A 40,951-nucleotide genomic window follows, 5' to 3' on the forward strand; every position below is an offset into this window, starting at 1 on the left:
CTTGCCGATACAGTCTTTCACCGGGCCGTCAATTTCAAGCATGTCCAGGCATTCCTGGTTGGTATGCGTTGCCTGCTCATTCACATCCACCAGCAGATAGGCCAACGGCATGCCGGAAAGTATGCCGTGCAGCACCCCGCTTGAATGGCAGGCCCGGGCCGAAATATCCGCAGCAGCAGCGTACAGGTCGCGCAAGTCAGCAGGGGCAGCCTGTGGCGAACAGCAAGAGGCCTGCCCGGCTGTTTTCGGCTCGCAGCCGCCGCGCAGGCAAAGAACAAGAGATTGAAGGGCCGCGCCATAAATCAGCCGTAAGCTCACGCCCATTACAAGCAATACTATAAAACCACCCACAGCAGCTCCCCAAAGGGCAGCCATCGACGCACCGCTCAAAAGGCCCACACACCAAACAATCCCCAAGGATGCAGCCAGGGCCAGCAAGCCCAGACCCCAGATTTTTTGTTGCAGCGACATGAGACCTCCTGAATAAAAAACGAAGGCACGATAGCCTTACTCTAAAAAAATAAATTCAAAAAAAAATAACTGGCCAATTCCGCCGATATAGAAATTTATGCCACTATTTATGGAAGGGAGTACGATTTTTTCTATCCTGTTACTGTATAAATCTGCACTCAAAAGAAGTATCCATTTCGCATAACGCGCTATAATGCCGCACAAATCAGCATTTGTGCGCATTTTACCTGCGAAAGCTCCCTACCTTTCTGTTGTTACGGCTATTTTTCAATTTTCTTTATTTTCAAACAAAAAACAAGTTTTTCTTTTTTTGACGAAAACCTTGACAAGGTCCATATGGTGGGCTAGTTGGATGCATTCAAAGTGGATGACAGCACCTGTCACCACTACATCCTGATGCGGAACACAGTTCCAGCGGGGTGGCCTGAATAGGCCCCCTTTTTTTTGTCCCTGCGACGGTTCATACCCCGCACAAAAGGAAAGAATGACTGATCAAGCCCTGAGAGAAACCGTCATACGCCTGGCTCAGCCCCTTATCCACTCCCTCGGCCTTGTTGTCTGGGGAGTTGAGATAGCCCGCGCCGGACGCACCCTTGTGCGGCTCTTTGTGGATGTGCCTACCGCGCCCCAGACCGAAGAATCCGGGGCCACCCCTGAAGGCGCAATTTTTTCGGCCATTGCTGAAACCGACAGCGGTTCCGCAGAATCTGATCACCCCCAGGGTGAACCTTCCGCCACTTCCACTCCCGTTGCCCCTACATCGGCCACCATCGAACAGTGCGAAGAAATTTCGCGCCATCTGGCGCTTGCACTGGAAGTGGAAGACAGCATTGCCGACGCCTATGTGCTGGAGGTTTCCACTCCGGGCCTGAGCCGTCTGTTCTTCAGCCTTGAGCAAATGGTTCCTTATGTGGGCGATGTGGTGGAAGCACGGCTGCTTACGCCTGTGGCATCCACTGACCCCGCCGCTCACGGCGGCCCGCGCCGCGTATGGCGGGGCACCCTCACTGCGGTGGAAGAAGAGGGTTTTGTGCTTGCGCCCGTAACCATCAGCCCCGAGGGCGAAGTTGAGGATGAAAACCATCCTTCCGTGCTTCTGCCCTGGAGTGCTGTGCGCCGGGCCACCCGCATGTATATTTTCAAGCAGCCGCAAAAGCCGGGCAAAAAGCCTGGCAACAAGGCCCGGGGGAAAGACGGCTCCAAGGGCGGCGGCGGGCAAAAGGCCCAAAAAAAGGCCAAGTCAGGTAAAAAAACAGGCAAAGCCATTGCCGATAACGACCATACGGCCAACTGAGGCAAGCCCGACACCCGCCTCGCGCGGGTAATGGCGGGCGGCCCGATGCGCCGCAGCCGGAACAAGCGATTTTACGCCGCCCTGGGCGGCAGCCGGAGGCACACATGAATCTTGAACTTAAAAAGGCCATTGATCAGATCAGTAAAGACAAGGGCCTTGACCGTAACATGCTCATTGACACGCTTGAAGACGCGGTGCGCACTTCTGTGCTGCGCCGTTTCAGTGAAGATATGGACGTGGAAGTGTCCTATAACGACGATACGGGCGACATTGAGGTCTACCAGTTCAAAATCGTGATGGCCGATGGCGACATGGCCAATCCCGACACGCAGATTGAACTTACCGAAGCCCTCGCTCACGACCCGTCTGTTCAGGTGGACGACGAAATGGGCTTCCGCGTGAAGGTGGAAGACCTGGGCCGCATTGCAGCCCAGTCTGCCAAGCAGGTCATTATCCAGCGCATGCGCGACGCTGAGCAGGAAATTATTTACAGCGAATACAAGGATCGCCTGGGCGAGATTGTTTCGGGCATTGTGCAACGCCGCGACAAGGGCGGATGGGTGGTCAACCTTGGCCGCACCGAAGCCATTCTGCCGCGCGAAGAGCAGATCCCCCGCGAACACTACAAGCGCGGCGACCGCGTGCAGGCTCTTATCATCGAGGTTCGTCAGGAAGGCCGCGGCCCACAGGTCGTCATTTCCCGGTCGCACCGCGACTACATGGCCGCCCTCTTCCGCCGCGAAGTGCCGGAAGTGGACGATGGCGTCGTGCAGATTATGGGCGTGGCCCGCGACCCCGGCTCACGAGCCAAGGTTGCTGTGCTTTCCCGTGAGCGTGACGTTGATCCCGTGGGCGCCTGCGTGGGCGTGCGCGGATCGCGCATCCAGAATATTGTGCAGGAACTGCACGGCGAACGCATTGATATCGTCGTCTGGAGCGCAGACATTGCCACCTACGCACGCAACGCCCTGGCCCCGGCTCTGGTGTCGCGCATTGTAGTGGATGAAGAAGAAAACCTGCTTGAAGTCATTGTGCCTGACGATCAGCTCACCAACGCCATCGGGCGCAAAGGGCAGAACGTTAAACTGGCAGCCAGACTTCTGGGCTGGAAAGTCGATATATTTACCGAGACCCGCTACAACGAGGCCAATGCAATTGGCCACGGTCTCGAACAGGTGGCCAGTGTGGCCGAAGTATCCATTGAGGCTCTGCTTGGCGCGGGATTCAGTTCCCTCGACAAGCTGCGCCAGGCCACGGACCAGGAGCTTTCCGACAAGCTGACCATCAGCGCGTCCCGCATCGCCGACCTGCGTTCAGCCATCAACTTCCTGGCTCCGGTTGTGGAAAGTACGCCCGAATCTTCTGCGGTTGAACTGGGCAAAGTACACGCTTCCGACGAAGATTCCAGCCAGAATGCTGAAGGTAGCGCCGACGAGGATGCGCAAGCTTAGGGGCGCTGTTATGGTGGAAGGGCAAAACACGGCAGAAACCGTGCAGGGGCCGGTACGCATGTGCATCATATGCCGCCGCCGCTTCGCTAAAGCCCAACTGACCCGCCATGTACTGACGGCCCAAGGAATTTTGACTATTGACGCTGCAAAGACCAGACCTGGCAGGGGCTGGTACCTATGTTCCGATGCCGTATGCGCGGCGAGGTTCGCCAAGTTCAGGCCCGGAACACGGCGCAAGGGGGGTAAACATGTCTGAAGAAAAAATTAAAGTATCGGAATTTGCCAAGGAATTCCCGGCAGTGCTCCAAAAGGACATGCTGCGCGTTATGCGTGTGCTGGGCACATCTGCCAAAAGCATGGCTGGTTCCCTGAGCACTGAGGAGGCGGCACGCGTGCGCGAACACTTTGCCGAACAAAAACAGGCGGATGCCGAGCGTTCCGGTTCCCACCCCAGCGTCATTGTACGTCGCCGCCGCAAGGATGCCGACAAGGCCGACGCTCCTGAAGCTATGGAAACAGCTTCCGTAGCCCAGGAAGAGGCCGCACCCGTGGCAGCGGAAAAGCCCGCCGAAGCCGCAAGCCCTGTGGTGGAAGCCGCCCCTGCGGCCGAGGTTGAAGCCCCCGCGCCCAGCCCCCGCAAAGCCGCAAAAATCATTGAGCCAGTGGCTGAAAAGGCCAAGGTTGAAGAAGCTCCCAAGGCCACCAAGGCCAAGGTTGTTTCTGCTGCCCGCGTTATCAGCCGCCCCGGCGAAGAAGAGAAAAAGCCCGAGCCTGTGGCGGTAGTGGAAAAGAAGCCCGAGGCTCCTGAAATTTCCCCTGTGGCCGCTGCGCTTGCCGCGCGTGAAGCGGGAGAAAAGCCTTCTGACAAGGCCCAGGAAAAGAGCGATGCCGAAAAGGCGGCCAAGGCTGCCCGTCTGGCCCGCCCTGACGCTTCCGCCATGCCCGAAGGTTCGTCCGCGCCCACCCTGCCCCAGCGTGCGCCCGAAGGCCGAGCCGAAGCCTGGAAAGACTCCGACAACGCTGACGACGCCGATGGCGCCTCTCGCCGTGCCCCCAGGGCCGAGGCTGGTCAGGCGCCCGCCGCGCCTCAGGTACGTATTATATCCAGGCCTGTTCCCGGCAGCCAGCAAGAACAGCGCCCTGCGCGTCCCGCTGGCGCTCGTCCCGGTTACGGCGGGCCCGGTGGTTCCGGTCCTGGTGCTCCCCGCGGAGACAACGCAGGCAGACCTCCCCGTCCCGGCGGCCCACGCCCGGCTGGCCCTGGCGGCCCCCGTCCTGCTGGTCCTGGCGGCCCTCGTCCTGCCGGTCCTGGCGGTCCCCGTCCTGGCGGCGGTGGTTTCGGTCAGCAGCCTGCACCCGCGTCCCCCACGGACAGCCGTGACGGCCAGAGCAAGAAAAAGCGCCTTAAGGGTCGCCGCACCGTTGATTTCCAGCAGGGCGATTCCGTCCGCAGGGATGATGACGATAGCGTGCGCCTGAGCCGCGGCAAGGGTCGGCGCAAGGGCGGCAAAGCCGCTCCCGCAGCGCAGACCACTCAGCCGCTCAAGGCTGCCAAGCGCAAAATCCGCGTCACTGAAGCCATTCGCGTAGCCGACATGGCCCACCAGATGGGTCTTAAGGCCAATGAAATCATCAAGATTCTCTTTGGCTTGGGCGTTATGGCCACCATCAACCAGGCTCTGGATTTTGAAACTGCCACCCTGGTAGCTTCCGAATTTGGTTATGAAGTGGAAAAGGCAGGCTTCTCTGAAGATGACTACCTGACCCCCAAAGAAGTGGACGCTCCCGAAACCCTCAAGCCGCGTCCTCCTGTGGTCACCATTATGGGCCACGTCGACCACGGCAAAACCTCGCTGCTTGACGCCATTCGCAAGACCAACGTCACCGGCGGCGAAGCCGGGGGCATCACGCAGCATATCGGCGCGTACCACGTCAAGACCAAGCGCGGCGAAATCGTCTTCCTTGACACGCCCGGCCATGAAGCCTTTACGGCCATGCGTGCCCGTGGCGCCCAGGTGACAGACCTTGTCATCCTGGTGGTGGCCGCTGACGACGGCGTGATGGAACAGACCCGCGAAGCAATCAACCATTCACGCGCCGCTGGCGTGCCCATCATGGTTGCCGTCAACAAGATGGACAAGCCCAGCGCCGACCCGGACCGCGTTTTGCGCGAACTGGCCGAGCTGGGCCTCCAGGCCGAAGAATGGGGCGGAGACACCATTGTTGCCAAGGTTGCCGCCAAGACCCGCATGGGTCTGGACGAACTGTTGGAAATGGTGGCCCTGCAGTCTGAAATTATGGAGCTTAAGGCCAACCCCGACAAGCTTGCCCGCGGCCACATTGTGGAAGCCAAGCTGGACAAGGGCCGCGGCCCCGTGGCTACCGTGCTCATTCAGGAAGGCACCCTGCGCCAGGGCGACAACTTCGTGTGCGGCCCCTTCTCTGGCCGTGTGCGCGCCCTCATGAGCGACCAGGGCAAAAAGGTCAAGGATGCTGGCCCCTCTCTGCCTGTTGAAGTACAGGGCTTCGAGGGTGTGCCGGAAGCCGGTGAAGAGTTCTTTGTGGTCAGCGACGAAAAGCTGGCCCGCCGTATCGCCGACTCCCGCGCCATCAAGCAGCGCGAACGCGACCTTGCTTCGGAATCTCGCGTGACTCTGGAAACCTTCCTGTCGCAGCGCAAGTCCGATCAGGAAACCCTGACCCTCAACCTCGTGCTCAAAGCCGACGTTCAGGGCAGTCTGGAAGCCATTACCGAGGCCCTGCTCAAGCAGAGCACCGAAAAGGTGCGCATCAACGTGGTGCACGGCGGCACTGGCGCCATCACGGAATCCGATATTCTGCTGGCTTCTGCCTCGCAGGCCATCATCATCGGCTTCAACGTGCGTCCCACAGCCAAGATCAAGGACGTGGCCGAACACGAAAATGTGGATGTCCGCTTCTACGAGATCATCTACAAGCTGGTGGACGACATCAAGAGCGCCATGACGGGCATGCTTGCCCCCGTGCAGCGCGAAGTGTACCTCGGCCAGGCCGAAGTGCGCGACACGTTCAGCGTGCCCAAGGTGGGCGTTATCGCCGGTTCCTATGTGGCCGACGGCAAAATTGCCCGCAACGCAGGCGTGCGCCTGCTGCGCGACGGTGTGGTTGTCTATACCGGCAAGATCTCTTCGCTCAAGCGCTTCAAGGACGATTCCAAGGAAGTGGTCAAGGGCAATGAGTGCGGCGTAGGCCTTGAAAACTTCAATGACGTCAAAATTGGCGACATCATCGAAGCTTTCGAAACTGTGGAAGAAGCAGCTACGCTGTAAAACATACAGGCACGCGGCAAGTGCAGCGCAGGCGCTGACAAGCCGTTGCCACAATTGAAGTTTGAACTCTTTCGGGGGAAAGAGCGCCAGTTAATCCGGTGCTCCTTCCCCCGGTTTTTGTGGTAGCTCTGTCAGCCTGTGCCATACCCCGGCCTGACCAGACAGACTCCTCAATAAAGTGCTGGTCTTGTAGCCCGTCACCGGATAAGATTCGAGCCAGAATCCATTCTTCTCCGTCACTGGAAAGCCTTCCCCCAAACAACGCGAGCAGAAGTATCACCGGAAGACGGGCCTTGCCCCTGTTTTCTGTTTTGTTCACAGAATCCAATATGGATTGGGCGGCAATGGCTCAGACCTTTCAAAACCAGCCGGTCAATGTAGACCGCAAATAAATGTATGACCATGTTTACGGCAGTGCTCACTGTGGAATTCAGCCTGCACGGCAATGACAATCTCAAGGCCAAGCGCCGTGTCGCCAACAGCCTGAAACAGAAGACACGCAACAAATTTAACGTGGCCATAGCGGAGGCAGGCACAGAAAACAGCCTGTGCAGCCTGCGTCTGGCCGTTGTCTCCATTTCCAACAGCGAGGGACATCTCCGCAGCCGCATGGACAAATGCGCGCTCATGATGGAAGCCGTCTGTCCTGAAGAAATGGTGGAAAGTCAGGTGGAAATATATGCAACAGACTGATTCAATACCCGCCCCCTTTGCTGCAAAGGCTCACCAGATAGTCGAGGCCCTGAAACAGATGGACCAGATTGTGGTGGCGGGGCATGTGCATCCCGATGGCGACGCCGCCGGGTCAGTGGCCGCAATCGGCCACATTTTGCGTGCGATGGGCAAAGAATTCATGCTTTACGCAGCTCCTGGCCTGCCTGGCTATCTGGATTTTTTCCCAATGCCTGCCATCGTGCATACCACCCTGGCTCATCCGCCCTTTACTCCCAAATGCGCGGTCCTGCTGGACTGCGGCGAGCCTGACCGCCTTGGCTCCGAACTGTCCGAACTGCTGCCATATCTTGATAGTGTGAACATTGACCATCACCTTGGCGGCAATGGTATGGGCAACAGAGCCAACTGGGTGGTTACAGAAGCAGCCGCTACGGCCCAGCTTGTCGCCTACCTGTCAATGGCGGCAGACCTGCCCCTCACCGGAGACCTTTCGCTGGCTGTGGCCCTGGGCCTGATAACAGACACAGGCGGTTTCTGCCACGGCAACACCAGCGCCGAAGTTTTGGCTTTGGCCTCACATCTTGTAGGAAATGGCTGCAATCTGCCCTGGCTGCGCGAGCAGCTGGACAATAACTGGAGTCTTGGCCGTTGGCGTCTGTGGGGCCTGCTTATGGAAAACTCCCGTGTTGAGCAGGACGGTCAGGTCGGCTTTTGCCAGGTACAACTGGAAGATATCCGCCGCTGTCAAGCCCTCAAGGAAGATCTGGAGGGCTTTGTGGAGCAGCTTCGCCGCCTGCGCAACGTCAAGGTTGCAGCGCTGTTGCGTGAAGACAGCCCCCAGCTGTGCAAGTTCAGCCTGCGCTCCTACGGTGACATAGACGTTCGCTCCATTGCCGCGAAAATGAATGGCGGTGGCCACTTTAACGCTGCCGGAGGCACCCTGCGCATGCCTCTTGAAGAAGCGGGCAAAGAGCTCCTGCGTCATATCGGCCTCTACCTGACCAGCCAGAAAGCAGATGCCGAAGAACAGGCGCAATGCCCCAAGCCTGCCCCGCAGGCAAAAAAACAGACAAAAAACCGCGCCAAACCAAAATAACCCGGCATTGAGAGCCATAACTTTTGACTTATAGCACAGCTGAGGATATGGTTCGCTCTTGCGTATGGTTAAAAAAGATACATTAGCACAACTTTGCCCCCCTCAGGATCTTCAGGATTCGCCTTCCGTCACACCGGAGAGCACCCAGGATTCAAGGCCCGGCAAAGCACAGCCGGAATCGAACGGCAAGGTATACGCCGCCCTGCCCCAGCAGCACGGCGTGCTTGTGCTTAACAAGCCTTCGGGGCCTACCTCGGCCCGCTGCCTCACTGCCATCAAACGGCTTGGGCAGAAAAAGATCGGCCATGCCGGCACGCTGGATCCATTGGCTTCCGGCGTGTTGTTGGTGTTGCTGGGTCAGGCTACCAAGCTTTCCGGGCATCTTCTGGCCGGAGGCGGCAAGGTTTACAGCGGTGAATTGCGCCTTGGACAGACCACCGACACCTGGGACATCGAAGGCCAGGTGATTGACGAGGCTCCCTGGCAGCATATCAGCGAAGAAGATGTCAGGCGTGAAGTGGCGGCATGGCTTGAGCTGACCGAGCAGGCAGTTCCGCCCTATTCCGCCGCAAAGCATGAGGGCCAGCCTTTGTACAAACTGGCCCGCAAGGGGCTTGATGCCCCACAAAAGATCAAACGCATGAAAATTTCACAGGCGGACGTGCTTGAAATAAGCTTGCCGCTTGTGCGCTTTCGGGTCGCATGCAGTTCCGGCACCTATATACGCTCCCTGGCCCACAGCTTGGGGAGTCGCCTTGGTTGCGGAGCCGTGCTCACGGAACTGACTCGAGAGTACAGTCACCCCTTCGGCCTTGATGTGGCCCGCGATCCAGCGGACTTCACGGCTGATCCCGCCCTGCTGTCAGGCTGCGTTATTCCGGTTGCGGATGCGCTGCCCCACTGGCCCAGGGTGGATCTGACGCCAGAAGAAGCTGCTCGCGTGCGTAATGGCATTGCTGTACCTTGCCGGACGCCACAGGCTGATACCGGCAACGGTGAGGACCTTGCGTTTTTGATGGAACAGGGCCATGCCCTGGCTCTTGCACAACGCGAAGCCACAGCTGCCGGGCCTTGCTGGGCCGTATTGCGGGGACTTTGGAACTAAGGGCGTTCGCGCCCGTAACAGCCTTACTCAAGGAGAACTGCTGTGGTAATGGATGTAAATCAGAAGAAAGCGGTTATTGACGCCCACGCCAAACACGAAGGCGACACCGGATCCCCCGAAGTGCAGGTGGCCCTGCTTACTGCCCGTATTGAAGACCTCACCGGTCACTTCAAAGAGCACAAGAAGGACTTTCACTCCCGCACGGGTCTGCTGAAGCTTGTTGGCCGTCGCCGCAACATTCTGAACTACCTGAAGAAGACTGATATTCAGCGCTATCGTGCACTGATCGAAAAGCTCGGCCTGCGCAAGTAAGGCTTTTGGCTGCAAGGGGGGAGCCTGAGGCTTCCCCCTTGCCACTTATGAACTCAAAGCCCCCGATGGGGCGCAACGCGAGAAGGGGGGTCCGGGAAAATCAGGCAGGGACACGCGGCTCTGCCCGCTTTTGCCGGAATCCCCTTCGCCTATGCAAAGGAAATCTGCATGTTACAAGATATTTTCAATCCCACCCGCGTCACCTGCCAGGTGGGCGGCAAGGAAGTTATTCTGGAAACTGGCCGCATGGCCAATCAGGCTCACGGCGAAGTCTGGATCCAGTGCGGCGGCACCGTGGTGCTCGTCACCGTCTGCTCCCAGCCCCTGGAATTCGACAAGGGCTTCTTTCCCCTCACCGTTGAATACTCCGAAAAAATGTACGCCGCAGGGCGCATTCCCGGCAGCTTTTTCCGCCGCGAAATTGGCCGTCCTTCCGAACGTGAAACCCTGGTTTCACGCCTGATCGACCGCCCCATCCGTCCGCTTTTCCCCAAGGGTCTGAACGAAGACGTTCAGGTGCTTGCCAGCGTTATTTCCGCTGATCAGGAAAACGAATCCGACGTGCTGGCCCTCACGGGCGCTTCGGCAGCCATCATGCTGTCGCCCCTGCCCTTTGAAGGCCCTGTGGCCGGTGGCCGCATTGGCCGCGTCAACGGCCAGTTCGTGCTCAACCCCACCTTCGAGCAGCAGGCGCTGAGCGATTTCAATATCGTTTTCGCCGCTTCCGGCGATGCCCTCACGATGGTGGAAGGCGAAGCCCTGTTCGTTCCCGAAGACGTTATCATTGAAGCCCTTGAATGGGGCCGTCAGCAGATTCTTCCGCTGGTGGAAGCCCAGCACAAGCTGCGCGAGCTTTGCGGCAAGGCCAAAATGGCCTTCACCCCGCACGAAGACGACGCGGCCCTTGTGGCCCGCGTGCATGAGCTGGCCCTTGCCAATGGCATCGAAGAAGCCCTGCGCGTGCCTGAAAAAATGGCCCGCAAAGACGCCCGCAAGGAAGTGAAAGTCAAGGTTATGGAAGCCCTCAAGGCCGACGCCGCCTGGGCTGAAAACGAAGCTGCCCTCAAGGCTGTGGGCGACATTTTGTCCGGCCTTGAAAAGAAGCTGGTGCGCGCCCGCATCCTTAACGAAGGCACGCGCATTGACGGACGCGACACCACCACGGTGCGTCCCATCCAGATCCAGACTGGCCTGCTGCCCCGCGCTCACGGTTCTGCCCTGTTCCGCCGTGGCGAAACCAAGTCGCTGGTTGTTGCCACCCTTGGTTCTTCCACTGACGAACAGCGCATGGATTCCCTCACGGGCGACGTGACCAAGCGCTTTATGCTGCACTACAACTTCCCCCCCTTCTCTGTGGGCGAAGTGAAGCCCGTGCGTGTATCCCGCCGCGAAATCGGCCACGGCGCGCTGGCTGAAAGATCCTTGCGCCCCGTGCTGCCCACCGGAGCGGAATTCCCCTTCACCCTGCGCGTGGTGTCCGAAACGATGGAATCCAACGGTTCCTCGTCGATGGCTGCCGTGTGCGGCGGCTCGCTCTCCCTTATGGACGCGGGCGTGCCTGTGAGCTCCCCTGTGGCCGGTGTGGCTATGGGCCTCATCAAGGAAGGCGAAAAGTTCATCGTGCTCACCGACATTCTTGGTGACGAAGACGCCCTGGGCGATATGGACTTCAAGATCGCCGGCACCGCTGAAGGCATCACCGGCGTGCAGATGGACATCAAGATTACAGGTCTTACCACGGAAGTCATGCGCACAGCCATGCAGCAGGCCCGTCAGGGCCGTATGCACATTCTGGAAGAAATGGCCAAAGCCATCGCTTCGCCGCGCAAGGAACTTTCGCGCTACGCCCCGCAGCATGCCGAAGTTTTTGTGAACCCCGACATCATCCGCCTCATCATCGGCCCCGGCGGCAAGAACATCAAAGCCATCACTGCAGCCACTGGCGCTTCTGTGGACATTGAAGATTCGGGCCGCGTGTCCATCTTCGCCCCCACGGCTGAAGCCCTTGAAAAAGCCCGTGAAATGGTTTCCTACTACGACCAGCGCCCCGACATTGGCAAGAACTACACTGCCAAGGTGCGTAAAATCATGGAAATTGGCGCCATTGTTGAAGTTCTGCCCAACGTGGAAGCCCTTGTGCATGTTTCTCAGCTTGACGTGAACCGCGTGGAACAGCCCGGCGACGTCGCTCGTCTTGGCGAAGATATGGTGGTCAAAGTCATTGAAATCAATGGCGACCGCATCCGCGCCAGCCGCAAGGCCGTGTTGCTGGAAGAACAGGGCCATCCCTGGAATCCCGAAGACACTGCCCGCCCCCCGCGCACTGACCGTGGTGACAGGGGCGACCGTGGCGACAGGGGACGTGGCGACCGCGACCGTGGTGGCCGTGACCGTCGCGACCGTGGCGACAGGCGCTAAACGCCTGACGGACGTCCTCAACGCGCAGCGTTGCTGAGGCCTGAGTTGAAGCATTCCCGGTCAGGCGCACTACACGCCTGACCGGGCCGCTGAAAGAGCAGTAAAGGAAGTTCCAATGTCCAAGAAAAGCAAAAATACCGAACCTGAAACCGCTGAAAATAACGATTCTGCCGAAGCCAGGGCGCATAAAGAAGCGCAAGCCGCTGCCGAAGGCAAGAACCGCATGCACTATGAAGGTCTTGGCGATGCCTGGGCCGTGCTGACGGGCCAGAACCCGGCGGCTATTATGGACCAGATTGTAAGCACGGTCCTGCACGAAGGCGGCACACGTCCTTCGTGGCAGTGGAAGCGCGGCAGCACGGACCACATCCTGATGGCATGGCCTCAGGATCAGCCCCTGCGCGCCTCAGTGCTGGTAACGGGTGAAGAAGGCGAAAAGCTGACGCCCATTTCCGCCGCTCCCCTGCTGGACGGTCTGCCCAACGACCTTATGGTCGACGGCGTACATCCCTGGGAAAATGGCATGGGCGCCAACGTGGCCGTCAGCATGATCGAGGGCAAGAACCCCATGTGGTTCTTTGACCCGCTTTATGGCCGCGACAGAACAGACCTTACCCCCGGCGTCACGCACACCTTTTTGGTTGCTGGTCTGGCCTTTGCCATCCGCAAGGCCCTGCTGGACCAGATGACCATCACGCAGGGACCGCAATACGAAGCCTATGCCGAGCAGTGGCTTGAAGCCAACCCCGGCAAGGGCCGTCTGGATGTGCCCCCCCTGCAGGTAGACGTGAGCGACCGCCACATGATCATGCCTGGACGCAATTTCTGTGAATATCAGATGCGTGCCGTCATTGAAGAGGTGCAGGACTGCCAGCTGGAAAAAATGCCCGTTAAGGCATTGTATCTCACTTTTCCGTTTGAAAACCGCCAGCCTATGCGTCTGGTCATCTATGCGTCAAAGATGGTCCTGGGCGATCTGGAACCAGAGGCGGGACAGGCCATTGATGCCTATATCTGGCTTCAAGGCCGCATTATCGATATTGATGAGGGCCCGCAACAATAACGGCCCTATGCTTTCACAGGGTGCGCGCGGGGGCAAAACCTCCGCGCCGCCCAAATAGCGGCAGCCCGGCCCGGCGCATACGGCAGACCGCACGGATGGAATCATGAACGCGCCTCTTCTCTGGTTTATTGTGGGTGTGGCCTTTTTTCTGGCCGAACTGATGACCCCGGCAATGGTGCTGCTCTTTTTCGGCGTGGGAGCCTGGGCTTCAGCTCTGGCCGCGCTGCTGGGCATGGACCTCGCATGGCAGATCATCACCTTCATCTGCATTTCCCTTCTCACACTGCTTTTTCTGCGCCGCCGCTTGCGGGCGGTTTTCGGTGGTCGCGCCCGTAGTGTGGCTTCTGAAAGCTGTAACGGGCATGACGAAGAGCATTGCGCTCCCCACCCGCTTACGGGCAGGCAGGGAATCCTCAGCAAACCCTTGCGCCCCGGCGAAGTGGGTGAAGTCAGCATAGACGGCAGCTTCTGGCGCGCCGTTGGCCGCGAAGAAATTGCAGAAGGCAGCCCGGTACGGATTCTGGGGGCCGAGCCTGACGACGCCCTTGTGTTGCGGGTGCAACCTGTGGTCAAATCCTGATATCTGCGTTATACGACAGATTACCTTTGAGAAAACGCGCCTGAGCAAGGATTTGTCTTCAAGTCCTTGCGGCAAAATCGCCACAGGGATCTGACCCGCCGTCAGACTCCAGTTTCAAAGACAGAATGCTCCAAGCAGCCCGGGTATAAAAGCACGGCAAACCGCTACAGGTGCTCCAGGCCCGGCTTGTTTCCGGTAAAAACCGGGGCCGTGCTTCAGCAGCAGCCCGCAAGGCAACGCTACGTAACAGCCGCGCTATACAGGGCTCGCAAAATCCTGCTGCCGGGCAAATGCCAGGCACAGCGGTTTTTCTTCAAGGTACGCGACATGCCGTGCCGCCACGCTTATAATCATCATGAGGTAGTTATGGCTTTTATGAATAGTTTCGGATGGCTTTTTCTGTTGGCCGTATTGGTTATCATCGTTCTTATCAAGACCGCTGTTGTTGTTCCCAACCAGTCTGCCTACGTGGTGGAAAGGCTCGGCAAATTCAGCAAGGTTCTGTACGCGGGCTTTCACATTCTTGTGCCCTTTGTGGACGTGATCGCCTACAAGCGCAGCCTCAAGGAACAAGTCCTGGATGTGCCCAAGCAGACCTGCATCACCCGCGATAACGTGAGTGTGGACATTGACGGCGTGCTTTACCTGCAGATCATCACTCCCGATAAATCCGCCTATGGCATTTCGGACTACGAATGGGGCGCTATTCAGCTTGCCCAGACTTCGCTGCGTTCCGTCATAGGCACACTTGAGCTTGACCGTACCTTCGAGGAGCGCACGCGCATCAACCAGGAAGTTGTAGAAGCTCTGGACGCCGCCACTTCCCCCTGGGGCGTCAAGGTGCTGCGCTATGAAATTCGCGACATCACGCCCCCCATCACGGTTATGGAAGCAATGGAAAAACAGATGCGCGCCGAACGCGAAAAACGCGCCGTCATTGCCCAGTCCGAAGGTGAAATGCAGTCACGCATCAACCTGGCCGAAGGCGCAAAGGCCGCTGCCATTGCTCAGTCTGAAGGCGACAAGCAGGCCGTGATCAACCAGGCCGACGGTGAAGCCGCCCAGATCCGCACTGTGGCAATGGCCACGGCTGAAGGATTGCGCATTGTTGGCGAACAGCTTGGCAACGACGCCGTGGCTGCTGCGCAACTGCGACTGGCCGAATCCTATATCAACCAGTTCGGGCACATCGCCAAGCAGGGCAACAGCCTTATTATTCCTGCGGATATCGCCGATGCTGCGGGCATGGTTGCTGCTGTGAGCAAAATCATCAAACCCGGCGAAGGCTTCGGGAAAAGCGGCAACCGCGCCTAGAGCATTTTGACTTTGAAAAAGTTTAAATGCTCTAACGCTGCACAAGAGTGCAGCGCGCCGCAACGCGGCGTGGGTTCTGCCGAAAATCGTATTTTTTGGCAGAACGACAACTTTGAAATGTACTGTATTTCAAAGTTAATCTGCTCTAGAAGCTTTTCCTAGCCACGCCTTTTTCCATTACTGCACAAAGCGGCCCTTTTCATGATGGGAGTAAGTACTCCACCAAATGAAAAGGGCCGCTTTCAATATCTTCGCCACAAACTTCAATAAACCCGGCCGCCCTGCATCTTTCGCAGAGCGGCCCGGTACCGTTGAATATCAGATCTGCCGGAGCTTATGCCTTATAGAGGTTGTACCCAAGCTCCTGAGCCACAAAGGCTGCCATTTTCTGACCGCGTACGCTGTTGCCCACCTTGTCCAGAGGCGGCGAAAAAGCCGCAATGGCCATTACGCCGGGAACAATGGTCAAAATGCCTCCGCCTACGCCGCTCTTGCCCGGCAGCCCCACGTTATAAGCCCAGTCGCCCGAACTGTCATACATGCCTTCCATCGTCATTTCAGCCATAATGCAAGGGCAGTTTTCAGGCTTGAGCACCTGCTCGCCAGTAATGGGATTGCGCCCGCGAGCTGCTATGGTTGCGCCAATGGTCGCCAGCTCCACGGTATTCAGTAACGTTGAGCATTGACGGGTGTATACGTCGCAGGCTTCCATCGGGTCGCAGTACATATACCCGGCAGAATACAGCAGCCACGCAATGCCCCTGTTATGGAAATTGGTAGTCTGTTCCGACTGGTTAAGCTCGTCGGACATAGCTATTTCCTTGGAGCCAAGCCTGCGCTGCATGCCCAAAATGCGCTGCCAGCGCTCTTCCACTGACCCTGCCTTCACAAAGCTGGCAGACGCCATAGCGCCCGCGTTGACCAGAGGCGACAGGGGCTTGTCGCCGTGCAGCTCAAGCGCCATTACCGAGTTGAAAGGCAGCCCCGTTGGGCTGGCCCCGATTTTCTCCTGCACGGCCTGCCGTCCCATATCTTCCAGCGCAAGCGCAAGCGTGCATACCTTGGAAATGGACTCAATGGCAAAACGGTACTGTGCGTCGCCCGCTGCTACAGACTGCCCCTGAGCAGTCACCACGGCCACGGCGGCGAGGTTGCTGGGAATATTGGCCAAAAACGGTATATAATCGGCATTGGCCCCGCCCGGGGTCTTGCTGAACTGCGCATAGGCGCTGTCCACCACCGACTGGATTTTATCAATATCAGGCATAGGCATTTCCTTTGCGCAAGGCCGGATTTTAGCTGCGGCCTTGCGCCCGGGTGTTCGCTGTATTCAGTATACCGCCAGGCAATCCCGTCACAAGATGAGTTCCTTTGTCATATCAAGAAGAACAAGCCTTTATGATGGAAGCGTGCTTTTATAGCGCGCAACCGGGTAAAAGACGGATCCAACCCGACAACAACCGGAAAGACGCTTGTGACGGCACTGTCTACGGCTGTGTGGGCGCAGAAGCGGAGCTCTGCACGCCAGCCTGATTTTGCGCCTGTTCCTTTTCCCAGGTGAAAGGCTCGAAATCCGAAGAAGGATCACGCCACTCAGGCTTGCGCAATGCAAATATGATCAGCGGAATGGCTATAAAAATAGCCACCAGCACCACAAGGTACATTACGTAGCTTTCCGGACTGCCCACAGATATCTGCCCCGGAGGCACAAAGCTGAGCGCAAAAGCCAGCAGGGAGCCAAGGAAACCCAACGTGGCCCAAAGATACATGGCTGGCACGCGATAGGGACGGGGCCGCGTCGGCTGTGTCTGCCGCAAACGTATGCCGCTGGCAAACATGAGCAGATACATGACCAGATAAAGAATGACGGTGAGCTGCGACAGAATCTGGAACGCCGCCTGCACCGAGGGCATGACCACGAAGGTGATGGACAGAATGGTTACAATGACGGCCTGTACGAGCATAAGGCGGCTGCCCATGCCAAATCTGTTTGTCTTCTGAAACCAGCGCGGCAGGTATCCTGCCTTGGCAACGGCCAGCATACCAGTGTTGGGACCGGCGATCCATGTAACAACGCCACCCAGCACACCGAAAGCCAGCATGACGGCCAGCACGGAACCCAGCCAGTCTGCATCAATCCACCGGAACAGCAGGTCATACGCCAGCAGCAAGCTCTGGGTAAGGTTGATGTCCTGCTTGGGTACGATAAAAGCGATGCCAAGCGTACTCAGCAGGAAGATGGCCACTGTGCCCAGAGACGCGATACTGATGGCAATGGGGTATTTTTTGGTGGGATTGTCCATATCCTTGACGTGCACGGCGTTCATTTCCATGCCCGCGTAAGCCAGGAAGATACTGGCGGCCAACACCACGTTGCTGAAGTTGGTAAAGTCGGGCATCAGCGCGCTCCAGCTCAGCTCGATCAACGGCGGCTTGCCGCTGAAGAACAGATAGGCAAAGCCCAGAATGACCACCACTGCTGCAGGTATGATTGTGCCGACAATACCGCACCATTTCGAAACCCGGGCAAAGATGCCCACACCGCGCAAGGCGATAAACACCGACAGCCAGTACACTATGAGCACAAAACCCGTAATGTACCATTTATTAGCTGCCATTGTTTCAGCCATGCTGATATGCGGATCCACAAAAGCGATGGAAACGGCGCCAAAGGTCAACACCGTGGGAAAGTAAGGTATGACCTCAATCCACAGCATAGCCATTGCCAAAAAACCCCAGCGCGGGCCAAAGGCTTCACTCACCCACCGGAAAACTCCACCCTTTTCAGGATAGGTTGTGGCAAGCTCCGCGGCCACCAGGGCCATAGGAATAAGAAATACAACGGCAGCAAAGGCGTAATAAAAAATTGCCCCAAGACCGTATTCCGCTTCGGAAGGAAGAAACCGCAAGCTCACGACTGCAGTGATATTCATTACCACTATTGTCGCGATAGACATTTTAGAGCCGGACGTCTGCTCTTTTACTTCTCCCATAGTGGCGCTCCTCGTGTATTATTGTGTGAGATTTCCACTCAAAAGAAAGAAAGCTGGCTGGATTTAGAGGCTGGAAACTGCGGATTATCTGGCTAGCAATCAATAATAACTCCCAGTTAAGGCAACGGTAGGTAAAAACACTTAAGGCGTCAATAGATTTTGATATTTTAATTGTTTCATTATCTATAGTATTGATCGAACCTAAGATTAACCGTTTAAAAAATCTAATACCGCCACAAAATATCCAGTCATAGAGCCAAAAAATCAGAAATAGTCTGTAAGAAAATTATTACAAAATACTCCTGTTTCCTGTTACAAACAATAGACAGACAAATATATTGTCAAAGACACAGGAATATGTTTAGCTTTAGCTAATTGGAACAATTCCTTTTAACAAACGTCACACCCATCCAGATCAAACTCCCAGCCTGCCTAGACCGAACCTCTTTCCGGGAGCACGGCATGCCTGCACAGCGAAAAAACGTAGCCATTTCGACCATGGCCCTCATGACAGTGGGCACGGTGGTCAGTCTCAATGCGCTGCCAATGATGGCAGCCGAAGGGCTATCGCTGATCTTCTACATACTTTTCGCCACATTTATCTTTCTTTTGCCCGCAGCTATGGTGTCGGCAGAACTTGGCAGCGCATTCGCCTCTCACAAGGGCGGGGTGTATACGTGGGTCAAGGCGGCCTTTGGGCCCCGCTGGGGCTTTGTGGCCATCTGGATGCAGTGGGTGCAGACCCTGGCATGGTATCCGACCATTCTTGGATTTTCGGCAGCTTCGCTGGCCTATTGCCTGGGTGATCCACATTTGGCTCAAAGCGGTCTGTATACAGGCATGGTCAGCATAGGAATATATGCCTGCGCCACCGCAGTGGCCCTCAGCGGTACGGAGGCTGTAAACACGCTGACGAAATACAGCGTATTCGTCGGCACACTTGTTCCCAGCCTTTTCATCATAATTCTTGGCCTGCTTTGGGTTGACCTTGGCAATCCCGTGGCCTTTCTGGAACAAAGCGTCCAGGTGGGCGGGCATACCGTACATGAACATGTACATCCGCGCTTTTTTCCCCATTTCACAGGGCTTGGCAGCGTAACCTTTCTTGCCGGGATAGTGCTGATGTTCGCTGGCGTTGAAGTGCAAAGCGTTCAGGCCACGGCCATGAAAAAGCCAGAGCGGGATTTTCCCATTGCCATGCTGCTGGCAGCAGGCATTGCCTTCATTATCTACATGCTGGGTTCACTGGCGGTTGCAGCCGTGCTGTCACCTCAGGAAATGAGCCTCACCGCGGGCCTCATGCAGGCTTTTTCTCTTATTCTGCACAAATTTGACCTGGATTTTATGGTGCCCGTGGTGGCGCTGCTCATAACCTTTGGCGGTGTGGGCAACGTTATGGCCTGGGTATCCGGCCCGAGCAAAGGCATGTTGCAAACGGCACGCGAGGGCGAGGCCCCTCCCCTGCTGGGCAGAGAGAACAAGGCCGGGGCTCCGGTAGTCTTGCTGGCCATACAGGCCGTCATTGTTCTGATCCTGAGCTCCATATACTTTCTGGTTGAAAACGTCAGCGTGGCTTTTTTTATTCTTACAACGCTCACGGCCAGCATTTACCTGGCTATGTACCTGCTTATGTTCAGTGCAGCCATATGGCTGCGCATCACCATGCCAGACCTGCCGCGGCCTTATCGCGTTCCGGGCGGGCTCACAGGCATGTTCTTTATTGGCGGCGTGGGCTTACTGGGAGTGGCCTTCGCCTTTATTGTGGGATTTTTCCCTCCGCACAACCTGCCCATAGGTAATCCAGCCCTTTATGTGGGGCTGGTGGCAGGCGGATTATGCACTTTTCTGGCTATCCCGCTGCTTATTCAAGCATTCAAAAAGCCTCAATGGAGGCTGGCCGTGGAAGCAGAAAACAGTGATTCAATCAACGGCAACAATGGAGAGTAGAGCATGACTGCAAAGAATACCCTGCGTAATACCGTGCTTGACGACACCTACGCCGCGTCAGATATGGCCAATGCCATGCCGCGCTACGAGATGCCCGAAAATGAAAGTCGCCCCCGCGATGTTTATCAGGCCATTCATGACGAACTGATGCTGGACGGTAATTCGCGCCAGAATCTGGCCACGTTCTGCCAGACCTGGGTAGATCCTGAAATCAACCAGATCATGGCCGAATGCGTTGATAAAAACATGATCGACAAGGACGAGTATCCGCAAACAGCCGAAACAGAAACACGCTGCGTGCACATGCTGGCCGATTTGTGGAACTCGCCCGATCCCAAGGGAACCCTTGGCTGCTCCACCACGGGTTCCAGCGAAGCCGCCATGCTTGGCGGGCTTGGCATGAAGCGCCGCTGGGTCAACATGCGCAAGGCCGCAGGCAAGCCTTACGACAAACCCAATATGGTTTGCGGCCCCGTACAGGTTTGCTGGGAAAAGTTCGCCCGCTACTGGGACGTGGAATTGCGTGAAATTCCGATGGAAAAAGACCGCCTGATCATGACCGCAGATGAAGTGATCAAGCGCTGCGACGAAAATACCATCGGCGTTGTGCCCACCCTGGGCGTGACCTTTACAGGCCAGTATGAGCCTGTGGAAGAAGTCAGCAAGGCCTTGGACAAATTGCAGAAAAGCAAAGGCTGGGACATTCCCATCCACGTGGACGGAGCCAGCGGCGGCTTTTTGGCGCCTTTTATTGAACCCGACCTGCGCTGGGACTTCCGCCTGCCCCGTGTCAAATCCATCAACTCTTCCGGCCACAAGTTCGGCCTTGCGCCTCTGGGCGTTGGCTGGGTTGTATGGCGTGAAAAAGCCGACCTTCCCGAAGACCTCATTTTCAATGTGAACTACCTCGGTGGCAACATGCCCACCTTTGCCCTCAACTTCTCACGCCCCGGCGGGCAGATTATCGCTCAGTATTACAACTTCCTGCGCCTCGGCAAGGAAGGTTACCGCCGCATTCACCAGAACTGCTATGACACGGCCCGCTACCTCGGCGAAGCCATTGGCAAGCTCGGCCCATTTGAAGTGCTGTACAACGGGCGCGGCGGCATCCCTGCCCTGTGCTGGGCCTTCAAGCCCAAAGCCAAGGTCAATTACACCCTGTACGACCTCTCTGACCGCCTGCGTTCACGCGGCTGGCAGGTTCCCGCCTATTCCATGCCCGCACACCGCGAAGACCTCGTCGTCATGCGCGTGCTGGTACGCCACGGCTTCAGCCGCGACCTGGGCAGCCTGCTTATTGAAGACATCAAGCGGGCGATGGATCACTTTGATGCCCACCCGGTTAGCAAGCCCCTCACAGAAACTGAAGCCGGCAGCAACAGCCACGCTGGCCGTCACGCCAAAAAATAAACTCTAAACTGCTCCTGCCAGCGGGGGAGATTCTTTTTAAATTTTAAAAGGAGTCTCCCCCGCAATTTGCGTCTTGTGCCTATCAAGCTTGAGTGCGGGGTGTGTAGATTTTCCCATACCCATCTGCGCCTGTCTGTACCTACCAGCAAAATACTCTGCCTAAAAAGCTTCCCAAGCGACGAACCATCTTTGCTGGCCGCTGTCAGTTTACCGCCAATGAAGACGAACGCTGTAACGGCGAGGGCAAGAAAGCAATATCGTTGCATTTATGTGAATAATTTGGCCCTGCGGGCACGAAGGCTTTTCCTTTTCTCTACTTCTGCCGCCTGCGCGGCGCGCGGCAAGGCGGGGCCGGTTATGGGGCTTCGCCCCCTTCTCGGCCCCCCTTGCATCCCCCCCGAAGCACCCCCGCTCTACCCCCGACCAACAACTTCTTTCGGGGCGGCTACGCACGAACCTCGCCGACGTGTCGGCTTCGGTTCTTTATAACGCCGCCCCCTGCAACAGCTTGTGCCTTGCCTGAAAAGCCGTAACATCCCAGCTAATTACCTATATAGTTGAACCAGCTGGCTTTACAGGACTCACTGGCCCTCAATACAGCCTGATGCCCATGACCGTCGCTCAACGCAAAAACGCACGGTGGCATTGCGCGGCGCGCAGGGAGATCGCCGAGCGGAGCGAGGAAACTCCCGAAGCAAAAGCCGCGCAGCCCTCGCGCAATGACGGAATATGGAAAGCCCTTGGGACGAACCCGTAAGAATGGAGATATACGACAAGCCCAGCGGGGTAGTCCGGGGGGAGTGCAGAGGGGGCCTCGGAGGGGCGGCAGCCCCTAACAGGCCCCCTTCTGCCGCGCGCCGCGCAGGCGGCCAAAACGACATATACGGAAAGGGCACCGTGCCCGCAGGGCACTACACACCTCAGTCAAAAGACAAACTCCGAATTTCCGCCCCACCCCACACCCCGCTAACCAGACGCCCTACCTTCATTCAGCGCGAAAACGCACGGTGGCATTGCGCGGCGCGCAGGGAGATCGCCGAGCGAAGCGAGGAAGCTCCCGAAGCAAAAGCCGCGCAGCCCTCGCGCAATGACGGAATATGGAAAGCCCGTGAGGGCTAACCCGTAGGAATGGAGATATACGACAAGCCCAGCGGGGTCGTCCGGGGGGAGTGCAGAGGGGGCCTCGGAGGGGCGGCAGCCCCTAACAGGCCCCCTTCTGCCGCGCGCCGCGCAGGCGGTCAAAACAACATAAACGAGAAAGCCTCCGTACCCGCAGGGCACTCCCCACCCCTCAAAAGCTTCGTACTTTCCCACCCGCTTGTCAGGTCGACACATGCCCACAGGGCACAATACCTTACTCTCAGAGCTCCAACCCCGAGTTACCCGCCGCTGCAACGTACCCCCTCAAACGTCAAATGCCGCCCCTGCATAGCAGAGACGGCACTTGTATTTTCAGTCCTTGACGCTTGCCACAAAACCGCAATGCGCCTTGCAGAACACCTATTTCATGTTGATGACCCGCACATCACCCTTGGTTTCATTGACTTTCTTACGGAAGCTCTGGCGGCGGTCCTCGCCATCCACAAGCCCGGCCAGCCATTCCGCCACATGCAGCACGGGATGCTTGTCGTGCATGTTGATGAGGCAACGGGCAATACCAATCTTGCACGACGGGCAGCCCACAACCACCGGACCTTCATAATCTTCACCCATAGCATCGCCAAGTCTCTTTTGCTTGCGCGAACGCAACAGGTTGTAAATCTGGGGTGAGGTCATGGCCCCCATGCCTGATTCACCGCAGCAACCGGGATTCAGTGCAACCTTGGCTCCGGTGAAGTCACCCAGAGCACGCACCACCTGCTGCTGCCCCTTGACCTTGTGTACGTCGGCCCACTCACAGTGGCAGGCCCCGTGATAGAGCACCTTGGAGCCTTCGGGCAAGGGGGCGCTCAGGTTGTCGCGAGAAAGCAGCGGCAGCGTGAGCTGCGCCACGTCGCGCATCACCAGATCCGGGAACTGGGCCTGCATATTCATGCGTTCCAGTCCGTCGCGGCAGGAACCGCAGGCTGTCACCAGATATTTGCAGTCAAAGCCCTGTTTGGTCAGATTACGCAGCATTGAAGCCATGTATTGGCGATTCTGGGCCATATTGTCTTCAAAGGCGGTGTCCATCCCCGCTGCCAGCAAGGGGAAACCGCAGCACATATGCCTGGGCGGCACAGCCACAGCAAAACCGGCCTTGAGCAGCAGCATTATGGAAGATACGCCTATGCGGTCATAAAAAAGCGCACCACCGCAGCCGGGAAAGTACAAAACCAGAGGCATGCCGGGCGTGGGCTCGTCAGGCGCAAAAACGGCGCCCCGGTGCAGTTTGAGGGCTTCATAAAGGTTGGTGTAGCCCATTTTGGGGCCGCGTCCCGAAAAAAGCGGGCTTTGCATGCGGCGCTTCCATACTTCGGGCACAAAACCAAGAAACTTGTTCTGCATCTTCTGACCCAAAGAGGCCATTTTGGCAGCCTTGGGCACACGGTGGGCAATATCATGCCCAAGCCAATCCAGCGCACGGCCCTTGATGGGATGCCCGGCAGCGCCTTCATGCTCCAACAGGGCACGCAGGGTCAGGGCCACTTCGCCGGAAGGAATCTTTACCGGGCAGTTGGCCATGCAGCGCCCACAGGCCGTGCAGTGCTCGACGACATCGCGCATCCACTTGAGCAGGCGCTCGTCAATGCGGCCTTTGTTGACCTGCGAGTAATACACCGCCTCCAGCAGCATACCCAGCACCATATTCTTGTTGCGCGGGTGGTACTGCATGGAGCGCTCGGGATAGCACATGGAACAGACCTGCTTGCACTTGCCGCAGCGCGTGCACACCTGAATGGACGTGAGCAGGTGAATGAGCTTGTCTTTGTCCGGCAGACCGCTTTCGCGAATGTCGCGGATAAGGCGGTTGAAGGAGAAGGTAAAGGGACGCACGGGCAGGTCGCGGTAGACCAGCTTGGCGGGATTCATAACGTCGCGGGGGTCCACGCGTTCTTTGAAAGCCCGCAGGGCGTCCATTTTTTCTTTGCTGAAAAAGGCTATTTTGGTGATGCCGATGCCGTGCTCGCCCGAAACCTCACCGCCCATTTCCTGGCATTCAGCCATAATGTGGGCCGCTACTTCTTCGGCTTCTTCCAGCATCTGGGCATCGTTGGAGTTCACGGGAATGTTCACATGACAGTTGCCGTCGCCGGCATGCATGTGGCTGGCCACAACAATGCGGCTGGCGTTCATGTACTCATGAATCTTGACGATCTTTTTGGCGAGATGCGGATACTTTTCTTTCAGGGCTTCAAGAAAAACCTCGGCACGGGCGGCCATTTCCATATCAGACAGGTCAGCGGCGGAAACATCGCCCGAAGCTGCCTTGGAGGCCTGTGAAAATTCCCGGTTGAAGTCCTTGTCTTCCATCGGGTAGCCGGGCAGCCGTCCCACTTCTTGAAGGGCGTGGCGGTAGGCCGCAGCGGTGCATTCCAGGTTGACCTGCTCAAGAAAGAGCGCGAAATCCGGTATGCGCTCCATAGGAATGACAACGTCTTCGTTGAGTTTGAAGCCGGAGGTGCGCTTGGCTATGGCCGAAAGCTTGTGGCGGTCTTCCCAGAAGCGCTCGCCTTCCTTGTCGTCGGCGGCCACAATGATATCAACGTTCTCCTGCTGCTCAACCACGCTGACGATGTCGCCCACACAGGTGTCCAGAAGGTAAGGATCGTCGCCGTCCACTTGAAGGATAATAACCGAAATGGGCGAACCTTCGTATTTTTCAGACTTGCGCTTGTATTCGATAGCCTGAACGTATTTGGCGTTGAATTCTTCCATGGCCGAAAGGTGGGCGTAGTCGCCTTCTTCGCGGATACGGTTGCGCAGGGCCACCAGTTCGCGCACCACGATGGCGGCCGGGTGCATTGACCGGCCAAAAAACTCCAGCACCATGATGCGCTTGTGCTTGGGCTTGGGATGCAGAATAAAACAGGCTTCCGTGATGATGCCGTCCACGCCTTCTTTCTGCATGCCGGGCAGCCCGCCCAGAGCCTTGTTGGTCACGTCCTTGCCAAGGCCCGGCAGGCGGATTTCGTCGCCACGCAAATGCACCACGTTGCGCACGCCGCCACTCACGTCCTTGACCACAAAGACCGCAGTTTCTGTGGCAAGAATTTTATGGCGCGGATGATTTTCGCGTTCGATGGTGATGATTTCGCCAGTGGGCGTCACCATGCGCCACCACAGCAGGTTGTCCAGCGTGGTGCCGTACTCAAAGGCCATCGGGCCGCCAGCATTTTCTGAAATATTGCCGCCAATGGACGAAGCCTGTTTGGAGGCCGGGTCAACGGAAAAAAGAGCGCCCGCGGCGTCAACGGCGTTTATGACGGTCTGGGTTATGGCCCCGGCCTGACAGGTCACTGTCATGTCCTTCAAATCAATGTCCCCCACGCGCGTAAGGCGAGTGAGGCTCACGATAAGAGTGCGCTTGCGCGCGGGCACGGCGCCGCCCGTCATGCCTGATCCGCCGCCACGCGGAATAAGGGCGAACTTCATGTCATTGGCCAGCTTCACCAGCTCGGCCACCTGCTCTGTGGTATCGGGTTCAACCACAAGCAGGGGCAGCTCCATGCGCAAGTCCGTCGCGTCGGTGGCGGATTCCACCAGTGCGCCGGGATTGGTCAAAATACATTCCGCCGGCAGGATGTCGCCCAGAGCGTCGATGAGCTTTTCCCTGAATTCCATTTCGGCCTGGTGGGCCGACCAGAACATGGTAATGCCCTCGCCAATGGCCGTGGCATAATAATGCGCCAGAGAAACGGCTTCTTTTTCAAAGCTCGCGCGCACGCTGCCGCGCACGGTATCGGCGTCAATGAAGGGATTGTAAGCCACCAGAAAAAGCTCTTCGGCTATGGCGATGGCAAGGTTGCGCACGGATTCGGGCCATTCGGCAAAATCATCAATATTAATGCGCAGAATGCGGTTCACCACATAGTCGGGAGAAATGGAAATATGCGGACCCTTATGGGGCATGGCGTTCTAACCTCGTAGGCACTGTGGCAATCTATTAACATGACAGACAGATAGTTTTGGGGGAAGCCCTTTTTCTACGTTCAATGCGCACGGATGGCAAGTAGCGGGCAAAAACCCGAATAACGGGGGCATATATGTGCAACCGCAACTACCGCCAAAAAATTGTCTCTTCTGTCACGGGCCTGCCGCAAAGCTGTCTTTGACATTTATCCGCGTGTGGCTATGCTTTTTCAGCACACAACAAGACAACGAATGTTTCGCTCAGAGGAGTGCTTCAAAATATGTTTATTGAAAAATTGCAGCCCATTACTGATGCATTTGATTGGTTGCAACACAGTTGGGAACGCGCTGTCACCCAACGGCGTGTGGCTTTTTTCATCCTCTGGGTCTATCTGCTGGCCCTTCTGGGTATTGAGCTGAACAGGCAGGGACTTTTGCCTCCCTGGCTGTCTACCGTCACGCCCACCAGCCATTTTTACGCCATCCATCTGGCTTTTACGCTCATACTGGTGCTAGAGGTTATGGGCCTCATTCTGGTCATTCCCAGCTCCCTTTCGCAATCAATGGGCAAGCAGTTTGAAATCCTCACCCTCATCCTGCTGCGCAACGCCTTCAAGGAATTGAGCCACCTGCCAGAACCCGTCAGCGTGGCCAGCGACATGCTGCCCGTACTTTATATCGCCGTTTCGGGCGCGGGGGCCTTGCTGGTATACCTGTGCCTCGGGCTGTACAAGCGTATCGCCCGGCGGCACATGCATTTCATCTCCTCTCCAGATCTGCGTATGCGCTACGTCATGAGCAAAAAACTGCTGGCCTTGCTGCTCTTCATCATTTTTCTTTGCGTCGCCGTGAGGGATGTTATTTCTTTTGTCACCACAGGCAACGACCAGAGTTTTTTTGAAACCCTGTATACCATTTTGATTTTTTCAGACATCACTCTGGTGCTTATAGCGCAACGCTACATGCCTGCCTTTCACGCGGTCTTCCGCAACTCCGGGTTTGTTATCGGCACCCTGCTCATGCGGTTATCTCTTTCCGCAGCGCCATTATGGAGCCCGGTCATAGGCCTTTTCGCCGCAGTTTTTGTTCTGGCGCTTACCTGGGGTACCAACTACTTCACGCCACTGCCACGAATAGAATGCTCGGCCCGTGACGACCAGAAGGCCCTGCCCGAAACAACTGACTGAAGCAACCCCGCACCAGGCAGTGCCCTCACGAGATAAGTCCCCCTGCTATGCCAGAAAAAACGAGCCTGTCATGCTGCAAGCGCATGCTGACAGGCTCGTAACGTTGCGGCCCAGGATCTAACGGCATTGCCCAGGGCAGATATGATGCTCGGCGCCGCCCGCTGACCATAAAGAAACCCTGCACGCTTTTTGCCATTCTTTGGAACTTCTGGGGAAGCAGCGCCAATGCCTCTGCCCCACCACATCCATGCCGGGGGCACGGTGCCGTGAACGCCGCTGCGAGCGCAAGCCCGAAGCCCGCAAACGCAGAACTGTTGCGTGAAAAGCCGTCCCGCAGGTCGGCAATGCGGCTTACCCCTCGCCGTTTATTGAAAAACTCTAGAATAACAACGCTGACAACAAAAACGCAAAAGGGCGACCCGAAGGGCCGCCCTTTAGACATCAAGATATGTGGAAAATCAGGCGTTAGCCGCCTTGAGCATTTCTTCCACCATAGAAAGTGTAGGCGTTGCGCCAGATTCAAGCCCGCAAAGGCCGCGCACGGCCAGCATGAGCATATCGAACTGCAAAGACATTTCGGCCATGCCGTTATGAATGATGCAGTTATCGCCACGTACTGCAAGGCGGTACGCATGACGGCTGCGCTCCTGACCAGACGAGCGTACGATATAATACACCTGTTCGTTGGTGTCGGTCACATAGAGCTTTTGACGGGTGAGCATGCCAAGTGCTTCGTCATACCACGAGCACTCAGAAAAAAGTCGGCCACGAAAACTGAAATCGCTGCCGTTGTCGTGCTTCAGACAAATGTCTTCCATAGTTTTTTGCACGTTCATTCAATCCTCCGCGAGCTCTTCCCCACCACTTGAGCGTAGGTGGGTGACGCTTTTTGGAAGCTAGCACTGCATGCAAATGGTTGTCAACAATAGCAGCAAGCAAACAACAAAATCGCATGTAGAAATATTTCATGCTTATTATATCATACTAAAATATATAATGAATATAAAACATATTTCTTGAAACAATCTTGCGGTTCCCCATACTTTTTCATGAATTTTGCTATCGGGAGCAACTGGCTGCCTGTGAAAGTCCACAAGAGGACGCGAAGCGCTGCTGAGGGCCAAAAGGCCAAAAAGCGGGATTGATAATTATAAAATTAGCCCGGCACAGCCAAACTCCGGGAGGCTTGTCGCATTGCGGTCTGCGACAAGCAAAGAACACTTACACGGGATTTTCAGATAGTTACGATTTAATTCGTGCACGACACTCCGCAAAGCGGGAATATGCGCGCGCCACTGGCGAGTCAGGGTCCATACCTACAAGAAAGTCGCCCCTGGCCTGAATAGGGTCAGGCGTCACCACACGTGGCGCGCGCCAGCCCATATCTTCATCCGACAATGGCTTGCTGGCCGTCACATCCAGCCCTGGTTTGCCCATAAGCAGTGATACCTTTACGCCGCCAAAAAAGGGTTCTTCCATAAAGGCATTGACCCTTTCCAGCAGTTCAGCACTCATAAGGTGCAGTTCCTGAGCCAGCATGGCATCCTCGGCCCCTATGAGCAGTAAATCCCTGTGGTGGCCAAGGGGACGGGCCAGTTCTGCCAGCTCCGGGCCCATAACCATGTTCCAATTCTGCCACAGATGACTCAGCCGGTTACGCGCCTGAGCCTGCGCCGGGTCCACGCCAAGCCCGGCCATAACGGCGGCTAGCACTTCGCCAACGGCCACCGGTTCGGCATTTTTATTTTTTTTGCGAAATACTTTAGGAAACATGAGCAGTTCCGCCACAATGGGCATTGTGAATCACAGAGCCACCCCGCGCTTGGGAAGGGTTAGCCCAACGCCAGGCCTGTTGACCATATGCAGATATATTGATATTAGCATCAACATAAGTTGATTTATCGCAGGAAAACAAATGGCACTTTTGTATTTTAAAGCACTTTCAGACGAAACACGCCTTCGCCTTGTGCACATCTTGCTGCATTACGAGTTGTCGGTCAACGAACTGGTGCGCATTCTGGACATGGGGCAATCGCGGGTTTCGCGTCATCTGAAAATCCTTACCGAGGCTGGGCTGCTCACTTCACGCCGTGATGGGCTGTGGGTTTTCTACGCTACGCCACGCTCGGGCGAAGAGCGCGACTTTCTGCTCTCCATCACTCCCTTTGTTCATGCAGACGCCGCTATGCGGGCAGACCTGAATATGGCTGCGCAGATGCTTGAAGAACGCGCTCTCAAGACCCGCCAGTTCTTCAACGCCATTGCTGAAGACTGGGACGAGCTGAACCGCGAGGTTCTGGGGGCTTTTGACCTGCCTGACGCCGTGTGCGCCGCTGTGCCCAAAGACTGTGGCATGGCTGTGGACCTGGGTTGCGGCACGGGGGCCGTGCTGGCGCGCATGCTGCCACTGGCGCGTGGAGTCATTGGCGTGGACGGCTCTGCACGCATGCTTGAGATCTGCCGCCGGCGCTTTACACCTGAAGACCTCTCTGAGGATCGGGTATCTCTGCGTATCGGCGAACTGAGCCACCTGCCCCTGCGGGATCAGGAAGCGGATTTCGCCTGCATCAATCTTGTGCTGCACCATCTTTCTGATCCGCTGCACGGCCTGCGCGAGATACGCCGCATCATGGCCCCCGGCGGACGCCTCTTTGTGGCGGATTTTCTTCGCCACAGCGACGAAACCATGCGCAACCGCTACGGCGACCGCTGGCTTGGCTTTGACGAAGACGGTCTGGACGCTGATCTCAAGTCTGTGGGCTTTAACACGCTGACCTGTACGCGGCAGCCCGTGGACCGGGGCCTGACCCTGCTGATTTTGACAGCAGAGGCCCATTAGCCTTTTTGCCGCAAGGCAAGAAGTGCAACACTCCACTCGCTTAAAATTATTAACAAATCAGATACTTCAAAGAATGGGAGACATCAATGACCAAAGCTCTTGATCTGAGTCTGGCGCACAAAGTTGCAGACATGGCCCTGGCCGATTTCGGCAAAAAAGAAATGCAGCTTTCCGAGCGGGAAGTGCCCGGCCTTATGGAATGCATCAAAAAATACGGCCCCAGCAAGCCGCTTAAGGGACTCAAGATCACGGGTTCCCTGCATATGACCATCCAGACGGCCATGCTCATCCAGACCCTGCACGCTCTGGGCGCGGACATCCGCTGGGCTTCGTGCAACATTTTCTCCACGCAGGACCACGCCGCCTCCGCCATTGCCGACCTGGGCATGGCCAAGGTTTTTGCCTGGAAGGGCGAAACCCTTGAAGATTACTGGTGGTGCACCGAAATGGCACTTACCTGGCCTGACGGCAGCGGCCCCGACCTTATTGTTGACGATGGCGGCGACGCCACCCTGCTTATCCACAAGGGCGTTGAAGCTGAAAACAACCCCGCTGTTCTTGATGAGAAGACCGACAACAAGGAACTGCAGTGCATCCTTGACCGCCTCAAGCTGCGCCTCAAAGAAGATCCCCAGCACTGGCACAAGGTAGCTGCCAAGATGAAGGGCGTTTCGGAAGAAACCACTACTGGCGTGCATCGCCTCTATCAGCTTGAAGCCGCTGGCAAGCTGCTCTTCCCTGCCATCAACGTCAACGACGCTGTTACCAAGTCCAAGTTCGACAACCTGTACGGCTGCCGCGAATCCCTGGCTGACGGTATCAAGCGTGCCACTGACGTCATGATTGCCGGCAAGGTTGTTGTGGTTGTGGGTTACGGCGACGTGGGCAAGGGCTGCGCCCAGTCCATGCGCGGCTTCGGCGCGCGCGTGCTGGTGACGGAAATCGACCCCATCTGCGCCCTTCAGGCTGCGATGGAAGGCTACGAAGTCACCACCATTGAAGACGCACTGGCTCAGGGCGACATCTACGTCACCTGCACGGGCAACTACCACGTCATCACCGGCAAGCATATGGAAGCCATGAAGGACGAAGCCATTGTGTGCAATATCGGCCATTTCGACAACGAAATTGAAATGACCTATCTTGAAAACACGCCCGGCGTCACCTGCCTGAATATCAAGCCGCAAGTGGACAAGTGGACCCTCAAGTCTGGCCGCAGCATCGTTGTGCTGGCTGAAGGCCGCCTGGTCAACCTTGGCTGCGCCACGGGACATGCCAGCTTTGTCATGTCCAACAGCTTCACCAACCAGACGCTGGCCCAGATCAAGCTGGCCACTGAAAAGCTGGAAAACAAGGTCTACACCCTGCCCAAAGAACTGGACGAAGAAGTGGCCCGCCTGCACCTTGGCCGTCTTGGCGTCAAGCTGACCAAGCTCACCAAGGAACAGGCCGACTATATCGGCGTCAATGTGGACGGCCCCTTCAAGGCAGACCACTACCGCTACTAGGCCATTTGTCTTTGCAAGGGGTGGAACACCCGCGGCCAATAGCTCATGCCGCCCAGCGCAAAATGTGCTGGCACTGTGGTAAAGCGAGTACTGCACGGCTTGCCCTTGCAAGATAGAATATAAAAAAAGCGGATTCAGAAGAGTTGGATTGCGCGGCTTAAAGCCGCCACAGGCGCCGGACGCCAAGATGGCTCCGGCGCCTGCTGAAAATCGACGTAAAAGGGTCTTGCCCTTTTGCGCATGCACGGGGCGGCTGCCCGCCGCGCCCCTGCGTAATGACCGAAGTTTTGCTTCGGTCATTTTTATTTTAAACACCATATAGTTGCACACAATACTTCAATTTTATTAAAATTTTTATTTCAAAACATTTCATGACTGAGAATTATCACGAGCTCCTGATACCGGAAGCATAGCTATTCAATAAGACGCAATTCAAGAGTGACATTCTGCCGCATTTTTTTCTTGCTGCTGGCATGGCCAAACCTGAAATCAAATGACACTGCATACGCCAATGGCTAACTGCGCTATCAGTTAAGATGTAGTTACTGTTTTTTACAAATTATAAACAGTCGCTACAGTTAATTAATATGCACAACTAAAATAAAAAACTTCATTACACATATTATCTTGAAAATATTATTTTTTGAAACTCGTTTTTTATATTGCTAACACCCATAAGTCATGGTTAGTAATGCCGATAATACATTTTACAGAAAGATAAAAATATTCATAAAGATTAAAATATCGAACATTCATTAAAAAACAAATCAATTAAACTAACTACAACATATAAATAAATACAAACCATACCCCCCGATTACATAAGAACATCTCATACAACTGCAATACAATTACCTAGAATGGGGGAGAATATGAAATTAGGAGTAAAGCTTTCGCTTATGTCAGCGTTTTTGCTTCTGCTCATAGCGATATTAGGCACGTTCAGCCTGATGCAGATGTCAAATATCAATGACGGATCAACGGAAATCAGCCGCAACTGGCTTCCTTCCACGCGAAGCGCCCTGAACCTGAACGTGCTCACATCAGACTACCGCCTTGCCGAATCCATGCTGGTCAATATGGGCAGCTCTGACGAGTACAGGCCTACCTACAAAAACCGCATGGATGCAGCCCTGAAGGGTATGGGTTCCGTCAGCAGCCAATATGTAAAACTCATCTCCTCGCCTCAGGAACAACAGACATACGACACTTTTCTGCGGCAGTGGAAGGAATACCTGGAAATCAGCAACAAGGTCATGCAGCTTGCGAACAGCGACAAGCATGATCAGGCCATGCAGCTCTTTCGTTCGCAGTCCCGCACACTCTTTGAGCAGTGCAATGAGTCGCTCATGAGCCTGGTGCGAATCAACACGGAAGGCGGCGATGCCGCCAGCAATAACTGTGACGAGATGTACAGTAACGCGAGAGTGCTGATTATAGCCTTGCTTGCAGCCGCCCTGATTGCGGGCACGGCAACTGTTATCTTTATTATCCGTGGCACGCACAAACAGCTGGGCAAAGACCCCGGTGAACTCAACAACGTTGCCAACCGCGTGGTTCAGGGCGACTACAATATTGACGATGGCAGCGCCAAAGAAGGCGTGTACAAGTCCATTGTGGCTATGGTTAACGCCCTGAAAAAAAATATCGAGCACGCGCAGCAGGAATCCCTGAAGGCGCAGGAAGCCTCTGAACGGGCCGGGATTGCCCAGGCCGAAGCCGAAGAAGCGCGCGCCAGAGCAGAAAACGCCCGTCGCGAAGGCCTGCTTGACGCCGCTGCTCAGCTGGAAGGCGTCGTCAACGTCATTGCTTCGGCCTCGGAAGAACTTTCAGCCCAGATAGAACAATCCTCGCACGGCGCGGCGCAACAGGCTGGACGCATTGCCGACACGGCCACCGCGGTTGAAGAAATGAACGCCACGGTGCTTGAAGTTGCCAGAAACGCCGCCACCGGGGCCAGCCTTTCAAGCGCCACGCAGGAAAAAGCGCATGACGGCGAGCAGATAACCACCCAATGCCAGACTGCCATCAACGATGTACAGAACGACACTATGGCGCTCAAAACCAGCATGGACGAACTCTCCGGCCATGCGCAGGCCATCTCTGAAATCATGACGGTCATATCGGACATTGCCGACCAGACCAACCTTCTGGCCCTCAATGCCGCCATCGAAGCAGCCCGCGCTGGCGACGCTGGCCGCGGATTTGCCGTCGTTGCTGACGAAGTGCGCAAGCTTGCTGAAAAAACAATGTCTTCCACAATGGATGTGGGCAAAGCCATCGGCGCCATTCAGGAAAGTTCACAAGCCGGCGTAAAGCGTATGGACACCGCAGTGGAGAAGGTAAACCGCGCCACGCAATTCACCTTGCGCAGCGGCGAGGCCTTGAAGGAAATCCTCGGGCTTGCAGAGCAGACAGCAGATCAGGTGCGCAGCATCGCCACCGCCAGTGAACAGCAGTCGGCCTCATCGGAAGAAATTGCCCGGTCTGTGGAGCACGTGAACACCATCGCCAGCGAAACTTCGCAGGCAATGGGCGAAGCCAGCAAGGCTGTTTCCGATCTGGCCAAACAGGCTCAGGAACTGGCCAGGATTATCGAAAATCTCAAACGCGCCTGATTCTTCTTTTTCACGTTACTCCATTCCGGCCTTTTCCCGCAGGAAAGGGCCGGATTTTTTATATGCGGTTCGCTGCCAAAGCCCACGTTGCTCACTGCCTCCATGCCGTGTATGCTGCGCCCGTGCGAGGGCAGGGCTGAAAAATACCACGTAAACTGTAACAGCCCGTGCAAGCGGGGCCGCACAATATAAGAATCCGGCGCTCCAAGGGTTCCCGTTTTTCTAAAGCAGTTTCGCCCCCCGGTGACATGACGCCGCAGATAAATTTTTCAAGGAATACAATGCAAAAAGTGACCATTCATACAGACGGTTCCTGTCTCGGCAATCCTGGCCCCGGTGGCTGGGCAGCCATTCTCAAGCTGGAAGGAGAGGACTACCGCAAGGAATTCTCCGGCGGTTACGCCCTCACCACCAACAACCGCATGGAAATGCTGGCCGTCATTGAATCACTGGTTCTGCTCAAGAACCCCTGCCTTGTGGAACTCTATACTGACTCGCGCTATGTGTGCGACAGCGTGAGCAAAGGCTGGCTGTGGGGATGGGTAAAAAAGAACTGGATAAAGTCGGACAAAAAGCCCGTTCTCAATGTGGACCTGTGGCAGCGCATGTTGCCGCTTCTGCGCCAGCACAAGGTAACGTTTAACTGGCTTAAAGGGCATGCAGGACACCCGGAAAACGAGCGTTGCGATGTTCTGGCCCGCACCCAGGCAAGCCGCCGTGACCTGCCGCAGGATACGGGCTACAAAGCCTGATCACCCAAACGCGAACCGCAATACCGCAAAACCATGCCTGTTCAACCCCCATCAGCAGAAACAGCCTTTTCTCTGGCCGCGCTATGGCATGCGCTGGGCTGGCCGCTCTTGCGCCTGCTTATGGGCATGGCCGCTGGCCTGCTCATAGCCAACGTGCTTGAGGCTTTGCGCTGGACACGCCATCTGGCCCGCCTGGCGGCCCCGCTGGCCCGCACGGCCCATCTGCGTGAGGTAGCGGGGGCCAGTTTTTCACTGGCCTTTGTATCCCCGGCAGCGGCCAACAGCCTCCTGTCCGACAGCCACAATCTGGGTGAACTTTCCGGCAAAGAACTTATGCTGGCCAACCTTTTCAACAGTTTGCCCGCATATATGGTGCACACGCCCACCATCTTTCTGCTTACCTGGCCCGTACTGGGCATGCCCGCCGTCGTTTACGTGGGGCTTACCCTGATGGCCGCCATAGGGCGCACAGCCTTCACCGTGGTGCTGGCCCGGCGCATACTGCCGCCGCCCCCGCCGGGCTGTATTGCCTGCAAGGCAGACAGCAACGAGCGCACAAACTGGAACGCCGCCCTGCGCAAAGCCTGGAAGCGTTTCACCCGCCGCCTGCCCAAGCTTGTGTACTTTACCGCGCCCATCTACGTGCTTATGTATCTTATGCAGCAGTTCGGCTATTTCGCTTTGGCCGAACAATGGCTTTCACAGCACATGTCCTGGCTTTCCTTCTTGAAGCCGCAGGCTATGGGCATTATTGTGCTGCATCTGGCGGCGGAGCTTGGCGCGGCCCTTGGCGCGGCGGGAAGTGTGCTGCAAACAGGCGGCCTTTCGGCACGTGATGTCGTGCTGGCCCTGATGGTGGGCAATATATTATCCACGCCCATGCGCGGCATACGGCACCAGTTGCCCTCGTACTCCGGTTTTTTCCGCCCGGCCCTGGCGTTGCGCCTCATTCTGGCAAATCAGGGGTTACGTGCGGCCAGTATGACGGCTGTGACCATTATCTATTACTACGCCAGCGCCTGAGCTGACACGGCGTACACGGGACAACCGGGGCAGCCCGGCAGAGACATCCAATGAGCGAACAAATGGATATTGCAGAGGTTCAGGAAAATTTTGGCATGGGCGTTATTTGCGCCCAGCAGGTGTTGAGCCATTTTTCTGAAAAATTCGGCCTGCCCTACGAAGATGCGTTGCGCATTGCCTCCTGTTTTGGGTCGGGCATGGGGCAGGCGAACACATGCGGCTGCGTCACCGGGGCGCTTATGGCCATTGGCCTTGCCCGCGGCCCGGCCGGAGCGTGCAGCCGCGAGCAGAAGCAGGCCCTGTACGCCCGCCGCGACGCCTTTATGGCGGCCTTTGCCCAGGCTCACGGCAGCCTCGAATGCCGCGGCATTTTGGGCCATGATCTTACTGATCCGCAAGCCCGCGCGCTTATACTTGAAAAAAATCTGTTCACCACAGTGTGCGTTCCTATGATTTGCGAAACCTGCGCACTGCTGGAAGAATATTTATAGCCACTGCGCCACAAGGAGACCCCCATGACGGAAACGTCCACACCTACGCAAGAAGATCAGCAGCGCCCCCGCCGCACCCCGGTGGAAATTCCCGCCCACTGCCAGGTAATCAAGCCTGAACACACGGGCGCGCGCATTGTAGTGCTGTTGCAGCCCGAGGAAAAACACCTCTCCTTGCCGAGGCCCAAAACGTCGCGGCAATTGCTTGCAGCGCTGGGGCTGGCTGAAGAAACAGCGCTGGTGGCCCGTGACGGGCAGCTGCTTACTCCTGACAGGCACATCTGGCCGGGCGACGAAATTCTTGTTCGAAAAGTGGCCTCCTCCGGCTAGGAGGCGGGCGCGTCAGATTTCTGCCTTTTGGCTGAGCAACGCTGCTTTTATGCGGCCCTTGCAGCAGACATGCAAAAAAATCTGTTGCCCGGCAACCTGCCGCAAAGGGTCCCCGTAAGACAACGTTGCCGCTGACTGGCAAAACCTGAACGCAAAGCCGCCCCGGGCAGGCCTAACACTTACCGGCACGGGCAAAAAGTTGCTCCGCCGCACGGAAAATGGTACCCGCCAACAATGTTCAATCTAGATATATCCCAAGCCCTGAGCACGCTGTCCATCGCGGCAGTGCCAGCTCTTCTGGGCATTATTCTGCATGAAGTGGCCCACGGATGGGTGGCCGCGCGCTGTGGCGACCCCACTGCCCGCATGATGGGACGTCTGACCCTCAATCCCCTGCCGCATATTGACCCGATGGGGCTGATGGTCTTTGGCCTCACGAGTCTCACTGGCTCCTTTGTTTTTGGATGGGCCAAACCCGTGCCCGTCAACCCGCGCTATTTTCGCAATCCCGCCAAAGATATGATGCTGGTGGCCCTGGCTGGCCCGCTGACCAACTTCATTCTGGCAGGAATCTTCGGTGTTTTGCTGCGGCTGACCCTGAGTTTTTTTCCGCCAATCGAGTGGCAGCACAGCAGCTTCTACATCTTTGCGCTCAAATCCATGCAGGTAGGCGTAATTATCAACTTTGGCCTGGGCTGGCTTAATCTGCTGCCCATCCCTCCGCTGGACGGCAGCAAGGTTGTGGCCTATTTTCTGCCTTTCAACGCTGCCTTGCGTTTTTTGAGCATTGAGCGCTTCGGTTTCATCATTCTTCTGGGGCTTCTGTTTACCGGCCTGCTGGGCATGGTGCTGGGCCCGCTGGTAACTGGCAGTGCCCGTGGCCTGCTGACCCTGCTTGGCATTTTGTAATTTCATTAAGGACTGTCTTTCATGAGTAAAGAACTGCGCACTGTTTCCGGCATGCGGCCCACTGGCCCCCTGCACCTTGGTCACTACTTCGGAGTGCTGAAAAACTGGGTGGAACTGCAACACACAGAAGAAGCCTACTTTTTTGTGGCAGACTGGCACGCCCTTACCAGCGATTATGCCGATCCTACCAAGATCCGCCTGAATATCCACGAGATGGTCAAGGACTGGGTGGGCGCTGGCCTTGATCCCGAAAAGTGCGTCATCTTTCGCCAGTCCGAAGTAAAGGAACATGCAGAGCTTTCTCTGCTGCTTTCTATGATCACGCCCGTGTCGTGGCTTGAACGCAACCCCACCTACAAGGAACAGCAGCAGCAGATCAGCAACAAGGACCTCGGCAACGCGGGCTTTTTGTGCTACCCCGTGCTTATGGCTGCGGATATTCTTATGTACCGCCCCCACGGCGTGCCAGTGGGCGAAGACCAGCTGCCCCATATGGAACTGACGCGCGAAATCGCCCGCCGTTTCAATTACCTCTACGGCGGCGAACTTCTGCCCGAACCCAAGGCCATGCTGACCCCCGCCGCCAAGTGCCCCGGCCTTGACGGACGCAAGATGTCCAAAAGCTACAACAACGGCATCTTCCTTTCCGACGATATGGCGGGCATTCAGGAAAAAGTGCGCGGCATGTTCACCGATCAGGCCCGCCTGCGCAAGTCCGACCCCGGCAACCCTGATGTCTGTAATCTCTTTCCGTACCATGTGCTGCTGAGCAGCCCCGAGGAACAGGCCGAAATTCGCAAGGGCTGCACCGGAGCCACCCTGGGCTGTGTGGACTGCAAAAAGATTTTCCTCAAGAACCTTGAAACATTCCTGACGCCCCTGCAGGAACGCCGCTCCGTGCTGGATGCCAATCCGGCCCGTGTGGACGAAATCCTCGCGCACGGCAATGACCGCGCACGCGCCTTTGCCAGCCAGACAATGGCCCTTGTGCGCGAAAAAATGGGGTTGTAGTTGAAGTTTGTGAGTGTGGACTACGGCCTGGCCCGCACGGGCCTGGCCGTGTCAGATCCTGAGGGGCGCATGGCCTTTCCCCTGGCCACGCTACGCTTGCAGGATTATGCCGACCGCAAACTTTTTCTGGCCGCCCTGGCGGAAAAAATCGTTGAAACCGGGGCCGAAGGTGTGGTGATGGGGCTTCCCCTGACTCAGGATGGGGAAGAAAGCCTGATCACCCGGCAGGTGCGCAACGTTACCCAGCGCCTCAAGCGCCGCGTGCCCCTGCCCTTTTACTACATGCTTGAGGAACTGAGTTCCGAAGAAGCCTGGGCCGACCTGCGCGAAGCCGGGTTGAAAATGCGCAAGCGCAAGGCAGTGCTTGACCAGCAGGCCGCCGTGCGCATTCTGTCGTCCTTTCTTTCCCTTACCCCGCAAGAGCGGAGTCCCGCATGAAAACGTTTTTACGCCTGCTCGGACTGCTGTTGCTGCTGGCCCTGGCTGGCAGCGGCTGGCTGGTCTATGAAGGCTATACCTTCCTGAACACCGCCCCGCAAACCGAAGGGCAGGAAGTGCTTTTCGACGTGCCGCCCGGCGCGCACTTCGCCCAGGTGGCTACAGCCCTTGAGCAAAAGGGCGTTGTTACCGATGCCCGCAAGTTTCGCCTGCTGGCCCGCTACAAAGAATGGGACAGCCGCCTGCAAGCCGGGCGTTTTGCCCTCAATTCCGGCTGGACGCCCGAAAAGGTGCTGGACATGCTGGTCAACGGGCAACCCGTGCTTTTTCGCATTACCGTGCCCGAAGGGCTCACCTGGTGGCAGACAGGCAAGCTGCTGGAAGAAGCGGGGCTTGTGCGTTTTGACGATTTTCGCAAAGTTATCATGGACCCGGATTTTCTGCGGCACTACGGTATTCCCTTTGCCACGGCCGAGGGCTTTCTTATGCCCGACACCTATCTGCTGAAAAAAGCGGATGAGCCGGATGCGGCACAGGCCCGCAGCGTGGCCGGACGGCTGGTGGACAACTTCTGGCGCAAAGCCGCCCCCGTGTGGCCCGGCGGCACAAAGCCCGCTGTAGACCAGTTGAAGACCTGGATGATTCTGGCATCCGTGGTGGAAAAGGAAACAGGCATCGACGCCGAACGCCCGCGCGTGGCAGGGGTGTACCAGAACCGCCTTGCCCGCAGTATGATTCTTCAGGCTGACCCCACGGTCATCTACGGGCTTGGCCCCGGATTTGACGGCAATCTGCGCCGCAGCCATCTGGACGACCCCAACAATCTGTACAATACATACCAGCGTCCCGGCCTGCCGCCGGGGCCCATATGCTCCTTCGGCATGGCCGCTCTCAGGGCCGCCATCAATCCCGAAAAGCACGATTTCATCTACTTTGTAGCAATCACCGATGGCGGAGAACACGTTTTTTCCACCAATCTTACAGACCACAACAGGGCCGTGCGCCAGTATCTGCAAAATCGGCGCAAACCCCAGAACCGCTGAGGAATCCCCGTGAAATACCTCATTGTTGAAGATTTTTCAGGTCAGGCCGTACCCTTTGTTTTTCCGCGCCGCGTTGACCACGTCGACATGCGCGAACAACTGCCTTACGGGCAAGTGCTTTCCGCCGGATTTCTCGAACTGGGACCGCAGGGTTTTATATGCTCGGGCGGCCATGCCGAGCTTGGGCTCAAGGCCCGGCCAGAGGAAGACGCCGCCATTATTGCCGAGGCCTTGCGACAACGCTGACAGTTAGGGAAACACTGATTAAAGAATCTTCTGGAAACGCTTTGTGGGGGAGGGACCCTTTTGCAAA

The 40,951-nt window shown here is 56.7% G+C and carries 32 protein-coding genes and 1 pseudogene; 27 read left to right on the forward strand and 6 right to left on the reverse strand.

The features are described 5' to 3' along the window. A pseudogene (locus QM579_RS13955) lies at positions 1-471 on the reverse strand (chemotaxis protein); the annotation flags it as partial. 484 nt (positions 472-955) lie between these two features. On the opposite strand from QM579_RS13955, the gene rimP reads away from it, so the two are divergent. The 12 genes from rimP to QM579_RS14015 all read left to right on the forward strand — a co-directional run bounded on the left by rimP (position 956) and on the right by QM579_RS14015 (position 15,087). Beyond that, on the forward strand, positions 956-1,765 hold the full coding sequence (gene rimP, locus QM579_RS13960) for a ribosome maturation factor RimP (RefSeq protein WP_414999733.1): 810 nt from the start codon (positions 956-958) through the stop codon (positions 1,763-1,765). Positions 1,766-1,869: 104 nt separating this feature from the next. Continuing rightward, a complete protein-coding gene (nusA, locus tag QM579_RS13965) occupies positions 1,870-3,216 on the forward strand; it encodes a transcription termination factor NusA (RefSeq protein ID WP_414999734.1) in 1,347 nt (448 codons plus the stop codon). Further along, positions 3,203-3,472 (forward strand): YlxR family protein, encoded by a 270-nt coding sequence (locus QM579_RS13970; protein ID WP_414999735.1) that lies wholly within the window; start codon positions 3,203-3,205, stop codon positions 3,470-3,472. The genes nusA and QM579_RS13970 overlap by 14 nt, the downstream gene beginning before the upstream one ends. Next, positions 3,465-6,524, forward strand: coding sequence for a translation initiation factor IF-2 (gene infB, locus QM579_RS13975; protein ID WP_414999736.1), 3,060 nt, complete (start codon positions 3,465-3,467; stop codon positions 6,522-6,524). Before QM579_RS13970 ends, infB begins: the two co-directional genes overlap by 8 nt. A 402-nt stretch (positions 6,525-6,926) precedes the next feature. Further along, positions 6,927-7,217: a DUF503 domain-containing protein gene (locus QM579_RS13980; RefSeq protein ID WP_414999762.1), complete on the forward strand. Its 291-nt coding sequence runs from the start codon at positions 6,927-6,929 to the stop codon at positions 7,215-7,217. Then, entirely contained in the window at positions 7,204-8,295 is a 1,092-nt protein-coding gene (locus QM579_RS13985; RefSeq protein WP_414999737.1) for a DHH family phosphoesterase, read from the forward strand. Before QM579_RS13980 ends, QM579_RS13985 begins: the two co-directional genes overlap by 14 nt. A gap of 202 nt (positions 8,296-8,497) precedes the next feature. Then, positions 8,498-9,400: a tRNA pseudouridine(55) synthase TruB gene (gene truB, locus QM579_RS13990; RefSeq protein ID WP_414999763.1), complete on the forward strand. Its 903-nt coding sequence runs from the start codon at positions 8,498-8,500 to the stop codon at positions 9,398-9,400. A gap of 48 nt (positions 9,401-9,448) precedes the next feature. Then, positions 9,449-9,712 carry a 30S ribosomal protein S15 gene (rpsO, locus tag QM579_RS13995; protein WP_414999764.1) on the forward strand — a complete coding sequence of 88 codons (264 nt, stop codon included), beginning with the start codon at positions 9,449-9,451 and terminating at the stop codon, positions 9,710-9,712. A 168-nt stretch (positions 9,713-9,880) separates the two neighbouring features. After that, positions 9,881-12,130 carry a polyribonucleotide nucleotidyltransferase gene (gene pnp, locus QM579_RS14000; RefSeq protein ID WP_414999738.1) on the forward strand — a complete coding sequence of 750 codons (2,250 nt, stop codon included), beginning with the start codon at positions 9,881-9,883 and terminating at the stop codon, positions 12,128-12,130. 115 nt (positions 12,131-12,245) lie between these two features. After that, entirely contained in the window at positions 12,246-13,193 is a 948-nt protein-coding gene (locus tag QM579_RS14005) for a hypothetical protein (protein ID WP_414999739.1), read from the forward strand. Positions 13,194-13,296: 103 nt separating this feature from the next. After that, positions 13,297-13,773, forward strand: a complete 477-nt coding sequence (locus QM579_RS14010; RefSeq protein WP_414999740.1) for an NfeD family protein — start codon at positions 13,297-13,299, stop codon at positions 13,771-13,773. Positions 13,774-14,139: 366 nt separating this feature from the next. Beyond that, the gene (locus QM579_RS14015; protein WP_414999741.1) at positions 14,140-15,087 is read left to right on the forward strand and encodes an SPFH domain-containing protein; all 948 of its coding nucleotides are present in this window, start codon (positions 14,140-14,142) and stop codon (positions 15,085-15,087) included. A 334-nt stretch (positions 15,088-15,421) separates the two neighbouring features. On the opposite strand, the gene glsA is transcribed toward QM579_RS14015, so the two are convergent. Further along, entirely contained in the window at positions 15,422-16,354 is a 933-nt protein-coding gene (gene glsA / locus QM579_RS14020; RefSeq protein WP_414999742.1) for a glutaminase A, read from the reverse strand. A 220-nt stretch (positions 16,355-16,574) separates the two neighbouring features. Continuing rightward, positions 16,575-18,080, reverse strand: a complete 1,506-nt coding sequence (gene gadC / locus QM579_RS14025; protein ID WP_414999743.1) for a putative glutamine/gamma-aminobutyrate antiporter GadC — start codon at positions 18,078-18,080, stop codon at positions 16,575-16,577. 462 nt (positions 18,081-18,542) lie between these two features. On the opposite strand from gadC, the gene QM579_RS14030 reads away from it, so the two are divergent. Further along, the gene (locus QM579_RS14030; RefSeq protein ID WP_414999744.1) at positions 18,543-20,027 is read left to right on the forward strand and encodes an amino acid permease; all 1,485 of its coding nucleotides are present in this window, start codon (positions 18,543-18,545) and stop codon (positions 20,025-20,027) included. 3 nt (positions 20,028-20,030) lie between these two features. Continuing rightward, on the forward strand, positions 20,031-21,437 hold the full coding sequence (locus QM579_RS14035; protein ID WP_414999745.1) for a glutamate decarboxylase: 1,407 nt from the start codon (positions 20,031-20,033) through the stop codon (positions 21,435-21,437). A gap of 1,500 nt (positions 21,438-22,937) precedes the next feature. Here QM579_RS14035 and QM579_RS14040 read toward each other — a convergent pair. Next, positions 22,938-26,489 (reverse strand): FAD-binding and (Fe-S)-binding domain-containing protein, encoded by a 3,552-nt coding sequence (locus QM579_RS14040; RefSeq protein WP_414999746.1) that lies wholly within the window; start codon positions 26,487-26,489, stop codon positions 22,938-22,940. 281 nt (positions 26,490-26,770) lie between these two features. Between QM579_RS14040 and QM579_RS14045 the strand changes: the two genes are divergently transcribed. Beyond that, positions 26,771-27,676: a hypothetical protein gene (locus QM579_RS14045; RefSeq protein ID WP_414999747.1), complete on the forward strand. Its 906-nt coding sequence runs from the start codon at positions 26,771-26,773 to the stop codon at positions 27,674-27,676. A gap of 458 nt (positions 27,677-28,134) precedes the next feature. Here the strand turns inward: QM579_RS14045 and QM579_RS14050 are convergent, their stop codons facing one another. Both QM579_RS14050 and QM579_RS14055 read right to left on the reverse strand, forming a co-directional pair. After that, the gene (locus tag QM579_RS14050; protein WP_414999748.1) at positions 28,135-28,512 is read right to left on the reverse strand and encodes a hypothetical protein; all 378 of its coding nucleotides are present in this window, start codon (positions 28,510-28,512) and stop codon (positions 28,135-28,137) included. A 406-nt stretch (positions 28,513-28,918) separates the two neighbouring features. Next, positions 28,919-29,449 carry a DUF721 domain-containing protein gene (locus tag QM579_RS14055; protein ID WP_414999749.1) on the reverse strand — a complete coding sequence of 177 codons (531 nt, stop codon included), beginning with the start codon at positions 29,447-29,449 and terminating at the stop codon, positions 28,919-28,921. 142 nt (positions 29,450-29,591) lie between these two features. Here QM579_RS14055 and QM579_RS14060 point away from each other — a divergent pair, with 142 nt between their 5' ends. From QM579_RS14060 to QM579_RS14115, 12 genes are all read left to right on the forward strand, one after another. Next, a complete protein-coding gene (locus QM579_RS14060; protein WP_414999750.1) occupies positions 29,592-30,515 on the forward strand; it encodes an ArsR/SmtB family transcription factor in 924 nt (307 codons plus the stop codon). Between the two features lie 86 nt (positions 30,516-30,601). Further along, positions 30,602-32,023: an adenosylhomocysteinase gene (gene ahcY / locus QM579_RS14065; RefSeq protein ID WP_414999751.1), complete on the forward strand. Its 1,422-nt coding sequence runs from the start codon at positions 30,602-30,604 to the stop codon at positions 32,021-32,023. Positions 32,024-32,895: 872 nt separating this feature from the next. After that, positions 32,896-34,641, forward strand: coding sequence for a methyl-accepting chemotaxis protein (locus QM579_RS14070; protein WP_414999752.1), 1,746 nt, complete (start codon positions 32,896-32,898; stop codon positions 34,639-34,641). Positions 34,642-34,922: 281 nt separating this feature from the next. Beyond that, entirely contained in the window at positions 34,923-35,393 is a 471-nt protein-coding gene (gene rnhA, locus QM579_RS14075; protein WP_414999753.1) for a ribonuclease HI, read from the forward strand. 33 nt (positions 35,394-35,426) lie between these two features. Beyond that, the gene (locus tag QM579_RS14080; protein WP_414999754.1) at positions 35,427-36,416 is read left to right on the forward strand and encodes a hypothetical protein; all 990 of its coding nucleotides are present in this window, start codon (positions 35,427-35,429) and stop codon (positions 36,414-36,416) included. Between the two features lie 50 nt (positions 36,417-36,466). Beyond that, positions 36,467-36,907, forward strand: a complete 441-nt coding sequence (locus tag QM579_RS14085; RefSeq protein ID WP_414999755.1) for a C-GCAxxG-C-C family protein — start codon at positions 36,467-36,469, stop codon at positions 36,905-36,907. A gap of 24 nt (positions 36,908-36,931) precedes the next feature. Continuing rightward, positions 36,932-37,237, forward strand: coding sequence for a hypothetical protein (locus tag QM579_RS14090; protein WP_414999756.1), 306 nt, complete (start codon positions 36,932-36,934; stop codon positions 37,235-37,237). Between the two features lie 234 nt (positions 37,238-37,471). After that, positions 37,472-38,146, forward strand: a complete 675-nt coding sequence (locus QM579_RS14095; protein WP_414999757.1) for a site-2 protease family protein — start codon at positions 37,472-37,474, stop codon at positions 38,144-38,146. 21 nt (positions 38,147-38,167) lie between these two features. Then, positions 38,168-39,157 carry a tryptophan--tRNA ligase gene (gene trpS / locus QM579_RS14100; RefSeq protein WP_414999758.1) on the forward strand — a complete coding sequence of 330 codons (990 nt, stop codon included), beginning with the start codon at positions 38,168-38,170 and terminating at the stop codon, positions 39,155-39,157. Continuing rightward, positions 39,158-39,595, forward strand: coding sequence for a Holliday junction resolvase RuvX (ruvX, locus tag QM579_RS14105; protein ID WP_414999759.1), 438 nt, complete (start codon positions 39,158-39,160; stop codon positions 39,593-39,595). Continuing rightward, positions 39,592-40,638, forward strand: coding sequence for an endolytic transglycosylase MltG (gene mltG, locus QM579_RS14110; RefSeq protein ID WP_414999760.1), 1,047 nt, complete (start codon positions 39,592-39,594; stop codon positions 40,636-40,638). The genes ruvX and mltG overlap by 4 nt, the downstream gene beginning before the upstream one ends. Before the next feature lie 9 nt (positions 40,639-40,647). Then, complete coding sequence (locus tag QM579_RS14115) at positions 40,648-40,884, forward strand: hypothetical protein (protein WP_414999761.1); 237 nt, start codon at positions 40,648-40,650, stop codon at positions 40,882-40,884. Positions 40,885-40,951: the final 67 nt, after the last annotated feature.

Source organism: Desulfovibrio sp., from assembly GCF_047607245.1.
GTDB lineage: Bacteria > Desulfobacterota > Desulfovibrionia > Desulfovibrionales > Desulfovibrionaceae > Desulfovibrio.

Excerpts from the sequence above, each read along its gene's own strand:
- trpS (WP_414999758.1), top strand. The coding sequence starts at position 38,168 with ATGAGTAAAGAACTGCGCACTGTTTCCGGCATGCGGCCCACTGGCCCC.
- QM579_RS14015 (WP_414999741.1), top strand. The coding sequence starts at position 14,140 with ATGGCTTTTATGAATAGTTTCGGATGGCTTTTTCTGTTGGCCGTATTG.
- QM579_RS14040 (WP_414999746.1), bottom strand. The coding sequence starts at position 26,489 with ATGCCCCATAAGGGTCCGCATATTTCCATTTCTCCCGACTATGTGGTG.
- QM579_RS13970 (WP_414999735.1), top strand. The coding sequence starts at position 3,203 with ATGCGCAAGCTTAGGGGCGCTGTTATGGTGGAAGGGCAAAACACGGCA.
- QM579_RS14060 (WP_414999750.1), top strand. The coding sequence starts at position 29,592 with ATGGCACTTTTGTATTTTAAAGCACTTTCAGACGAAACACGCCTTCGC.
- QM579_RS13980 (WP_414999762.1), top strand. The coding sequence starts at position 6,927 with ATGTTTACGGCAGTGCTCACTGTGGAATTCAGCCTGCACGGCAATGAC.
- rpsO (WP_414999764.1), top strand. The coding sequence starts at position 9,449 with ATGGATGTAAATCAGAAGAAAGCGGTTATTGACGCCCACGCCAAACAC.
- nusA (WP_414999734.1), top strand. The coding sequence starts at position 1,870 with ATGAATCTTGAACTTAAAAAGGCCATTGATCAGATCAGTAAAGACAAG.
- mltG (WP_414999760.1), top strand. The coding sequence starts at position 39,592 with ATGAAAACGTTTTTACGCCTGCTCGGACTGCTGTTGCTGCTGGCCCTG.
- pnp (WP_414999738.1), top strand. The coding sequence starts at position 9,881 with ATGTTACAAGATATTTTCAATCCCACCCGCGTCACCTGCCAGGTGGGC.
- QM579_RS14080 (WP_414999754.1), top strand. The coding sequence starts at position 35,427 with ATGCCTGTTCAACCCCCATCAGCAGAAACAGCCTTTTCTCTGGCCGCG.
- QM579_RS14095 (WP_414999757.1), top strand. The coding sequence starts at position 37,472 with ATGTTCAATCTAGATATATCCCAAGCCCTGAGCACGCTGTCCATCGCG.
- QM579_RS14055 (WP_414999749.1), bottom strand. The coding sequence starts at position 29,449 with ATGTTTCCTAAAGTATTTCGCAAAAAAAATAAAAATGCCGAACCGGTG.
- QM579_RS14045 (WP_414999747.1), top strand. The coding sequence starts at position 26,771 with ATGTTTATTGAAAAATTGCAGCCCATTACTGATGCATTTGATTGGTTG.
- rnhA (WP_414999753.1), top strand. The coding sequence starts at position 34,923 with ATGCAAAAAGTGACCATTCATACAGACGGTTCCTGTCTCGGCAATCCT.
- infB (WP_414999736.1), top strand. The coding sequence starts at position 3,465 with ATGTCTGAAGAAAAAATTAAAGTATCGGAATTTGCCAAGGAATTCCCG.
- QM579_RS14010 (WP_414999740.1), top strand. The coding sequence starts at position 13,297 with ATGAACGCGCCTCTTCTCTGGTTTATTGTGGGTGTGGCCTTTTTTCTG.
- QM579_RS14005 (WP_414999739.1), top strand. The coding sequence starts at position 12,246 with ATGTCCAAGAAAAGCAAAAATACCGAACCTGAAACCGCTGAAAATAAC.
- QM579_RS13985 (WP_414999737.1), top strand. The coding sequence starts at position 7,204 with ATGCAACAGACTGATTCAATACCCGCCCCCTTTGCTGCAAAGGCTCAC.
- QM579_RS14030 (WP_414999744.1), top strand. The coding sequence starts at position 18,543 with ATGCCTGCACAGCGAAAAAACGTAGCCATTTCGACCATGGCCCTCATG.
- QM579_RS14035 (WP_414999745.1), top strand. The coding sequence starts at position 20,031 with ATGACTGCAAAGAATACCCTGCGTAATACCGTGCTTGACGACACCTAC.
- QM579_RS14085 (WP_414999755.1), top strand. The coding sequence starts at position 36,467 with ATGAGCGAACAAATGGATATTGCAGAGGTTCAGGAAAATTTTGGCATG.
- QM579_RS14090 (WP_414999756.1), top strand. The coding sequence starts at position 36,932 with ATGACGGAAACGTCCACACCTACGCAAGAAGATCAGCAGCGCCCCCGC.
- QM579_RS14050 (WP_414999748.1), bottom strand. The coding sequence starts at position 28,512 with ATGAACGTGCAAAAAACTATGGAAGACATTTGTCTGAAGCACGACAAC.
- rimP (WP_414999733.1), top strand. The coding sequence starts at position 956 with ATGACTGATCAAGCCCTGAGAGAAACCGTCATACGCCTGGCTCAGCCC.
- ahcY (WP_414999751.1), top strand. The coding sequence starts at position 30,602 with ATGACCAAAGCTCTTGATCTGAGTCTGGCGCACAAAGTTGCAGACATG.
- gadC (WP_414999743.1), bottom strand. The coding sequence starts at position 18,080 with ATGGGAGAAGTAAAAGAGCAGACGTCCGGCTCTAAAATGTCTATCGCG.
- glsA (WP_414999742.1), bottom strand. The coding sequence starts at position 16,354 with ATGCCTGATATTGATAAAATCCAGTCGGTGGTGGACAGCGCCTATGCG.
- QM579_RS14070 (WP_414999752.1), top strand. The coding sequence starts at position 32,896 with ATGAAATTAGGAGTAAAGCTTTCGCTTATGTCAGCGTTTTTGCTTCTG.